General features: G+C 38.7%; 50 protein-coding genes, 8 tRNA genes and 1 pseudogene (2 of these 59 cut by a window edge). 33 read left to right on the forward strand and 26 right to left on the reverse strand.

Annotation, left to right across the window (positions count from 1 at the left end):
* The 3 genes in view from AC1M9E_RS03210 to AC1M9E_RS03220 are tightly spaced (at most 34 nt apart) and all read right to left on the reverse strand, a layout consistent with a single transcriptional unit that may run on beyond the window.
* Positions 1-2,156 carry the 5' portion of an efflux RND transporter permease subunit gene (locus tag AC1M9E_RS03210; RefSeq protein ID WP_481607739.1) on the reverse strand. 949 nt of this gene lie to the left of the window's left edge, so only the first 2,156 of its 3,105 coding nucleotides appear in the window; the start codon lies at positions 2,154-2,156; its stop codon lies off the left edge, out of view.
* Between the two features lie 15 nt (positions 2,157-2,171).
* The gene (locus AC1M9E_RS03215; protein ID WP_481607738.1) at positions 2,172-3,293 is read right to left on the reverse strand and encodes an efflux RND transporter periplasmic adaptor subunit; all 1,122 of its coding nucleotides are present in this window, start codon (positions 3,291-3,293) and stop codon (positions 2,172-2,174) included.
* Between the two features lie 34 nt (positions 3,294-3,327).
* Positions 3,328-3,972, reverse strand: coding sequence for a hypothetical protein (locus AC1M9E_RS03220; RefSeq protein WP_481607737.1), 645 nt, complete (start codon positions 3,970-3,972; stop codon positions 3,328-3,330).
* Between the two features lie 276 nt (positions 3,973-4,248).
* Between AC1M9E_RS03220 and pilG the strand changes: the two genes are divergently transcribed.
* The 5 genes and pseudogenes from pilG to AC1M9E_RS03245 all read left to right on the forward strand — a co-directional run bounded on the left by pilG (position 4,249) and on the right by AC1M9E_RS03245 (position 11,299).
* Positions 4,249-4,635 carry a twitching motility response regulator PilG gene (gene pilG, locus AC1M9E_RS03225; protein WP_035269072.1) on the forward strand — a complete coding sequence of 129 codons (387 nt, stop codon included), beginning with the start codon at positions 4,249-4,251 and terminating at the stop codon, positions 4,633-4,635.
* 18 nt (positions 4,636-4,653) lie between these two features.
* Complete coding sequence (locus tag AC1M9E_RS03230; RefSeq protein ID WP_035269071.1) at positions 4,654-5,028, forward strand: response regulator; 375 nt, start codon at positions 4,654-4,656, stop codon at positions 5,026-5,028.
* Entirely contained in the window at positions 5,025-5,579 is a 555-nt protein-coding gene (locus tag AC1M9E_RS03235; RefSeq protein WP_481607736.1) for a chemotaxis protein CheW, read from the forward strand. Before AC1M9E_RS03230 ends, AC1M9E_RS03235 begins: the two co-directional genes overlap by 4 nt.
* Positions 5,580-6,108: 529 nt before the next feature.
* Positions 6,109-7,233, forward strand: a pseudogene (locus AC1M9E_RS03240) (methyl-accepting chemotaxis protein); the annotation flags it as partial.
* 7 nt (positions 7,234-7,240) lie between these two features.
* Positions 7,241-11,299 carry a hybrid sensor histidine kinase/response regulator gene (locus AC1M9E_RS03245; protein ID WP_488225020.1) on the forward strand — a complete coding sequence of 1,353 codons (4,059 nt, stop codon included), beginning with the start codon at positions 7,241-7,243 and terminating at the stop codon, positions 11,297-11,299.
* A 72-nt stretch (positions 11,300-11,371) separates the two neighbouring features.
* On the opposite strand, the gene dapE is transcribed toward AC1M9E_RS03245, so the two are convergent.
* The 3 genes from dapE to AC1M9E_RS03260 form a co-directional block, all read right to left on the reverse strand.
* Positions 11,372-12,505: a succinyl-diaminopimelate desuccinylase gene (gene dapE / locus AC1M9E_RS03250; RefSeq protein WP_481607734.1), complete on the reverse strand. Its 1,134-nt coding sequence runs from the start codon at positions 12,503-12,505 to the stop codon at positions 11,372-11,374.
* Between the two features lie 138 nt (positions 12,506-12,643).
* A complete protein-coding gene (locus AC1M9E_RS03255; protein ID WP_092766976.1) occupies positions 12,644-12,796 on the reverse strand; it encodes an entericidin A/B family lipoprotein in 153 nt (50 codons plus the stop codon).
* A 126-nt stretch (positions 12,797-12,922) separates the two neighbouring features.
* Positions 12,923-13,768 carry a DUF1853 family protein gene (locus AC1M9E_RS03260; RefSeq protein ID WP_481952238.1) on the reverse strand — a complete coding sequence of 282 codons (846 nt, stop codon included), beginning with the start codon at positions 13,766-13,768 and terminating at the stop codon, positions 12,923-12,925.
* A 99-nt stretch (positions 13,769-13,867) separates the two neighbouring features.
* On the opposite strand from AC1M9E_RS03260, the gene AC1M9E_RS03265 reads away from it, so the two are divergent.
* The 11 genes from AC1M9E_RS03265 to AC1M9E_RS03315 all read left to right on the forward strand — a co-directional run bounded on the left by AC1M9E_RS03265 (position 13,868) and on the right by AC1M9E_RS03315 (position 16,442).
* Positions 13,868-14,236: a YbaN family protein gene (locus tag AC1M9E_RS03265; protein ID WP_481952237.1), complete on the forward strand. Its 369-nt coding sequence runs from the start codon at positions 13,868-13,870 to the stop codon at positions 14,234-14,236.
* A gap of 35 nt (positions 14,237-14,271) precedes the next feature.
* On the forward strand, positions 14,272-14,799 hold the full coding sequence (elsL, locus tag AC1M9E_RS03270; protein ID WP_481952236.1) for a cell wall-recycling L,D-carboxypeptidase ElsL: 528 nt from the start codon (positions 14,272-14,274) through the stop codon (positions 14,797-14,799).
* Between the two features lie 212 nt (positions 14,800-15,011).
* Positions 15,012-15,087: transfer RNA gene (locus AC1M9E_RS03275), tRNA-Val, on the forward strand.
* Between the two features lie 22 nt (positions 15,088-15,109).
* Positions 15,110-15,186 (forward strand) — tRNA-Asp (locus AC1M9E_RS03280).
* A gap of 49 nt (positions 15,187-15,235) precedes the next feature.
* A tRNA-Asp gene (locus AC1M9E_RS03285) sits at positions 15,236-15,312 on the forward strand.
* A gap of 22 nt (positions 15,313-15,334) precedes the next feature.
* Positions 15,335-15,410: transfer RNA gene (locus AC1M9E_RS03290), tRNA-Val, on the forward strand.
* A 13-nt stretch (positions 15,411-15,423) separates the two neighbouring features.
* A tRNA-Asp gene (locus tag AC1M9E_RS03295) sits at positions 15,424-15,500 on the forward strand.
* 23 nt (positions 15,501-15,523) lie between these two features.
* Positions 15,524-15,599, forward strand: a tRNA-Val gene (locus tag AC1M9E_RS03300).
* Between the two features lie 51 nt (positions 15,600-15,650).
* Positions 15,651-15,727: transfer RNA gene (locus tag AC1M9E_RS03305), tRNA-Asp, on the forward strand.
* A 92-nt stretch (positions 15,728-15,819) separates the two neighbouring features.
* Positions 15,820-15,895: transfer RNA gene (locus AC1M9E_RS03310), tRNA-Val, on the forward strand.
* Positions 15,896-15,971: 76 nt separating this feature from the next.
* The gene (locus tag AC1M9E_RS03315; protein WP_179999352.1) at positions 15,972-16,442 is read left to right on the forward strand and encodes a DUF2750 domain-containing protein; all 471 of its coding nucleotides are present in this window, start codon (positions 15,972-15,974) and stop codon (positions 16,440-16,442) included.
* A gap of 5 nt (positions 16,443-16,447) precedes the next feature.
* Here the strand turns inward: AC1M9E_RS03315 and AC1M9E_RS03320 are convergent, their stop codons facing one another.
* The 5 genes from AC1M9E_RS03320 to AC1M9E_RS03340 all read right to left on the reverse strand — a co-directional run bounded on the left by AC1M9E_RS03320 (position 16,448) and on the right by AC1M9E_RS03340 (position 23,792).
* Positions 16,448-16,939: a YdcF family protein gene (locus tag AC1M9E_RS03320; RefSeq protein ID WP_488225021.1), complete on the reverse strand. Its 492-nt coding sequence runs from the start codon at positions 16,937-16,939 to the stop codon at positions 16,448-16,450.
* Positions 16,940-17,330: 391 nt separating this feature from the next.
* Positions 17,331-19,946 carry a PepSY domain-containing protein gene (locus tag AC1M9E_RS03325; protein WP_488225022.1) on the reverse strand — a complete coding sequence of 872 codons (2,616 nt, stop codon included), beginning with the start codon at positions 19,944-19,946 and terminating at the stop codon, positions 17,331-17,333.
* Between the two features lie 155 nt (positions 19,947-20,101).
* Positions 20,102-20,662, reverse strand: a complete 561-nt coding sequence (locus AC1M9E_RS03330) for a YcxB family protein (RefSeq protein WP_035268336.1) — start codon at positions 20,660-20,662, stop codon at positions 20,102-20,104.
* A 101-nt stretch (positions 20,663-20,763) separates the two neighbouring features.
* Positions 20,764-22,938, reverse strand: coding sequence for a YccS family putative transporter (gene yccS / locus AC1M9E_RS03335; RefSeq protein ID WP_488225023.1), 2,175 nt, complete (start codon positions 22,936-22,938; stop codon positions 20,764-20,766).
* A 146-nt stretch (positions 22,939-23,084) separates the two neighbouring features.
* Positions 23,085-23,792 carry a nitroreductase gene (locus AC1M9E_RS03340; protein WP_488225024.1) on the reverse strand — a complete coding sequence of 236 codons (708 nt, stop codon included), beginning with the start codon at positions 23,790-23,792 and terminating at the stop codon, positions 23,085-23,087.
* A gap of 376 nt (positions 23,793-24,168) precedes the next feature.
* On the opposite strand from AC1M9E_RS03340, the gene AC1M9E_RS03345 reads away from it, so the two are divergent.
* The 5 genes from AC1M9E_RS03345 to AC1M9E_RS03365 all read left to right on the forward strand — a co-directional run bounded on the left by AC1M9E_RS03345 (position 24,169) and on the right by AC1M9E_RS03365 (position 29,326).
* Positions 24,169-25,422, forward strand: a complete 1,254-nt coding sequence (locus tag AC1M9E_RS03345; protein ID WP_488225025.1) for a DcaP family trimeric outer membrane transporter — start codon at positions 24,169-24,171, stop codon at positions 25,420-25,422.
* Between the two features lie 510 nt (positions 25,423-25,932).
* On the forward strand, positions 25,933-27,180 hold the full coding sequence (gene gltS, locus AC1M9E_RS03350; RefSeq protein ID WP_481596313.1) for a sodium/glutamate symporter: 1,248 nt from the start codon (positions 25,933-25,935) through the stop codon (positions 27,178-27,180).
* A 131-nt stretch (positions 27,181-27,311) separates the two neighbouring features.
* On the forward strand, positions 27,312-28,307 hold the full coding sequence (locus AC1M9E_RS03355; protein WP_481596312.1) for a patatin-like phospholipase family protein: 996 nt from the start codon (positions 27,312-27,314) through the stop codon (positions 28,305-28,307).
* A gap of 153 nt (positions 28,308-28,460) precedes the next feature.
* Positions 28,461-28,640 carry a hypothetical protein gene (locus AC1M9E_RS03360; protein ID WP_035268348.1) on the forward strand — a complete coding sequence of 60 codons (180 nt, stop codon included), beginning with the start codon at positions 28,461-28,463 and terminating at the stop codon, positions 28,638-28,640.
* A 170-nt stretch (positions 28,641-28,810) separates the two neighbouring features.
* The gene (locus tag AC1M9E_RS03365) at positions 28,811-29,326 is read left to right on the forward strand and encodes an acyl-CoA thioesterase (protein ID WP_035268353.1); all 516 of its coding nucleotides are present in this window, start codon (positions 28,811-28,813) and stop codon (positions 29,324-29,326) included.
* A 31-nt stretch (positions 29,327-29,357) separates the two neighbouring features.
* Here the strand turns inward: AC1M9E_RS03365 and AC1M9E_RS03370 are convergent, their stop codons facing one another.
* Positions 29,358-29,708 carry a hypothetical protein gene (locus AC1M9E_RS03370; protein WP_228143104.1) on the reverse strand — a complete coding sequence of 117 codons (351 nt, stop codon included), beginning with the start codon at positions 29,706-29,708 and terminating at the stop codon, positions 29,358-29,360.
* A gap of 228 nt (positions 29,709-29,936) precedes the next feature.
* Positions 29,937-30,167 carry a hypothetical protein gene (locus AC1M9E_RS03375; RefSeq protein WP_481607728.1) on the reverse strand — a complete coding sequence of 77 codons (231 nt, stop codon included), beginning with the start codon at positions 30,165-30,167 and terminating at the stop codon, positions 29,937-29,939.
* A 581-nt stretch (positions 30,168-30,748) separates the two neighbouring features.
* Between AC1M9E_RS03375 and AC1M9E_RS03380 the strand changes: the two genes are divergently transcribed.
* The 4 genes from AC1M9E_RS03380 (at position 30,749) to sbmA (ending at position 34,125) form a co-directional block, all read left to right on the forward strand.
* Complete coding sequence (locus tag AC1M9E_RS03380; RefSeq protein WP_481607727.1) at positions 30,749-31,750, forward strand: CobW family GTP-binding protein; 1,002 nt, start codon at positions 30,749-30,751, stop codon at positions 31,748-31,750.
* Between the two features lie 102 nt (positions 31,751-31,852).
* Positions 31,853-32,383, forward strand: coding sequence for a YaeQ family protein (locus AC1M9E_RS03385; RefSeq protein ID WP_481607726.1), 531 nt, complete (start codon positions 31,853-31,855; stop codon positions 32,381-32,383).
* A gap of 38 nt (positions 32,384-32,421) precedes the next feature.
* Positions 32,422-32,760: an FKBP-type peptidyl-prolyl cis-trans isomerase gene (locus tag AC1M9E_RS03390; RefSeq protein ID WP_481607725.1), complete on the forward strand. Its 339-nt coding sequence runs from the start codon at positions 32,422-32,424 to the stop codon at positions 32,758-32,760.
* A gap of 165 nt (positions 32,761-32,925) precedes the next feature.
* Positions 32,926-34,125 (forward strand): peptide antibiotic transporter SbmA, encoded by a 1,200-nt coding sequence (gene sbmA, locus AC1M9E_RS03395; protein ID WP_481589098.1) that lies wholly within the window; start codon positions 32,926-32,928, stop codon positions 34,123-34,125.
* A 70-nt stretch (positions 34,126-34,195) separates the two neighbouring features.
* Here the strand turns inward: sbmA and AC1M9E_RS03400 are convergent, their stop codons facing one another.
* The 3 genes from AC1M9E_RS03400 to salA all read right to left on the reverse strand — a co-directional run bounded on the left by AC1M9E_RS03400 (position 34,196) and on the right by salA (position 37,941).
* On the reverse strand, positions 34,196-35,086 hold the full coding sequence (locus tag AC1M9E_RS03400) for a LysR family transcriptional regulator (RefSeq protein ID WP_373687191.1): 891 nt from the start codon (positions 35,084-35,086) through the stop codon (positions 34,196-34,198).
* A gap of 124 nt (positions 35,087-35,210) precedes the next feature.
* A complete protein-coding gene (locus AC1M9E_RS03405; protein WP_488225026.1) occupies positions 35,211-36,575 on the reverse strand; it encodes an aromatic acid/H+ symport family MFS transporter in 1,365 nt (454 codons plus the stop codon).
* Positions 36,576-36,633: 58 nt separating this feature from the next.
* Positions 36,634-37,941, reverse strand: a complete 1,308-nt coding sequence (salA, locus tag AC1M9E_RS03410; protein ID WP_488225027.1) for a salicylate 1-monooxygenase — start codon at positions 37,939-37,941, stop codon at positions 36,634-36,636.
* 307 nt (positions 37,942-38,248) lie between these two features.
* Between salA and AC1M9E_RS03415 the strand changes: the two genes are divergently transcribed.
* Positions 38,249-38,734 carry a hypothetical protein gene (locus AC1M9E_RS03415; protein ID WP_257227585.1) on the forward strand — a complete coding sequence of 162 codons (486 nt, stop codon included), beginning with the start codon at positions 38,249-38,251 and terminating at the stop codon, positions 38,732-38,734.
* Positions 38,735-38,871: 137 nt separating this feature from the next.
* Here the strand turns inward: AC1M9E_RS03415 and AC1M9E_RS03420 are convergent, their stop codons facing one another.
* The 5 genes from AC1M9E_RS03420 to gatC form a co-directional block, all read right to left on the reverse strand.
* Positions 38,872-39,771, reverse strand: coding sequence for an NADP-dependent oxidoreductase (locus tag AC1M9E_RS03420; RefSeq protein ID WP_488225028.1), 900 nt, complete (start codon positions 39,769-39,771; stop codon positions 38,872-38,874).
* A gap of 343 nt (positions 39,772-40,114) precedes the next feature.
* A complete protein-coding gene (locus AC1M9E_RS03425; protein ID WP_488225029.1) occupies positions 40,115-42,103 on the reverse strand; it encodes a hypothetical protein in 1,989 nt (662 codons plus the stop codon).
* Between the two features lie 63 nt (positions 42,104-42,166).
* Positions 42,167-43,642: an Asp-tRNA(Asn)/Glu-tRNA(Gln) amidotransferase subunit GatB gene (gatB, locus tag AC1M9E_RS03430; RefSeq protein ID WP_488225030.1), complete on the reverse strand. Its 1,476-nt coding sequence runs from the start codon at positions 43,640-43,642 to the stop codon at positions 42,167-42,169.
* A complete protein-coding gene (gatA, locus tag AC1M9E_RS03435; protein ID WP_481589104.1) occupies positions 43,642-45,120 on the reverse strand; it encodes an Asp-tRNA(Asn)/Glu-tRNA(Gln) amidotransferase subunit GatA in 1,479 nt (492 codons plus the stop codon). Before gatA ends, gatB begins: the two co-directional genes overlap by 1 nt.
* Before the next feature lie 45 nt (positions 45,121-45,165).
* On the reverse strand, positions 45,166-45,480 hold the full coding sequence (gatC, locus tag AC1M9E_RS03440) for an Asp-tRNA(Asn)/Glu-tRNA(Gln) amidotransferase subunit GatC (protein ID WP_035269791.1): 315 nt from the start codon (positions 45,478-45,480) through the stop codon (positions 45,166-45,168).
* Positions 45,481-45,613: 133 nt separating this feature from the next.
* On the opposite strand from gatC, the gene AC1M9E_RS03445 reads away from it, so the two are divergent.
* The 6 genes from AC1M9E_RS03445 to AC1M9E_RS03470 all read left to right on the forward strand — a co-directional run bounded on the left by AC1M9E_RS03445 (position 45,614) and on the right by AC1M9E_RS03470 (position 50,393).
* Entirely contained in the window at positions 45,614-46,660 is a 1,047-nt protein-coding gene (locus AC1M9E_RS03445) for a rod shape-determining protein (protein ID WP_035269793.1), read from the forward strand.
* 30 nt (positions 46,661-46,690) lie between these two features.
* The gene (gene mreC / locus AC1M9E_RS03450; protein ID WP_035269796.1) at positions 46,691-47,548 is read left to right on the forward strand and encodes a rod shape-determining protein MreC; all 858 of its coding nucleotides are present in this window, start codon (positions 46,691-46,693) and stop codon (positions 47,546-47,548) included.
* A complete protein-coding gene (mreD, locus tag AC1M9E_RS03455) occupies positions 47,535-48,029 on the forward strand; it encodes a rod shape-determining protein MreD (protein WP_481591637.1) in 495 nt (164 codons plus the stop codon). The genes mreC and mreD overlap by 14 nt, the downstream gene beginning before the upstream one ends.
* Entirely contained in the window at positions 48,017-48,583 is a 567-nt protein-coding gene (locus AC1M9E_RS03460; RefSeq protein ID WP_035269801.1) for a Maf family nucleotide pyrophosphatase, read from the forward strand. Before mreD ends, AC1M9E_RS03460 begins: the two co-directional genes overlap by 13 nt.
* A 51-nt stretch (positions 48,584-48,634) precedes the next feature.
* Positions 48,635-50,089, forward strand: a complete 1,455-nt coding sequence (gene rng, locus AC1M9E_RS03465) for a ribonuclease G (protein ID WP_035269804.1) — start codon at positions 48,635-48,637, stop codon at positions 50,087-50,089.
* Between the two features lie 136 nt (positions 50,090-50,225).
* The gene (locus AC1M9E_RS03470; RefSeq protein ID WP_171076802.1) at positions 50,226-50,393 is read left to right on the forward strand and encodes a PA1571 family protein; all 168 of its coding nucleotides are present in this window, start codon (positions 50,226-50,228) and stop codon (positions 50,391-50,393) included.
* Positions 50,394-50,445: 52 nt separating this feature from the next.
* On the opposite strand, the gene AC1M9E_RS03475 is transcribed toward AC1M9E_RS03470, so the two are convergent.
* Complete coding sequence (locus tag AC1M9E_RS03475; protein ID WP_481591639.1) at positions 50,446-51,900, reverse strand: WS/DGAT/MGAT family O-acyltransferase; 1,455 nt, start codon at positions 51,898-51,900, stop codon at positions 50,446-50,448.
* A gap of 166 nt (positions 51,901-52,066) precedes the next feature.
* Positions 52,067-52,801 carry a phosphoadenylyl-sulfate reductase gene (locus AC1M9E_RS03480; RefSeq protein WP_488225031.1) on the reverse strand — a complete coding sequence of 245 codons (735 nt, stop codon included), beginning with the start codon at positions 52,799-52,801 and terminating at the stop codon, positions 52,067-52,069.
* Positions 52,802-52,999: 198 nt separating this feature from the next.
* Here AC1M9E_RS03480 and thrH point away from each other — a divergent pair, with 198 nt between their 5' ends.
* Entirely contained in the window at positions 53,000-53,617 is a 618-nt protein-coding gene (thrH, locus tag AC1M9E_RS03485; RefSeq protein WP_035269809.1) for a bifunctional phosphoserine phosphatase/homoserine phosphotransferase ThrH, read from the forward strand.
* 52 nt (positions 53,618-53,669) lie between these two features.
* Here thrH and AC1M9E_RS03490 read toward each other — a convergent pair whose 3' ends face one another.
* From AC1M9E_RS03490 to AC1M9E_RS03500, 3 genes are all read right to left on the reverse strand, one after another.
* A complete protein-coding gene (locus tag AC1M9E_RS03490; RefSeq protein ID WP_488225032.1) occupies positions 53,670-54,857 on the reverse strand; it encodes an OmpP1/FadL family transporter in 1,188 nt (395 codons plus the stop codon).
* 294 nt (positions 54,858-55,151) lie between these two features.
* Positions 55,152-56,516 (reverse strand): OmpP1/FadL family transporter, encoded by a 1,365-nt coding sequence (locus AC1M9E_RS03495; RefSeq protein ID WP_092767002.1) that lies wholly within the window; start codon positions 56,514-56,516, stop codon positions 55,152-55,154.
* Positions 56,517-56,851: 335 nt separating this feature from the next.
* Positions 56,852-57,671, reverse strand: partial view of an OmpP1/FadL family transporter gene (locus AC1M9E_RS03500; RefSeq protein WP_488225033.1) — the 3' portion only. Its footprint extends 431 nt past the window's final position; the window shows 820 of its 1,251 coding nt (coding positions 432-1,251); its start codon lies beyond the right edge, outside the window; the stop codon is at positions 56,852-56,854.

Below are 57,671 nucleotides of genomic sequence, written 5' to 3' on the forward strand. Positions count from 1 at the left end.
TTTGCAAGTACACGATTTACATGCACTTCAAGGGTAGGTTTAGGCTCTTTGAGCGAGCTTTCTAAATCGACGACACCATCAATTTTTGCCATTTCCACCATGAAGCGATCAGAAATTTTTTGTAATTCATCTAGCTCAGGCCCTTTGATGGAAATCATGACAGGCTTTTGACCACCAGACACAGTTTCATCCGCTGAAGCTATAGAGGTGAGGGTAATACCCGCCACTGTTTGTAGTCGATCACGAAACTCATTGGTTAAATCAGTCAGTGTCTGAGAGCGCTCTTGGCGAGGACTTAAACTGACTCGGATGCTTACGTGGTTTTTCCCGCGATCAGTCACCCCATTAATAACGCCGTACGTTCCTTTAACCTCTGGATGCTGGCGAATAATAGATTCAACTTGTTTTAACTTTGCCTGAGAGTATTCGAGTGAAGCATCTACGGGCGTTTCAAATTTGATCCGAATTTCACCTTTATCTGGAACTGGTACAAACTCTGTTCCCACCATTTTTGATAGCGCGAGCGCGCCAAACAGTGAAGCAACAGCAACGACAATTGTTATAAAGCGGAATCTTAGAGCCAGTTTTAGCAGCTTCTCGTACACTTCATTTAATGAATCAAGTTTATTTGAGATCCCATTGAAGAAGCGTTTCAATGCGCTCGGTTTTTTATTTGGATGATGACGTTCAGCCCAGTGAGCTGAGAGCATTGGATCGAGCGTAAAACTGACAAACATTGAGATCAGTACGGCGGTACTCACTGTCACGCCAAATTGGTAGAAGAAACGACCGATAATACCGCCCATGAATGCAACTGGTAAGAACACCGCAACAATAGTCAAAGTGGTTGCGAGAACTGCCAGCCCAATTTCTTTGGTTCCATCTAAAGCAGCAGTCACATGATCTTTCCCCATATCAGCATGGCGGACAATATTTTCACGTACCACAATTGCATCATCAATAAGAAGACCAATACTTAAAGACAGGGCAAGAAGAGTCATCATATTGATGGTAAAACCAAAAGCCCAAATGAACGTTAATGTACCAAGTAAGGCGATTGGCAGGGTAAGGCCTGTAATAATCGTCGATCTAAATGAACCTAAAAACAGTAGAACGATGATAACCGCAAGTACACCACCTTCAATAATTGTACGGGCAACATCACCAATACTTGCTCGTATGCCTCGAGATGTATCGACAACTACTTTCAATGTTGTCCCTTTCGGGAGTTGTTGTTCTATACGGTTTAGTGTTTTATAAGCCGCATCTACAACATCAATTACATTTGAATCAGAGCTTCTGAGAATATCCAACGCGACAGCATTTTGACCGTTAATGAATGCACTCGACTCGAGTTCAGCTTGGCTGTCGTAAATTTCAGCTACTTGTTTTAAGTAGATTGGCGTGCCATTTTTACTCGCGACGATGAGATCCCCAAAGGATTGGGGATGAATTACTCTTGATTTAATTTCAACGACCAGCTCTGAATTTGACTGTTTGAGTGTGCCCCCAGGGACTTCAATGTTTTCGCCTTTTAGTGTGTTAATGACTTGATCAACGCCAACACCAAGACTTTGTAATTTTTGTGGATTAACTTCAATACGAATTTGACGCTGCGAGTCACCTAGCAGGTTAACTGTACCTACCCCACGAACAGTTCTCAATTGAGGAACAATTTTTTGATCTAAATAAGAGCTGAGCTCTCGGAGTGACATATTCTCAGACTCAAATACCACCGACATGATGGCACCTGCTGAAGGGTCATAGCGCTCAACAATAGGATCAGTAATTTCATCACGAAATTCAGCTGTCACTGGCGCAATTTTGTCTCGAATATCTTGAGCTGCAACGGTTGAAGGAACATCCAAATTAAACTCAGTGATAATTGTAGAGAGTCCTTCACTCGACTGCGATATCACTTGTTTAACACCTGAAATTGTATTGATCTGATCTTCCATCTTTTTGGTAATTTCAGATTCAACAGTTTCAGGAGAAGCACCTGGGTAAGTGGTATACACGACCACAAATGGGAAATCGACATCAGGGAATTCTTCAACTCCCATTCGTTGCCATGATGATAAGCCCAATACCATCAGGCATAGCATCATCATGATCGTAAAGACAGGATATTTCACACTGATTCGAGTTAACCACATAGTTCAGATCCTGTCTTACTTTGAAGCAATTGAGACTGTTTTATTTAAGTCATCATTATTAAACTTAATTCTACTGATGTAATCCGTTGGCTGAAGACCACTGATCATTGCAATATTCTCGTTGGGTTGTCGATCTAGAATTCGAATATTGGCTTTCTGAATTTTCTGATCACGGATGATCCACAGATAAGGTTTGCCATCTGCATCTTGAATAGTATCAAGCGGAACTTTTTGCCCCTGAATTTGTTTGTCATCTAAAATGAAACCTTCGACAAAAGCACCAATACTCAGTGAATTGATTGATTCATTCGGTTGAGCAAAAAACTCAACCTGACGACTGATTTGATCGGCCATTGGGGAAATGCGTGTTAACTTGGCAGCATAATTTTGGGTAGTCCCTTGAATTTTATATTCAATATTGTTTCCAATGTTGAGCGCATGTTGAGATTCGACAGGGAGTTTTGCTTGAATCTCTAATTTTTGTGGATCTACGATTTCAAATAGTGTTTGACCCATTGAAACGGTTTGACCAGGTTCAACTTGACGTTTGGTAATCACGCCAGAAATGGGGCTACGAATTAATCCATCAGCATCGGCTTTCAGTGCGATATCCACATTTGCTTGCTGAGCTCGTACAGTTTCGAGTTGAGCTTTATGCTCAACTTGACTTTGTTCATATTCAACCTTAGAAACAAATCCTTGATCATAAAGTCGTTTTTTTCGAGTGACCATATTTGCAGCTTGTTGTGCCTGCGCTTGTGCAGAAGCAAGATTAGCGCGAGCTTGTGCGAGTCGGGCTGCATTATCTTGATTATTTAAACGTACCAAGACTTGTCCTTTACTCACCCTTTCACCGACTTGTACAGAGACTTGACTAGCAGTGGCAGTCACTTGCGCTTGAATTGTACTTTGATTCACAGCGCGTATGGTGCCTGTGAAAGCAAATTTCAGATTTGAGACCCCATTTTCAACTTTGACTAAGTCCTGTTGTATTAATTCAATTTTTTGAGGGGTAGATGAGGTTGGCTGTACAATTTCGTCATTTTTTTGACAAGCGGCTAAAAGACAACTCGTACACAGCGTTCCTAATACGAGATATTTCTTAAACTGACTGCTGTGTCGAGTCGCATTCGGCATGTGATAATTCCTTTCCATTCAGACAAACTCTTCTTTATTCAAGAGTTTTTAAGCGCTTGATAATACTGTCGTATTGTGACTGAGTATTTCGATAGTTTGTTTGTAAAGATTCAATATTTTTTTGGATATTACTCATATTCTGCGCATTATAAGTGATTCGATCTTGTAAGTTTTTAGGGACAGGATTCCCTTTTTTGATATAGGTCTGTTCCTGCTTTTTAAACAATATTCGATCTTGCTCCAGTTGTTGGTACTGTTGTTTTTGAAAGGTGATTTGTTTGTTGATGTTTTTCAACATATCATCACGTTTGTTCGCAGCCACTTTACTAGAACCATAAGCACGTTTTAAGCGTAGATCTTGTTCATGTTGTTTGGCTTGTTGCGTACGTACAGCACTTTGTTGCTGTTCTTTATCGGCATCATAAGGTCGATTTTTTTTAATCACTTGCATATTACGGTCAAGTGCTTCATAACCGTGACGAATATGCTCGGGTGTTACCGAGCTACTAATATTAGCTACGCCATTTTTATCATAATAACGATACCAAGACGGTTTGGTCACTGTGGTATTAGCAATTGCTTCACTGATACATAAACCAAATGTCATCATGATCACTAAGAATGTTTTATGATGAAGATGCTTTAACCCAATTCTTGATTTGTGCGAAAGATTAAACATTGGAATTGGCCCCCGTGATATCAATTCAATTTTTTAATTTTTGCTTTTAATAACAAGCATTTTATGAGGTTTTGGTAAATTTATAAATATAAACCGTTAAATAATTTACGCTTAATCTGATTCACCCTTAAATTCTATGAAGCTTTGTGACACAATCTCTCCGCGAGTACTCAACTGCATTGAAAATCAATGTAATGTTATGTTAGAAAATAATGGTTATTCTCTAAATTAAGCGTTTCATTTTTCTTTAAATCTCATCTCAGGAAGGATCATTCAATGGATGATAATCTGCAAAATATTAAAGTGATGGTCATTGATGATTCAAAAACGATTCGTCGGACCGCAGAAACTTTATTACAGCGTGAAGGATATGACGTTGTAACTGCAGTAGATGGATTTGAAGCATTATCTAAAATTGCTGAAACTCGACCTGATATTATTTTTGTAGATATTATGATGCCGCGTTTAGATGGGTATCAAACGTGCGCATTGTTAAAAAACTCACAAAATTTCCAACATATTCCAGTGGTCATGTTATCCAGTAAAGATGGTATGTTTGATCAGGCAAAAGGACGAGTTGTTGGATCTGATGAATACCTCACGAAACCATTCAGTAAAGATGAGCTATTGAATGCGATTCGTAAACTTGTCGCTTCACGTTAAGTACTGGGAAAATAAAATATGACACGTATCTTAGTGGTAGATGACTCTCCAACAGAAATGTTTAGATTTAAAGAAATTCTGTCCAAAAATGGCTATGAAGTGCTAGAAGCAACCAATGGTGCAGATGGTGTTACCTTAGCGCAAGCAGAGCAACCAGATCTTGTACTTATGGATGTGGTGATGCCTGGTGTGAATGGATTTCAAGCAACTCGGCAAATTGCAAGAGCTGATGTAACGAAGCATATTCCAGTTGTCATTGTCAGTACCAAAGATCAGGATACGGATCGAATTTGGGGCAAAAGACAAGGCGCTGTCGACTACCTGATCAAACCTGTAGATGAATCAAGATTACTTGATGTCATTCAGCAATATTTAAATACAGGCACAGCATGATCACTCAAGATGAAAGTGATCAACAACACTGGTTAACGCAAGCCAGTAATGCTAAGTCGGCTCAAGCAAATGAGTACCGTGATGTGCAAAATCAGGACCTCTGGTCTGGTGTATGTTTTAAAGTTGAGCAGCAGCAATTTATTACCCCACTTGGTGATATTGCGGAGGTTAGCCCTTTACTGAGCATTACCTCATTACCACTTACGCCGCCGTGGTATTTAGGTTTGGCGAATTTGCGAGGTCGAGTACTGTCCGTATTAGATCTAAAGCAATTTGCTTTGAGTAAATCAACACAATTACACGCTAATGTGAAAATTTTATGTTTTAACGTGGGGCAAGACTGTGTTGGATTGCTTGTGGATGAAGTCCTTGGTGTAAAACATTATAAGAATAATACCTATAGCACCAGTTCGGATTTGATCGCAGAACCATATAGATCGTTTTGCCAAGGTTATTTTCTCGATCATTCAACACCTGTAGCTGTGCTGATGATGAGTCTGCTATATGAGCATGATCGTCTAAAGCACATGTTCACATCAAATTCAATTTAATGTGTAGTCAGCAATAGTTTTTTGGGGGAGCTGAGTGAGTTTACGGTTAAAAAAGACCAGTCGGAATGTGAATGATTCAGATTCCAACACACAGGGATGGAAAGCTTCACTTAAGTTAAAACTTGAACAGTTTTCAGAGCTGTTTGGGCAATCTGCCCAAACGAAGTCTTATTTAATCATGGCTATTATTAGCCTCGTTTGTGCTTTTCTGATTTTATTGTTTCTTATGTTTAATCTCCCACGCACGGTAGAGCAAAGTCGTGGGGTGGGGGAACTGAAATATCTCAATCAAATGATGATTATTCAGACTCAACAGTTTGAGGATAATCCTACAGATTACACATTACAGATTCTCAAAAACTCTCAGCTTATTTTTAGTTCACAACTTGAAAATGTAAAATCAGTTTATTTTTATAGTCCGGCTTTAAATGAAGTAGATCGACTATGGTTAGAGTCTCAAAGCAATATCACGGAGTCTCAGTTACAAAAAATTCAAGTAGCCCTCAATGAAATTCGCACAGGTTCTACGTGGTTACTGATTTTACTGTCACTCTTATTGTTGATTAGTTTATCGAGCTTCACCTTTGCAGTGATTAAACTTTTTATTTTGAGAAGCCAAGAAGATCGTCTGCGTTTGATGGAGCTAGTGGATAAAGATAAGAAGAATCAAACGGCGATTTATCGGCTTTTAGATGAAATTGGGGATTTAGCTGAAGGCGATTTGACCAAATATGCTGCGGTTTCTGCAGATTTTACGGGGACAATCGCGGATTCAATTAATGTAGCGATAGATCATTTGCGTGATTTGGTGATGAGAATTAATCAGGCTTCTCAACAAGTTACCCAATATATTCATCAAACTCAGCACATGAGTTCACAATTGGCGCAATCTTCAGAGCTGCAAGCTCGTGAAATCCAAAATACATCGCTCGCCATTCATGACATGGCGGACTCAATTGATCACGTTTATGAAAATGCAGCGCAATCTGCAAAAGTTGCTCAGCGCGCTGTACTTATCGCAGCGAAGGGTGGGGAAGTGGTTGAACGATCAATAGATGGAATGGATCAAATACGAGGGCAGATTCAAGAAACATCTAAAAAAATTAAAAGGCTGGGTGAATCTACTCAAGAGATTGGTAACTTTGTTGCAACCATTGAAGACATTGCAGGGCAAACGCATCTGTTGGCTTTGAATGCAGCCATTCAAGCCGCAATGGCAGGCGATGCTGGACGAGGTTTCGCGAGTGTTGCTGATGAGGTGCAGCGTTTAGCTGAACGTTCAACTGCTGCGACCAAACATATTGAGATATTGGTAAAAAATATTCAATTAGATACGCATGAGGCCGTTCGGTCTATGGAGCAAACAACTTCTGAGGTGGTTAAGGGGACTGGACTTGCTCAAGATGCAGGAGCAGCACTTGCAGATATTCAGTTGATTTCAAAACAGTTGGCTCAACTGATTGCGAATATTTCAGCATCCTCAAAAGTTCAGTCAGCTGCTGCGGGTCAAATTGCGAAGACAATGTCGCTTGTGCAAGATGTCACACGAGAAAATCATGCTTCAACCTTAGATACTGCTCAATCGATAGCAGAACTCACTCAAATGGCTGATTCTTTAAGGAAATCAGTTGCAAACTTCAAATTACCTGAGTGATTGAGCCATGAAAAATAATAATCCTAATAAAATACAATTATATCTTTCAGAAGCACTCCATCGTGCATATATAGATATGCAGCTTCCTCAGGATGAATCAAATTTTGAAGATGAGGAGCTTATTACCACCTTTGCTGAAGAGCTTAAGGAATTACTTCTAGAAATATCAGAAAATCTTCAAGTCTTATCGAATGATTTAGAACAGGTAAATATTTGGCAAGCATTGCGCCGTAATTTTCATACCTTAAAGGGTTCAGGTCGAATGCTTGGATTCAACTCAGTTTCTGAGCTTGCATGGACCGTTGAGACAATACTGAATATTAGGCTGGATCAGCAACGTTCATGGAGTCAACTGGTCCTTGAGTATGTTGAGCTGATCTCTCGTATATATCGCTACATCATTGTGCCTAGTTTAACAGTGAAACAAGCGATTCAATTAGATGTTAAACCTCTATTGCTTTTAGGTCGGCAATTAGAACATTCAAATATCATAGATCAATCATTGCATCCTTTGTTGGCGATCAACGCTCATCTCACACAGCTAGATCTAGATTTCAGGATTGAATGTCATTGTTTGAATGACTCAAATTCACTCTCAGCAGCAGCCACAATGGAGAATACTCAAATATGGGATAACGAGGTTCTGCAAAGTTTTTATGCTGAAGCTTCAGAACAATTGAAATCCCTGCAAGATATGTTGGATAAATCCAATCAACAATTTCAGGTGGATACGCTTGCACGTGTTGTTCATTCTCTCAGGGGGAGTTCTGCAATTGTTGGACTTGAGAAAATTGAAGTATTGAGTCAGTCATTCGAAAAAATAATACAACGTAATCCATTTCTTGATACCAACAATAAAGAATTGCAAGCGCTCACAACGCAGTATATTGATTTAATCCAGTATTACTTAGAAAGCTTGCAAACAACAGGTGACAACGTAACGAGACAACAACAGTTTCAGGCATTAGAGCATACTTTTTTAATCGCATTGAGAGACTTCTCAGAACAGATTACACAGAACGATCCAAATCTTGATCCGCATGATTTACTCAAGAAAATTGTAGATTTGGGTGTAGAAGATGTTTTCCTTATCGATACCTTTGTACAAGATGGTATTTCTAACCTCGTTAGCTCTACACGTACTACTAAACGTTCGAGCTTACTGAGTCAACAACTCAGTTCAATTGCTAAATTTGCCATTAAAGTTGATTTTGATCTCCTTCGAAAAATTTCAGAAATTTTGAGTTCAATTCACTCCAACATTGCAAGAGAACCGAATTCAATTGCCTACTCAAATGTCCACCGAGTTTTACAACAAGGGCATGAAAAACTCTTAGAAATATTTGATGAACTTGCTATAGGTCAATTGGCTCAAAATAATGAGGCTTCTCAGCAACTATTAGATGATTTAAAACAACTTAATCATGAATACTTCAGTTTTTCCAATCAATCGAATTGTAGTGGTACTATAGAGCAGGAGAGCGAAGTATCTGCTCGATCCTTAGATGAAACAATTCTGACATTACTCAATATAGATTACGCACTCAAAGATTCAGCGAAAGCAAAACAGGGCTTAGATCGCGAAGTAAGTGGTTTTTTTGTCGAGGAAGCGGAAGAAATTTTGTCTCAAATCGAAGACTTGTTCAATACATGGTTAGAGTATCAAGAAGATGCTACGTGTATCCAAAAAATTATGCGGCAACTGCACACGTTGAAAGGTGGTGCATACATGTTGCAAGCAGATTACTTTGCAAATCTAATCCATGAGCTTGAATCTGTATATCTTCAACTCATTTCAGAGCAACACATTGATATAAAAAGTTTCATTATTTTGATTAAAGCCTTACAGCAGGATTTGGTACGGCGTGTCAATATCATTAAAATTGAGTCTGTCGATTATCCGATAGAGCAGGCATCAAGGATTATTCAGGGTTTAATTGAGCTTGGACATTTAAATCTTAAGGGTGGTGACTCGAAGCTGAACTTAGTACATTCGATGCAAAATGATATCACTCACCACATGTCTTCAGATTTTAGTATTCATTCAACTTTATCAGCGGACCTTGAAACCAATTTAAGTGATTTAGTCACTACGCATAATAATTCATCAAAGTTTGACTCTTCTTCCATTCAGCAAAACTCACATCAGATTGAACCATCTAACGCTAAGGAGAGTGTTTTACCGCCTCCAATGAGTAGTAATTTGCAAAAGTTTGTGCAATCTGCCGTAGCGAACGAGACACTTTCAGTCTCTACTGCTGTAATTGAAGCAACCCTTAATTTGATTGGGGAGGATTTGATTCAACGTTCGCAAGTCGAAGTAGAATTAAAATCATATCGGTCAAATTTGGTAGAAATGGATCAAACCATTCAGCGCCTTACTTCACAATTGAGACGGATGGAAGGGGAATTAGAATCCCAAATTTTATTACAACGTAGATCACATAATTCCGCCGAGCATGGATTTGATCCCTTAGAAATGGATCAATATTCATCACTTAATCAACTCTCAAAATCAATATCAGAGTCAACATCAGACTTGTTAGATATCAGAAACTCTCTGCATGAAAAGCTTCAATCTGCGGAAAGTATATTGATTCAGCAGGCAAGAATACAAAACAACATCCAACACTCGTTGATGCGTACTCGTGTCGTACCATTCAAGACGATACAAATGCGTCTTGAACGCTTATGCAAGCAACTTTCGATGAATCTGAATAAATCTGTTCAGTTACAGATTGAACATGCAGACATCGAGTTAGATCGTAGTATTCTTGAAAAGTTGATCACCTCACTTGAGCATATTCTGCGTAATGCGATTGATCACGGAATTGAGTCAGCAGAACAGCGGTTGAAATTAAATAAACCTGAACAAGCAGTCATGCAACTGACACTGGTGAATCATCACAATGAGCTGAGTATTTTGATCAAGGATGATGGTCGAGGAATTGATTCACAAGAGATTAAGCAAAAAGCTGTTGAATTTGGTTGGCTCAATGCTGAACGGGAATATTCTGAAACTGAACTATTACAATTGATTTTTAGACCAGGCTTTACCACTGCTGCAAAATTAACAACGGTTTCAGGACGTGGTGTCGGTTTAGATGTCGTAAAAAGTGAAATACAGGCATTGGGTGGGCATGTTCATGTTTCTTCGGAAAGAGGACAAGGAACTTGTTTTGAAATCAGAATTCCTAAATCTTCAATTATTACTGAAGCATTAATGGTAAAAGTTGCGGACCAATTCTTTGCCTTACCGTTACATCAAATACAACGTGTTGAAATGATCGATAGACATGATTTAAATCATGCGAAACAACAGGGTCAGTTGTTGAGAGTGCATGAAGCAAGTTATCAATTAAATGATTTGGCTGACTTCGTATTGTTAAATCAACATATAAAAAGAAACTCACCATATTCAGAAACCCCAAAAGTTCCAGTGATTTTGGTAAATATGCACCAGTCTCAACCTGTGGCTTTATTCGTTGATGAGGTCTTAGGAACTAATTCACAAATTATTGTGAAACAGACTGGAGGGCTGATCCATCAAATTGATTATCTCAGCGGTGTAACCATTATGGGCAGTGGAGAAATTTGCCCAATTTTAAATGTAAATCGTGTGGTTCAATATCTCACTCAGCAGGATTGGCCTGTACATCCAGAGTCGAAGCTCTCAAATTTAAAACATGACAATGAGGCACCTACGATTTTAGTGGTTGATGATTCGGTCACAGTTCGAAAAGTGACATCTAAGCTACTGGAGCGTTATGCTTACCAGATTGTCACAGCTACAGATGGCATTGAAGCACTTGAATATTTACAGCATTCAACACCTGCCTTAATGTTAATTGATGTTGAAATGCCAAGAATGGATGGTTTTGAAGTGATGCAATGGCTGAGAAATCAATCACATTTGCAGAACTTACCTGTGGTTATGATCACTTCACGAGTGGGGGATAAGCATAAACAACATGCTCTTGAGCTTGGTGTATCGGCTTATATGGGTAAACCTTTCCAAGAAGCAGTGTTGATTGAGCAGATCAATCAGCTTTTAAAACAGGATTGAAGTATTTTAAGCGAATTAAAAAAGGATGCATTCGCATCCTTTTTTATATTTCGTTGCTCTTAAATTTTAGCGTTATGCCAATAACTCAATTAAGATTTTTTCATAAATTTCAGCTAAAGGTTCCAAATGTGCGATTTCAACATGTTCATTAATTTGATGGATTGTGGCATTAAGTACGCCCAGTTCGAGTACCTGAGCTCCAGTTGGTGCGATAAAGCGGCCATCTGATGTACCACCACTGGTTGATAATTCTGTTGTCGTACCAGTCACATCCAAAATCGCTTTTTTGGCAGCATTGACGAGCTCTCCAACAGGGGTAAGGAATGGTAAACCTGATAGTGTCCACTCGATATCATACTCAACGCCGTGGCGATCTAAAATTTCATGTGTACGTGCTTTTAATTCATCAGCAGTAACTTCTGTAGAATAACGGAAGTTAAATAATAAGTTCATCGTGCCAGGCACAACATTGGTTGCACCCGTTCCAGCAGAAATATTGGAGATTTGGAAAGACGTTGCAGGGAAATACTCATTGCCTTGATCCCATTCTGTCTCACATAATTCAGCAATTGCTTTTGAGGCTTTATGAATTGGGTTAATTGCCAAATGTGGATAGGCCACATGCCCTTGCTTACCTTTCACTGTTAAATTGGCATTGAGAGACCCACGACGGCCATTTTTAACAATGTCACCTAAAGTATTCGTACTTGACGGTTCACCGACCAAACACCATGTCATTTTTTCTTGGCGTGCTTCTAAAGTTTCTACAACTTTCACTGTTCCATTGATAGATGGACCTTCTTCATCTGAAGTGATCAAAAAAGCAATCGAACCTTTGTGGTCTGGATGCTTAGCAACGAAACGTTCAGAGGCAATTACCATGGCTGCCAACGCCGTTTTCATATCTGCACTGCCACGCCCGTATAACTTTCCATCTCTAATTTCTGGGGCGAATGGATCGGAGTTCCACGCTTCTAGATTGCCTGTAGGAACAACATCAGTATGACCCGCAAAACAAAACACAGGTGATTCAGTCCCGCGACGAGCCCATAAGTTATCTACATCTTCAAAACGCATATTTTCAATGTTAAAACCAATCTTTGATAATCGATCAGCCATAATATTTTGACAGTTATGATCGACAGGGGTCACTGAAGGTTGGCGAAGTAATTGTAAGCTTAAATCGAGTGTTGCAGACTGGGTCATGGAGAGAAATCGAATTGGTCAAAGTTGATCTATCATAAAGTATGTTGAATTTGATGCAAAATATTAATCATTCAAGGAAATCAAATTTAAATAAAAAAAGCCCTATTAAAAAATAGGGCTTTTAGCTTCAACTTCGAATTAGTTGTTACGAATTTCGTTTGAAGTTTTTTCAGCAGTATTTGTTACAGTTTCCCCAGCTTTTGAAACGTCTTGTCCAAAACCTTTGAATGTATTACAACCAGTTAATACAAATGCAACTACGAATGAAGCGGCTAATACTTTTTTCATCATTATCTCCAATGATTGTAAATTATTTTGATGCTTAATCAGAATAAAAATTAATCATTTAGAAGAATATGAGAGTTTTATTATCAGAATGTTATTAATTGTATTCGATACATTTTTTTATTACACGAACTACACGTAAGGAAGCTTTAATGCTGGTTGACGGTACATATAAAACTGATTTGTCTGTACATTGTGATAAAGCCCATTGCTCCACCAATGTGCTTCATTTGAAGTCTGACTCGCATTCGGACAAATCCATTCCTGTCTTTCCAGTCGATAAAAAGATGATCGTAATTGATGTCCCCATGTGCCTATACGACGATGTGGGCTGACCCAGTTGGGTAAGGTTTGAAGTTCGGTATGATACGGAAAGTAGAGTTGACCTTTCATCACCGCAATTTTTCGATCAATTTTATAAGTATTGGCTTGAGTAAATTGAAATTGCTTTTGCGTAAAATGATTGAGCTTTCTAAATAGAGTGTCGCTTCGATTTAATCCGTACCAATGTTGAAGTTGAAAGTCTTGTTCTGCTAAATAAAATTTCAGTGCAACTTCCCATTGTTCAATTTCTTGGGTGTGATGATTTAATATCACAAAGTCAATTTCACCCAAAGTATGGCGGCCATCAATGATTTGAACACTGTGATCTAACAGCGAAAAATCAGCTTGATCGCGTTGATCATCTTGTAGCCAGAACCACATTAAATATTCAAAGCGCAAACCTAGACGAGTACTTTTAAGTTGCTGAATAAAATCAATCAGTTCTTGTGGGTTTTGATCTAGATCATGAAGTCTGGAGATATATTTTTCGTACTGAGTTTGCCAAAATAGTTCATGGTGCAGTTCAAAAGGATGAACGATCGTTAATTCTTTAGGCGCAAAACGAATAATATTAGGACTTGCGATGACAAAAGCCAGTTGGCGTACAATTGCATGATGAAAGTTCTGCCATGGCTCATAAAAATCAGATTGCACCGCTTCTCCAACTAGAATTCAAAACTGAAAATAAATTTACAATCAGACACTACCACAAAAGCATATATACTAGTGAGATTCAACTGAATGAGTTGCGGTATGAAAATCGTGTTTTGGCGGAGCTTGGTCATTATTTTTGTGACTCTAGGTTTTATTGGTGCGCTATTGCCAGGATTGCCAACCACAGTCTTTTTAATTCTTGCCGCATGGGCTGCTTCAAAAGGTTGGCCACAGGTTGATGATTGGCTACTCAATCATCCTAAATATGGACCAACACTGAGAAATTGGCGTGAGCATGGCACAGTTCCACGCAAAGCAAAATGGCTCGCCTCGATGATGATGTTGATCAGCGGTATTCTCATGCTTTATACCAATGCTCCTGATTTAGTAAAAATTTTTACGAATGTCACCATGCTAATTGTCGCGATTTGGTTGTGGTTAAGACCTGAATCAAAAAATACTGTTTAAATGAATGATTAAAATATTTTAACGCTGAGTTTTGTATGAACCCAAATCTTGAAAGTTATAACTTAAGTCAGGCGGATATCCTGATTGATATGGCGAAACAAGTTCTATATGTCCCACGCTTGAAAAAAAGCTATTTGGTGTCTACTGGATTGAACGGTATAGGTGAACAGGAAAATTCAGGTAAAACCCCAAGGGGATGGCATCGTATTGAACAAAAAATTGGCGATGATCACCCAATCAATGCTGTTTTTAAAGCACGTATTTGGACTGGGGAGATCTATGATGTGGAACTTGGCGAGCAATTTCCAGAACGTGACTGGATTCTAACGCGAATTCTTTGGTTAGCAGGTTTAGAATCTGGTTTTAATCAAGGGGAGGGTTGTGATACCTATAATCGATATATCTATATTCATGGTACGCCAGAGTCAGAACCTTTAGGCATTCCTAAATCACATGGATGTATTCGAATGCACAGTGCAGATGTCATTGAGCTATTTGATACATTGGACGAAGGTGCTTTAGTCTATATTTCAGAACAAGAGATCGAATTGGATCAAATTTAAATCAGAATCGTAAAATGTGTTGTGATAAAAACTTTGAATAAAAATAAAAACATATCTCTAATTAGGCAAATAATAGACAAAAAAGCGATTTTTTAAGAGAAATGATCTATTTTTTAATCATTCAAACTGAAAAACTGAGAAACCTGTAGAAAAGCGTTTGACAGTATCTGAGGATTCTCTATAATGCACCACACAAACGATGAAGTCGTAAAGGGCGCTTAGCTCAGTTGGTAGAGCGTCTGCCTTACAAGCAGAATGTCGGCGGTTCGATCCCGTCAGCGCCCACCAAGCCTTTACGTTAAGTTTTAGTGCAGCGGTAGTTCAGTTGGTTAGAATATCGGCCTGTCACGCCGAGGGTCGCGGGTTCGAGTCCCGTCCGCTGCGCCACTTTAAGCTTAATAGATTGTTTGTACTTTAATAGAGATATTACATAAGTGCAGCGGTAGTTCAGTTGGTTAGAATATCGGCCTGTCACGCCGAGGGTCGCGGGTTCGAGTCCCGTCCGCTGCGCCAATCTATGTAATGACCTTATTAAGGGCGCTTAGCTCAGTTGGTAGAGCGTCTGCCTTACAAGCAGAATGTCGGCGGTTCGATCCCGTCAGCGCCCACCAGATTTTTTGTGATGCAGCGGTAGTTCAGTTGGTTAGAATATCGGCCTGTCACGCCGAGGGTCGCGGGTTCGAGTCCCGTCCGCTGCGCCATCCTAAAAATCAAAGCCTAATAAGGGCGCTTAGCTCAGTTGGTAGAGCGTCTGCCTTACAAGCAGAATGTCGGCGGTTCGATCCCGTCAGCGCCCACCATATTCAAGCTGTAAAGCTTATATGACCCTAATTGCGTAAGCAGTTGCCGTTGCAGCGGTAGTTCAGTTGGTTAGAATATCGGCCTGTCACGCCGAGGGTCGCGGGTTCGAGTCCCGTCCGCTGCGCCATTTTCTAGATCCCTTGTCTAGATATAATGGTTTAAATCAGCAAGATTTCTTTCTTGCATCTTAAAAATAGCGGTGCTATTTTTATTCCTCAAGGGCGCTTAGCTCAGTTGGTAGAGCGTCTGCCTTACAAGCAGAATGTCGGCGGTTCGATCCCGTCAGCGCCCACCATATTCTTTCTATAAAATGTCTTTTAAGTTTCTATAATTTATATAAAATATGATGAATTCATGTTTATAATAGAATTATGAGAAATCCATACCAGCGTAAGCCTTCAAGTACCTCTATTGCCTCTACAGTTGTCTCTCCAAAAGAACAATACCAACAATTTATGGAAACAATTGTCGCTCAGGCTAAAGTTTATAGTTTATATAATGATGGCTGGGCATTGTGCTCCACTCCATCTGGTCAGCGCACGCTTGCTGTTTGGCAAAGTAAAGGTATGGCACAATTATTGGTTCGTGATAAGTGGGAAAAATATCATGTGGAGGAAATCCAACTGATACCATTTATTGAACAAGTTGTTCCTTATATTCGACAACACAATACTCATTTATCACTTAACTTGATGCCAGAAGGTCAAAATGTTTTGGTATCGGGGCGACAATTTCTAATTGACCTAAAAGCTTATCTATATCAGTTATCGATCGATCAACCTGAAAAATTAAATAAAGAAGGGGTTCCTTCGCCTCGAAAAATTCGAATACATGATAAATAGAAAATTTAGTATTCTCTTAAGATCCAGCCACTAATATAAGCAAAATATTCTCTAAGCCATGCGTTATATCGTGTGCCTAAAGGAGTTTCAGCACTGACTGATGTGATTTGGGTATAACCTTGAAATCGGGCAATGGCTGCAGCACGTGGTGTATGAAAATCACTAGTCACAACTACAATATGACTATCTTGGTTTAAGTCTATTTTGTTTAGCAGCGGAACACTGTTTTTTAAATTGAGTTCGGTGCTGGTGCTTTGACTTTCTTCAACTATACGCTGTGGGTGAATACGATATTTGTTGATCAAATATGCTTTCATCACTGCAGCTTCAGTAATTTTCTGATCAAATCCCAAACCACCAGTTACAATAACAGAACTACTGGGATATTGAGCGGCGATCGTTGCACCTTGGTCTAATCGAGCCTGAAGCGTTGGGGAGGGTTGGTTATTGATTAAACCACTACCCAAAATAATAATCGCATCAGGTGGTGTATTCATGATGGGGGAATGATTTGATTTAGCTAAAAAAATAAAAAAAATAGCCAAGCTGATTAACCAGATGGAAAAAATTGTCCATCCCATTTTCCAAAACAAGTTAAAGTTAGAATGATTCAAACGGTAGTGTTGGATTTTCTTATTAAAAAACAGACATAAAATGATCACTATGCCATTAAAGGCCGGAAGTACAGTACCCAAATGAATTTTATTTTGACTGATTAAAATGATTCCATCGATTAATAGTATCAATGCTATTAACCAAGCGAAAAATTTTAAAATCCTTATATACATTGGATGTCATCACTGGTGGGAATTGAGAAAAAGTATATCGCATAAAAAAACCGAGCAGATTAAATAAAAATCGTACTCGGTTTTGATCATAATAACCTTGTTAGTAAACGTCTCTACGGTAGCGACCAGCTTGTCTTAATTCATCTACAGTAGTTTCACCCAAGATTTCAATTAAGGCTAGATCAACATCGCTTGCCATACCATTGATACTGCCGCACACATAGATGACAGCACCTTGATGAATCCATTTAACGACTTCATCCGCATTTTGACGCAGAATATGGTGTACATAGACTTTTTCTGGTTGGTCTCGAGAGAACGCAAGATCAATCCGCTTTAACATCGCTGTATTTTGCCAAGCTTCGATTGTTTCTTTATAAAAGAAATCATGTTCGCGTTGACGTTCACCGAAGATGAGCCAGTTGTCAGTGTAGTCCAAGCGTACGCGAGCTGAAATCAAGCTCATTAGCCCTGCGATCCCTGTCCCGTTACCGATACAGATAATCGGTCGATTATCATCAATTAAATGGAATGATTCATTGGTTCGAATACGAAGTTGTACCTGAGCACCAACCGCAACATGATGTGTTAACCAGCCTGAGCCTAAGCCGAGTTGCTGCAGTTCATCAAGTTGTTGACGTACCACCAATCGCATCATGCCTTGAGTCGGAATACTAGCAATCGAATATTCACGAGTAGGTAAATTTTCAAGCTGCTTAACGAGTTCTTCAGCTGTATTAAATGGCTGAACCTCACTATTTAAATTTTTATTCCACAGGCTTTCAACTAAGGTTTGACCTGTAGTTGTGAGAACTAAAGCCTCATCTAAGTTGTGCTGTTGTAAAAATGCTTGAATACGTTCAATGCTATTGCCGGGTTGAATTTCCGCAATATCTCCAGCTTGCCAGATCGCGTCGTGATCAGACTCAAGCTCTAAATTATAAGCAGGTTGACCCAAACTGTTTGGATTGAGCAGTGTGCGTTTTTGCAGTTTCCATTGATCAAAGACTTTATCAATAGATAATGTTGCTAATTCCAATTGAGCAGCTTGTGCGAGTGCATCTGTCCATTTTTGAATATCTTGGTTATTGGCATTTTCTACTTCAATCACATTAAAGAGTGGAGTTGCACCAGATGCATTGAACCAATCATAGATACGATGACCAAAACTACAATAAGTGTCAGGATATTCACGTGAACCAAGTGCCATAACTGCAAATTGAACATGACTTAGATTCAGTGGATGAGACATTAATTTCTTTTCAAAACTTGTAGCTAAGTCTGGAGCTTCACCTGTACCGTAAGTACTCGCGACCACCAGAATTTGAGATGCTGTTTGTAGCTCATTAGTGGTCAGGCTTTGCACTGATTTAACAGTAACGGGTTGGCGTGCTGATTGCAGAATTGAAGCTGTACGCCAAGCCAATTGCTCGGATACACCAGTTTGACTTGCATAAGCGATGAGCCAAGGTTTTGCATTTGGATCAATATCAACCACTGCTAAATTTTGCTTCGCTTCACGGGTTAATTGTTTTTGCTTGCGGCGTTTGAGATAGAGCATCCAGCCAGTCACAAAGAATAACGGCATAGCGAGTGCAGCTAACATCGCGAAGAACTGGTAAATAGGACCAAAGAAGCTGCCACGGTGTACAGGTAACATGCTGCTCATGATTTTTTCATTGAGCTTTTTGTCTTCGTACAATTCAACATCTTTCAATTGATTCGTATTTAAGTCGACAGTCGCTTTGTTACGAGCGCGTTCATGTTGCGGAATAGGATCAACGAAACTCAGTTCTAATTCACCGTTTGCACGTTTAGGAATGGTGAAGGTTACGGAAGAAAATTGATTTTTAAACTGTTGTTCAAATGTAGACCAAGATTGGTTGAGCGCAAATTGAATCTGTTCTGTTTGGAGTGATTTACGCTCTTCACGTCCTTCACGTCCTTCACGTCCTTCACGTCCTTCACGTCCTTCACGTCCTTCACGTTGAGCGTTTGGTCCAGCATTTGAACCAGGACCACCCGCTTGCATTTGGGGTTGTGGGCGCTCAACACCAAGCACTTTAAACATGCCGTTGCGCCACCAGTCATATGACCAATATAAACCTGTACAAGCCAACATGAGATAGAAAATGGCCACCCATGTTCCAACGACTGCGTGTAAATCCCAAATAAAGTTTCGACCTTTTAATTTGGGTTTAACTGAAAACCATTGTTTGAAACTGTGTTTTTTCGGCCAACGTAGATATAAGCCACTGAGGACAAAGAAAATAAGAATCAGTGTACATGCACCGGTAATTTGTTTTCCAACTGGTCCGACTGTCAAGTTACGATGTAGTTGTTGTACGAATGCGAAGAATTTTCGACCTTTAATTTCAGGTAGTAATTCAGCACTGTAGGGATTGATCATCATGGTCAAACCACGACGTTCGCCTTCTTTCGCAACATTGATACTCGATGAGTCAGTAGGTTGAGCAGCAATTGTAATGCTATTGATTTTAAGATCAGGATGCTCCTGCTGGAAATGTTGATAAATTTCAGCTGGTGTTAATTTTGGGCGTTGTTCAGCAACAACTGTAAAACTTTCCTGATTGATCAGCTTGATAATTTGCTGCTCATAAGAATATATCGCCCCAGTGACACCCATAAGTGCCAAAATAAGGCCTGCTGTTATTCCGAAAAACCAGTGTAACTGGAAAAATATTTTCTTGAACATAAGGGTCTGAGTGAATTGGAATTTTTGAATGGTGCGATTATAACCTAACTCAAAAAAAGTGGAATGTATTTGAAGATAATATTTATTCTCATTCTCATATAAAAAATTGTGATAAAAAAACCTCCAAAGTTGGAGGTTTTAATATAAAGCCGTATTTACAGTGATTTTGGCTCACCAACGCTTTCTTTGAGATGTTTACGGATGGTCTCGAAAGAGAAATTTTTGCTGTTCATTCGTTTTGGCAAGATATAAGCGCCTTGCTGACCTTTAACTTTAAAGTTCACCAAAATGAAATCTGGCGTGTTATACCACTCATAGATATCTTTCCAACCAATTGAACCTACACCTTCTTGTAGTCCCATTTTTTGACGCATCACGATACCATGAGGCTGAACACCTAATTTAATTCCAGTAATTTCTTGTACTGGAAACTCATTCATTTTACGTTTAGCGTACCATTCTAGTCCAAACTTTCGCACTAAAAAGTATGTCAGCACACAGACTAAAGCCACCCAGCAAAATACAGTAGAGTAATTTTTAATAAAAATTAGACCCAAAATTGCAAGCGCAGTAATTGCACCCATAATAGCCCAAGCTTTAGTTCCAATTTTATTTGTGCTGCGCCAGATTGCGAGTTGCGCATGGCGTTGTTCAGCTTCAGTAACCTCGTAAGGAACGGGTTGTAAAGTGTAGGCGTATAAGTTTTTTGCAGTCATAGTTTCGTTAACAAAATGTGTATATCTGAGCAGAGTTTAGCATTAAATTAATACAATCAGGGAGTATATTGTACTAATTTACTGCCTTGAAAATTCAACATTTACAGTGATGCCAATGCGCTGGATTGAGTATCATGTTCATGACTTAAACTTTGTTTTAAGGTACTCAATCGTCTTAATACACCAAGCATTAAAGAAAGTTGCTGTAAAACAATCAATGATTTATGTGAATCCTGATCATCTTTATTCAAACGTTCACGAATCGCGGACTCCAAATTTGTCAGATTTAGCTCAGGGAATTCATCTCGCAAAAAAGCACCTTGGATATCATTTAACGCTTGCTGAAGTAGCTCTAATGTTGACTGATCTTGAATTTTTTCACGGTGTGCACCTAGCGCAGCAATATAGCTGATAAATGTATGATTGAGACAGAGGAACTCAAATGCTAAAGCTTTTTGTGTTGGATCAAAATCAGGTTCTGTTGCTAATGTCGATATGAGTGATGCAACATCAGCATCACGATTATGTGCAGTGCGGCGGACTACGCGGTAGTTCAAACTGTTATTACGTCCATGATGGTACTGTTGGACGACTTCAGTAAGATACTGGCATTGAGCTTCAAGTGAACGTCTGATTGAATGGGGGAGTCGTCTGAATTTCCAATCTGGAAAAATAAAGCTCACCCCAAACCATGCCAATGCACAGCCAATTAAAGTATCTAACATTCGAGGAAATGCCGCTTGGAAACCTAAACCGTCCAAATTGAAATTAATTAAGGCTAAGATCGTAATAAAGGCAGTGGCTTGCGCATATTGCTTACTGCGTAATTCAAAAAATAGGACGCCACTCACAATTAATAATAAGAGTTGACCTTCGACAGAAGGAACGAAATACAGAATTGCAAAACCAAGAATAATGCCACCGAGTGTTCCCATGATCCTGAGTCTGAGTCGACGTTTTGTGGCGTTGAAGTTTGGTTGACTAACAAATAGGGCTGTTAACAGTACCCAATAACCGTATTCGATATTGGTGACTTGAACAAAAACATATCCGATGAAAAGTACGATGGAAACACGAATTGCATGTCGAAAGAGTACGGATTCAGGGGTTAAATTTTGTTTGATACGAGAAACGATATCTTCCCAACCTTTCAGATCGTCATCTTTAAGTTGGTTTTCTAAATGTTTAGTGCGGTCAAATTTAATATGCCGTTCAGTTTCAAGATTTCGTAATTGAGCATCGATGGCTTTTAAGTTCTGGAGTAAGGCAAAAAGAGCATTAACCCAGATAAGATCATGTTTTTGTTCATCACGGATTTTTTCTAATGACTTTCTGAGATTACTAAATGCATGTTCAAAACGTGGATTATGCTGGTAAGTTGTGCGATTTAAGATGCTTTCACTTAAATCTTTACATGCTTTTGCTTGCAGTGTAAGAATACGTTGGAAGCGAAATAAAATATCACTATGTTCAAAGGCTTTGGTTAATTGTGGATAATCAATATGTGCAGAGTCAGCTCGCTCGTGAATGTCCTGTGCAATAAAATAATATTGTAAGCTGCGACGGGTATCACTTTGACCACGATCTCCTTTTAATCGGGTAAGGAGTGTGGTTTTCATATCATTAAAGATACCTACTAATTTCCCATTTTCCAGCGACAAGCTGATCATACTTTTTTGGTAGCTATTCGCTGTCATATCCACATCAAAGAGATTGGATTTAGCAAAAAGGAAATCACCGAGTGAAGAATAGCTTTTCGAGAGCTGATCTTGAACTTGTCGAGCTGGAAAAATTAAGAAACTAAGCGTAGACAAAATCCCATACCAAATGGCACCAATCACCAAAAGACTAGGTTGTATGTACCATTCGTCAAAAATATCAACACCTAGCATGGCATAGACAGAAATTACTAAGCAACCATATGAGATGGTGGCATAACGTCTGCCTAATGAGCCTAGTAAAATGAGACCAATACAAGAGATGATCAGGCCTGAAGCAAAAAGCACAGGATACGGGAATAACAGTTGAACAGAAGCTGCCGCAATAAAGAAACCAATATAGGTATAAATCAGATTCATGATACGTACTGAGAAGCGATCATCGATGTCGCTCAGCCCAGCAGCAACAACCCCTAATGTTAATGGGATCGTCATCAATTGCTGATCTAACAGATAGGGAATAAACGCGGTACCTGCGAAAGCGACGATCATCCGCAGGTTATACATAAATGAAGTATTATAGGTCGCTTTTTTAAGCTGAATCAGCCATTTGTTCAAACCAGAATCCTTTATGAATAGAGGATAGGGGGAGATGAATATAAGTTGAATATTCATCTAATTTAAATAGGGATTATATGCTTGAAATTAACTGTTTGTCTGTATTAAACCACCCTAACTGAATGAGCGTTTTGATCCTTAAAAAATCAGTCTTCCAAGAAAACAGCAAACGCTTCAACTGGAACTCGAGGTGTTCTGAAAGTATTCACAAGCGCATCAGGGTCGGCATAGCCTAAAGCCATCCCACAAACGAGTTCTTCGTTGGCAGGAGCATCCAGAACATCAGTGACGATTTGATGAAAATGATTCCATGCCGCTTGAGGGCATGTATCTAAACCACGTGCTTTTGCTGCTAGCATAACATTTTGAATCATCATGGAAATATCCATTTTAGAGCCAATGCCCATGGCTTTATCCACGGTAAAGAAAATGCCAACAGGTGCATCAAATAATTGATAGTTTCTAAGATGTTGTGCAGCCATCTTATCCTTTTCACCTTTTTGAATGCCCAGCAACCCATAAAGTCCCCAACCATTTTCACGACGACGATCGATATACGGGGAAATCCATGTTTCTGGATAATAAGCAAAAGTCTCGTTGTATTGTTGAGCAAGTTCAGGGTTTTGATAAAGTTGCATTTGTGCATGACAAACTTGATCAATTAAACGTTGACGACGTGCGCCTGTCACCACATAGACTTTCCAGGGTTGAGTATTTGTGCCAGAAGGTGCTCTTGATGCGACTTCTAAGATTTCTTGGATAAGTTTTGTGTCTACGGGGTGATCTAAAAAGGCACGTATAGATTGGCGGCCAGTGATCACTTCATCAACGGCTTGAGTATGTTCTGTGGACATTGCAACTCCTATTTGAATAATTTTGGATGATCCATGATGTCTCTACGACTAAGGTATAATTTTGAATATGCTTTTAAATAAAGATTTTATAAATTATACAGATATAAACTTTTTTCAATTCATCATCAGAAATTGTGATTGAGAAAATTGGTTTTGACAATAAAAAACATTTAATTATGAAACATAAGTTGCTAGATTAAGTTACAACGAATACACATTATGTTACGTATTTATTTTAATCAATTCATCAAATTTAAAAAAAAGCAGTTTAGTGCATCGTTGATTATTTTAAATTAATCAAACGTTGTGATTGGGATTCAGCAGGTTGACCAAGCATATATGCACGGATGCAAGATGAAAAAATTGGAGATTTTTAATGAGTCAATCAAAACATCAAACATTTTTAAAGAAAAGTTTAGCAATCGCAGTCGCTGCTTGTGCAGTTTCTACTGCACAAGCAGCGACTGAAAAAGATGAAATTCAAAAATTACGCCAAGAAGTTGAAGCGTTAAAAGCTTTAATTCAACAGCAACATCAAGTACAACAACAGCAGCAAGTACAATTGGCTGAAGTTAAAGCTCAACCAGTAGCAGCAGCGCCTACAAACTTGAAAACTAAAGCAGGTGCTGAAGTGAATCTATATGGTTTTGTACGTGGGGATGCGAACTATATCATTGAAGGTGCTGACAATGACTTTAATGCTGTAAACAGCGTTGGAACGAGTAATAATCCGTTAGTTGAAGATAAATTACGTGCAACTGCAAAAACAACACGTCTTGGTTTAGATTTCAAATCTAAAGTAGAAGGGGCAGACGTTGGTGGTAAAGTAGAAGTGGACTTTGCAGGCTCAAATGAAGCATTACGTATTCGTCATGCGTATTTAACACTAAATAATTGGTTATTCGGTCAAACTACTTCAAACTTCTTGTCAAATCATGCTCCAGAAATGATCGATTTTGGTACCAACATTGGTGGCGGAACAAACCGTTTACCGCAAGTGCGTTGGTCTCACAAATTAGCGCCAACAACTCAATTATTTATTTCAGCTGAAGAGGGTAATTCTACTGGAGATGGTATTAAATACCGTCTTCCAACTTTAACTGCAAAAGTCACGCAAGCTTATGCAGAGGGTAAAGGTAATGCTTCAGCTCGTGCCTTAATCGAAAATTATAAATCTGATACCGCTGGTGATGATAAGACTGGTTTTGGTGTAGCGATCGGTACAAATTACCAAATTAGCGAACCACTCAAAGTATCTGCTGACGTGTCTTATGTAAAAGGAAACAGCAACTATTTATATGGCTCAAATAGTGCTTATGTTGTCGATGCAAATAACAATATTGAACAAAATGAGTTTATTGCAACCCAACTTGGTGCTACATATAAGTTCTCACCTCAGTTACGCTCAACACTGGCTTATGGCGCACACTATGCTGATGACAGCACGGGATATGCTAAAGCGAACACAAGTGCAAATGAAACTGTTCAACAAGCATGGATTAACTTTATCTATACACCTGTGAAACCTGTTGATTTAGGTGTTGAATATATCAATGGTAAGCGTGAAACTTTCGCAGGTCAAAGCTATAATGATGACCGTGTAGGCTTAATGGCGAAATACAGCTTCTAAGCATGAGTTATAAAAAACCGAGCATAGTCTCGGTTTTTTTATTCACTTGTCATTCATCAGTTCAGACTAAAGAATGTCTGAATTTTGCTGATTGAATAAACAAAAGTAATGCGAATTATAAAAAAAAGTGCATAATGTTCGGCTTAAACAGTGAGCAGTCCTGATCATCAGGAATTTCTTAATCATTTTAAGTTCACTAAAACATATTTAAGTGTTTGTTTGAGCCATAAATCAATTGTATCTAGCCAAACGTATGTCTAAGAATAGAGTGCGTTTTGAGCAACTGATTTATTTTGAAAAGTGTATGTTTTTTATTAACAAGATTGAATCCAATGAAATCGAGGAATTAATATATTGTTACTCAATTAAAAATTTTATCTATTCTTTTAGATAATCAATATTGAATAAGGATATGTTTATTTTTGGATGTGAGATTCGAAATAAATCTTATTGATTAAAAAACAAGCATAATATGAATTAACAGTCATCTGTATTTGCTGAGAATTAATGATGGAATTTACTTTTAACGCTTTTTACACGTTAATTGCTGCAGTAATAGTTTTATTGCTTGGCCGTTTTCTTGTCAACAAAATCGACTTCTTAAAAAAATACAATATCCCAGAGCCTGTAGCTGGTGGTTTGGTTGCTGCCATAGTTTCGTTAATTGTTCACAATTTGTGGGGTTACAGCATTACCACGAGTAGTGAATTGCAAACCAGTTTCATGTTGGTGTTTTTTGCCTCGATTGGTTTGAGTGCAAACTTCGCCAAACTCAAAGAAGGTGGTATGGGACTGGTGATCTTCCTGATCTGTGTCGCATCATTTATTATCGTACAAAACTTTGTCGGTATGAGCCTTGCAACGTTACTTGGTATTGATCCACTTATAGGTTTAATTGCAGGTTCTATTACCTTAACGGGTGGTCATGGTACTGCTGGTGCATGGGGTGAGATTTTAGAAGTCGAGCATGGTATTCAAGGTGCTTTAGCACTGGGTATGGCAAGTGCGACATTTGGTTTGATTATTGGTGGTTTGATTGGTGGTCCATTAGCGAAATTATTGATTAATAAGCACCAGCTTTCATCACCAGTGACGAATTCGGTTGAAAAAGACACACGTGATGCGAATGCAATTGCAAATCCGAATGATCAAGGCGAGTTTGTGCCTTTTGAAAACCGTAATCAAGTTCGTTTAATCACTGCGGACAATGCGATTACCACATTAGGGTTATTTGCTGCGTGTTTGGCATTTGCTGAATTTATGACAGGTTATAGTAAAGGCACTTGGTTTGAGCTTCCAACTTTCGTTTGGGCATTAGGTGGTGGTGTTATCCTGCGTAACATCCTCGAAGGTCTCATGAAAGTGGAAATCTTCGATCGTGCAATTGATGTATTTGGTAATGCCTCTTTATCGTTATACCTAGCAATGGCACTTCTTTCACTTAAGTTGTGGCAATTGGCTGATCTTGCAGGCCCATTGGTTGTAATCTTAACAGCTCAAACCTTAACTATGGCTTTGTACGCAGCATTTATCACTTTCCGTGTGATGGGTAAAAACTACGATGCAGCAGTTCTTGCAGCAGGTCACTGTGGTTTCGGTATGGGAGCAACACCAACAGCTGTTGCAAACATGCAGGCGATTACAAATATGTATGGTCCTTCACATAAAGCATTCCTCATTGTACCTTTATGTGGCGCATTTTTTGTTGACTTAATTAATGCAACTGTAATTCAGATGATTTTAAAATTCTTTGCTTAACATAAAATCTTCTTAATAAAATGTCATGTACAAAAAGCCCCGCATCTGGGGCTTTTTGTCATAAAAAATTCATACAGACGACTTGTCAATGATATGCTTTCATTCAGTTTTGATTTTTAATTTCTGATGCAATGAAGAAGTTTGTACTCCTGATTTCCCTCTTACCTTTGATTGGCTTACAAGCCTGTCAACAGGTTGTAGCCAAAGCTCAGCTTTCAAAATCTGTGTCTACACCTTTGGTGGATGCTTCATCTCATATCATTAAAAATAAGCATAAGAAAACTGATGCTCCAAGTATTGCATTGGTGCTTGGGAGTGGGGGAGCGCGAGGCTATGCGCATATTGGTGTCATTGAAGTTTTAGAGCAACGTGGAATCAAGCCTGATTTTATTGTTGGTACCAGCGCAGGGAGTATAGTCGGGTCAATATATGCCAGTGGAAAATCAGCAAAATCGTTACGTGAAGTTGCATTAAATATGCAAGTCAATGATGTACGTGATTTTAACATTGGTATTCAAGGATTTTTTGATGGCGCTAAGGTTGAGAACTATGTCAATAAACAAGTGGACTTTATGCCCTTAGAACAGCTTCCTATTCCAATGTATGTGGTGGCAACAGAGTTAAAAAATGGAAATTTAACAGTATTTAACTATGGTAATACTGGGCAAGCAGTGAGAGCTTCTATCTCTATTCCAAGTATGTTTATTCCCGTAAAAATTGCTGATAAGGATTATGTTGATGGCGGTTTAGTGAGTCCTGTACCAGTCAATGTGGCGAGAGAATTAGGGGCAGATATTGTCATTGCTGTTGATATTTTGGCCCAGCCAGAGCACACGGAAACCTCGAATGTGTGGGGGATGTTTAATCAAAATATAAATATTATGCAAAATAAGATCGCGTATAACGAGCTAAAAAATGCAGATATTGTGATACAGCCAGATCTAAGAGAAAAAGCACATATCTTTGATGTTAAGGGTCGTGAAAATACGATTCAAGCAGGTATGACTGCAGCATTGAACAAAGTTAGTTTATTAGATCAGATACGTCATCGGACGATAGGACAATATGATGCTCATCAGTATCCTGCCCATGATGATAGTAAAAGAGCTGTTTGTTTAAATTGCTAAATTGAATCAGATCTTAATTGTCTCATAAAATATATATAAAAAATAAGTAAAATCATTGTTATAAATTGAATGATTGTTATATTGGGGTCATAAAAATGAGGGTTAGTACTTTATCTAACCCTTAAAAAGATGAAATATAAATTAAGGTGTAGTGTGTCAGTTTTTCAAGTTGGTCAAATTGTTTATTTAGCGTCAAATTCAGATATTACATTCGAAATAATACGAATTAACTATGATGAAACCTATGAAATCCAAGTCAAGAATCAAGCATCGTTAAAGTTAAAATACGATAATATTTCTGCTGAGATGCTTCGTTTAGTCAAAGATGAATAAATTTTAAGCAAATTTATCATAGTTTCTGAGAGTGAATGATTTCCTCTGATACTTTTAAGCTATCAAGTCTTGAAATTATTGGAGTTTGTTTCTGATTTAAACATTTTATAATCAAGAAAAAAGTTATAATAGTGTATTAAATCTCCTGTCATGATTGAGTTCTAATATTTATGTCCGAATTTAACCAAGCGTTACCGCTTGCAGATGATCAGTCTGAATTAACGATGTCTGTATTAATGACGCCGGATATGGCGAATTTCTCAGGTAATGTACATGGTGGAACAATTTTAAAGCTGCTTGACCAAGTTGCTTATGCGTGTGCAAGTCGATATTCAGGTTCTTATGTGGTAACTTTATCTGTTGATAAAGTGAACTTTAAAGAACCAATCCACGTGGGTGAGTTGGTGACTTTTTTAGCCAGTGTGAATCATGTGGGGCGTACCTCAATGGAAATTGGGATCCGCGTTGAAGCACAAAATATTCAAAAACGTACGGTACGACATACCAATAGTTGTTATTTCACAATGGTCGCTGTGGATGAACATGGGAAACCAAAACAAATTCCACCGCTAAACCTAGATAATGACTGGAAACGCTGTCGTTTTGAAGCTGCTGAGCATCGTAAAATTGCTCGTTTGAATGAAAATCATCATCCTTCTTGCAGCATATATAAGAAATCGGTTTAAGAAAAAAGACTTCACATGGTGAAGTCTTTTTTTATGGATTTTGTAGCTTGGCGAGGGTATGTCCATCGACAATCATGTACCAATTCCCTTGTGCATCCTTGTAGGGGTGACGAGTGACAATAAATTTCGTGTTGATAGGACCTAAACCTGTTTCAAATCCAGTATCTGAAAACTGTTTAATTGGAGCTGAAACGGCGGTTTTTTTACTGAGCTGATTGTTACTATATTCTATACGACCATTAGCAGTAATATTCAATTGAACACGACTGTCCGCGCTAATCCAATGTCCTACATAATCCAGTTTATCCTCTGGTAAAGGTTTGGAACATGCAACCAGCCATAGGCTGAGTATAGCTATCCCAAGAAATTTCTTCATTTTCATGTCACGTGCTTAGAATTAAATTGGCTTTTTGGTTAAAATATGTGATTTATTTTTCATTTATATCGTTTGATAATAATTATGTATATGTGTTTATCGTAATTTATAGAGAATTATTCAAAAAAAAAACAGGCATAAAAAAGTAGAGCTGTAGCAAAGCTCTACTTTTAATCAGATCAAGCCATCGGGGGAAGACTTGGTCTAAAATTCAGTCAATTTATTTTTGATTAATTACTGAGCAGGTTGAGCTATAGGAGCTTCAGTACCTTCTTCAGCTGCAACCTCTGTACCCGGTTGAGCAGCTGTTGGTTGACCAGCAGCAGTAGTTTCAGCATTCACTGGTTGTTCTTGAGAAGAAATCAACACTTCCTGTTTTTTTTCATCTTTTGCTTCTGTTGCAGCAAATGTTGAGAAAGCTGTGAAGGCAAGTGTAGTTGCTAATAAAGTTTTAACTAAATTCATGAGTGGCATCCTTATTCAATAAAATAAATTAGAATTTAATCTCATAAGCTTTCCGAGGAGAGAAGCGAATATGAAATTAAATCTAGATCATCGCGTAAAATGTTAAAAGCTGAATCGCATCTAATACGGTTAGCGAGTCAACGAAATTCATCCTAAGTCCAGAAGCTCAATTGGGCAATCAATGCAACAAAGTGAAACACGATAGTTAACGCACGACTAACAAACCAAGGTGTAATGTAGTTTTTTTGTCTCAATGAGAGTCAATATGCCTCATAAAGTTGTCAAAAAATATGTCATGGTGAAGAAAAAAACAGCAATTTTTTTACTTAGTTTTACATTTGAAAAGGTTAAATTAGAAAATCAAAATTGAAGTTTTGAATTAAATTCAGAGTAATGATCTGTGAAATAGATTTACATATTTTCAATTTTGATTCAACAGTTCACTTATCCTATTTAATTCCAATCATTTAGTCTTTTGAATTCATGCATTCATATAAATTATGAGGAAAATTATCCTAGACTTGTTTTTTAGATAAATTCCGACAAGAATCCGTACACCTCTTCAAATTCAGAGATCCATTTTGAAAGTACTTGCAACTCAGTCAGTGCCTACACATATCATTACAGGTTTTTTAGGTGCAGGGAAAACCACGCTTTTACAACAACTTCTCAAATTTAAACCTAAAAATGAGCGATGGGCTGTATTGATGAATGAGTTTGGTCAAATTGGCGTTGATCAACAGTTATTGCCAAATAATGATGGCTATGAAATCAAAGAGCTATTGGGTGGATGTCTGTGTTGTACAAGTCAATTGCCAATGCAAATTGCATTGTCTCGGTTATTACAAGAATCTCACCCAGATCGGCTATTTATAGAGCCGACAGGGTTGGGTCATCCTGCACAGTTGGTTGAACAACTGACTGAACCACATTGGCAACATCTAGTTGCCATGCGTTCTGTAGTGACCGTGATTGATGGATCTCGTTTACATGACTCTGATTGGATGAGGCAGAGTTTATATCAAGATCAGTTAAAAGCGGCTCAAGTTGTGGTTGTGTCTCATGCTTCGGACATGAATGACATGGATCGAAAAGAATTGGCTGATTTAAAACAACAATATTTAGCTTATATTCCACATTGGCTTGAAGCTGATCAAGGCAATATTCGCTTAGAACAAATTGATTATCCTTATGTGGGAATTCAGCGTTCAATGCAACCCTTATTCAAGGTTCAGCGACAGTTCAAAGCTGATGAGGAAATGCCAGCTGTAAAGCAACTTCCATATCATTACGTCGAACAGGCTCAAGGGTATATTGTGGCAGGATGGAAGCTTCCAAAACGTTGGCAGTTTGATTTTTATGAATTATTAGACATCCTTTGTGAGCTAAAACACTGGGTACGTATTAAAGGCATCTTCAATACCAACAAAGGTTGGATGACATTCAATTTTAATCCTGATCAATTCAATTACAAATCAGGTGAAGAGAATATTGATAATCGGATTGAAGTGATAACCCAGCAGAATCAAGATTGGGAGCATTTAGAGCAATCAATTCTTAAGGCACGAATCGATGATCAATAAATACGTTAGATCATTCAACTCAGAATACAGACGGATTGAAATGCATTTTCTCAATGTGCGCTGAATCGGGTATGCTTAGCACCAAATTTGAGGATACCCCTTATGGCGTTAAAAGCGACGATTTATAAAGCAGATTTAAACATAGCCAATATGGATGTTCATCAATATGGCGACTATCAGTTAACGATGGCTCTACATCCGTCGGAAACGATTGAGCGTTTGATGGTTCGAGTATTGGCATATGCTCGTTTTGCAGATGAGCATTTAGAATTTACTAAAGATTTATTTGAAACTGATGAGCCGGCACTTTGGCAGAAAGATTTAACAGGTCAGTTAGAAAAATGGATTGAAGTGGGTAGTCCAGACGAAGATAAAGTAAAAAAAGCGAGTGCGCGTTGTAAGGAAGTTGCGGTGGTCACTTATGGATCATCAGTGGATGAATGGTATAAGCGCAACAGTAAATTGAAAACATTGAAAAATGTGAAAATCTGGCAACTCAGTGAAAAAACAACGGCACAAATCCAAGCATTGTGCGAACGTACAATGCAACTGCAATTAAATGTGATGGATGGCGAGTGGACATTGATTTCAGATCAAGGTCAAGCTGAGATTGAGTGGACTAAATTACAGTAAGCCACTAAGATTTTAAAGATTAAATTTGGAGTAAGCACATGACGGCTGAATTAGAAATTATTGACTTGATGGTAGGTGAAGGTAAAGAGGCTGTAAAAGGTGCTTTAATTACCACTCATTATACTGGTTGGTTGGAAGATGGTACGAAGTTTGATTCATCATTAGACCGTGGTAATTACTTTGAGACTGTGATTGGTACAGGTCGTGTCATTAAAGGTTGGGATCAAGGTATTATTGGAATGAAAGTTGGGGGTAAGCGTAAACTGATTGTGCCTGCACATTTGGCTTATGGTGATCGTAAAATGGGGAATATTATCCCAGCCAATTCTAATCTAATCTTTGAAATTGAATTGTACGATGTAAAAACTCGTGATTAATTAAAGTCGATGAAAAGCCCTGCATTGCGGGGCTTTTTTATGTTACAACAATGCTGAGCGTGCAATAGATATAACAAAAAATTTCTAAAAAACGCACCGACTCAGCAGAATTAGGATTACTATTCAGAAAATTCATTCAAACAAAATTAGGGATATAAGCGCTGAATGTTTAAGTCATTTTTTCCGAACCCAAAGTGGTTTTTTCTCTCTGTCGTCTTATGGTTTTTTATTAATCTCGCTTTATGGTTTTTTGCGGATGGAAAACAATGGGGCGAATATTTAGGTTTTCCTCAAGGTTATGCAGAAGCTGAACTTGCGATTAATATCAGTCGTTTTTGGTCACCGCAATTTTTGTGGTTCTATTTATGGTTCTTGGTGGCGACCGCCTTATTTGCACTGTTTTGGAAAATAAAATCAGACAATCCGTGGCAGCGTTGGTCAGTATGGGGATCTGCATTTATCCTATTTAATATTTGGTTAACGGTACAAGTCAGCGTTGCAGTGAATGCATGGTATGTACCATTTTGGGATTCTATTCAACAGATTTTAAATTCTGGTGGTGGTGAGGTGGATAAACTCTATGCGGAATCATGGACCTTTATCAGCTTGGCCAGTATTTCAGTGACATCAGGCGTCATCAGCGCTTTCTTTACCAGTCACTATATTTTTAGATGGCGTACAGCAATGAACGAATACTATGTTCAGCATTGGGAGAAATTGCGTCATATCGAAGGTGCTTCGCAACGTGTACAGGAAGACACCATGCGTTTTGCAACGATCGTTGAGGATTTAGGGGTTGAGTTAGTCCGTGCAGTACTGATGTTAATTGCCTTTCTTCCTTTATTATTTGCATTGTCTGCGAAAGTGCCTGTTTTACCGTTTATTGGTGAGTTGCAATATTCTTTAGTATGGGCTGCGATTGGATGGGCGGTATTTGGTACTGTCTTATTGATGGTGGTGGGTATGAAACTGCCAGGATTAGAATTTAATAATCAAAAAGTGGAAGCGGCATATCGTAAAGAGTTGGTGTACGGCGAAGACCATGAAAATCGTGCGCAACCTGCAACCTTAAAACAACTTTTTAAGAATATTCGTGCTAACTATTTTAAATTGTATTTCCATTATGCCTATTTCAACTTGTTTGCACGTTGGTATGGACAACTGGACAATCTCTATATGTTATTTGTGTTGTTCCCCGCGATTGCAGCAGGCCTGTTGACACTGGGATTGATCCAACAAATTATGGGTGTATTCAATCGTGTTCGTGAGTCATTCCAATATTTGGTGAGTTCGTGGAAAACGATTATTGAGCTACTTTCTATCCGTAAACGTCTAAAAGCATTTGAATCTATTTTGGATAAGTAGTGTCCATCATGGATTTAAATTATTAAAAAAAGGCTCGTATAGACGAGCCTTTTTATATCTGAGTGTGGATTTAGAGCGTGCTGAAAATATTTTTTAGAATCTTACAAAACCACTTACGTGCGTCTAAGTCATCCTTATGGTTATACCAGTTAACACTGACATTGAATGGGCGAACTTCAAACGGGAGTTCAAAAATTTGGATATCCGTATGCTGTTGATAAACCTTCGCGGCTCTCGAAGGCAAAGTAACCAGAAGTTCTGAGTGTTTCACCACGTTCTGCAAAACACTGAAATGGGGGACTTCAAGCATGATCTGACGAGAATGACCAAGCTCTTTTAAACGCTGATCAATTTCAATATGACCAGTACTCGATTTGATCGCAACATGTTTTTCCGATAAATAGTCTTCCATGCTGAGTTTGTGCTGTATGCGAGGGTGCTCTTTTTTAGCGATACAGACATAACGTTCCTCAAACAAATTTCGAGATTCAATATTGGGCATAATGGTGTGACTGCTATTAAAAACGGCCACATCCAAAAAGCCTTCAACCAGCCATTCCTCTACTTTTTCTGAGTGAATTTCCTCAATTTCAAGTTTGATATGGGGAGCATGTTGTTCTAAATATTCAATCAGAGAGGGAAGTAAACAAATTTCTCCTAAATCAGAAATGCCTAAACGAAATACTTTTGAAGAGGTTAGCGGGTCAAAATGCTTGGCAGAATCAATCGCCATATCAATTTTTACAATCGCTTCGTAGAAACTTGGATAAAGACTTTGTGCGAGTTTTGTGGGTTTAACACCAAACTTGTCACGTACAAAAAGCTGATCATTCAGCATTTTCCGCAGTCGATTTAAATTATAGGTGACAGAAGGTTGGCTGAGATTCAAGCGCTCTGCGGCGTGACTGATATTTTGAGTTTGATAAATAATAATAAAAACTTTAATCAGACTTAAATCGATCAACTTTACATTCCTTGTAAATATTTAGAGACAGTTGCTATATCGAATAACCAATGTAACAAAAAAAGAGAGAGTTAACTCTCTCTTTTATTTTTTAATGACTTACATGTTATTGATGAATCATCTACTCATAAGCCACGTTTTTAACGCTGTTTGCTGCACCTGCAATTTTTTTATTGCGGAGATGGATCGCAGTCACACTGATCACTGCAATCATACAAGGGATAGATAAGGCAATGAAATTATATTGCACTGGCAAATTAAGGCTAAGTAACCATCCACATAAGATTGGACCCAAAATTGCGCCTAAACGACCTACGCCAAGTGCCATACCTAGACCTGTCGCACGTATGTTAGATGAATAATACTGTGACATATAAGCCAACAATAAAATTTGTCCGCCAATCGATGCTGCACCTGCGACTGCTACACAGAAGTAAAGCACCATGGTTGGCAAGTTATAGCTTAACAAGAATAGGGAAATTGCGCCGCTCACAAACAAGGTACAAAGAACTTTAGGTAAACTGAATTTATCAGCAAAAAAACCACCAAAAATTGCACCCAGCATCCCACCAATATTGAGCGCAAATAGGAACACTAAACTGGTTGAGAGGTTGTAGCCAGCTTCCATCATCAGTTTAGGTAACCAGTTACCAAGTGCATATACCAATACCAATGCCATAAAGACACTTGCCCAGAATAGAACAGTAGTTACACCACGACTTTCAGTAAATAAGTCTTTCACTGGTGATTTAGACGACTCTTGGTTTTCTTGATGCAGACTAATGCGCATATCAGCAGGAATTCTTAGATTTGTGTCAATTTGTTCTAAGATGTGAGCAGCTTCTTTATGCTTATTTTGACGAACCAAGTAATCGATGGATTCAGGCAATAACTTCCAAATGATTGGCAATAGAATGAGTGGAATACCTGCAATCATAAACATGATTTTCCAACCAAACTGCGGTACTAGCCACATGCCTAAAATGGCAGAGCACATTCCGCCTACAGCGTAACCACTAAACATCAATGACACTAAGGTGGAGCGTAAACGTTTAGGCGCATACTCCGTCATTAGTGTAATAACGTTCGGCATCACGCCACCAAGACCTAAGCCAGCAATAAAGCGATAGATCCCGAACTCTTGAGGATTGCTCGCTAGGCCACACATCACGGTAAAACCACTAAAAATGACAATACAAACTGCAATCAGTTTCTTACGGCTAAAGCCATATTTTTCAAGTTTGTCACTCATACTGCCAAAAATGATGGCTCCAAACATCATGCCAAAGAGGGCAAGACTTCCTAAGAAGCCCGCCGTCATTGGATCGATTGCCCATTCTTGCATGAGTTTAGGCAATGCCACACCGTAGATGACTAAGTCATAGCCATCAAAAATAATAATCAATGCACTGAGTAAGATGACTCGCCAGTGAATGGCTTTGAGTTTGGCATGATCAATAATTTCATTTGCATTTAACGTATTCATGGAGACCTCCCTGGTCAATGAATCGGTTGATAACAGTCCTGTTAATGTTTTTGCTTATTTATATGGCTTCAGCCACGAGATGTTTCTCTATTGCTTGGCCTAAGCGTTGTTGTGCAAGTTCAACGTCTTTCTCTAAATCGTGTTGCCATAACCAATCAAAACGGTGTGCCAAATGTTGACCTACACTGTCAAAATCTGGATATAGCGGCGAATATAATTCGTAAATCTCACCAGATTCGCGCGACGTATTTTGTACACGGATGGCACGCTCTTTACGCAGTTGCTCATAGACATGAGAGAGTTGTGCAAGATCTTCAGTGCAAATTTGCGCAGGGTGTTGTTCCAGATGTTTGAATAATGCAGAAAGAATTAAAGCATCTTCAAGACCTTGACCAGCACCAGCTCCTTGGTGTGGCAACATGGCATGTGCAGCATCACCAATCAGAATGACATTGTGTTCACTGTTCTGATAGGTCTTAAGTGGCTCAATCTCATGAAGGGCCCAGATGGTAGGTTTTTCAATTAAGTTCAGTAATGCGCGACAGCTCTCACTCCAATCCGCAAAATCAGCCAGCATTTCAGTTTTGGTTGTTGATCGTGTCCAAGGAGTCCCTTCTGGCAGAGTTGTATTCTTGCGATCTGACTTAAAGGCAACAATATTGATTTCTTCACCTTTACGAATAGGGAAAGTTAAGATGTGTTTGTCTTTACCCAATAACATTTGTGGGACATCTGCAAGTTCAGGATCGTGTCCAAGTTCTGCAATGACCTGTTTAAAATCTAAATATTTGATAATGCCGCGATAAGCCCATGTTCCTGAAAACTGAGGATCGACTTTTGGAAGTTGATGCGATGCCAATACATGATCACGCACAACAGAATGGATACCATCACAACCAATCACGTAATCTGCTTCAACCACTTCACCATCTTGGAAAGTTAAACGAACACCAGAGCTCGAAGCTTCAACAGATTGCACACGTTTATTGAAATGTGCATTTTGTGAAGGAACAAATGGAATAAGTGCATCTAAAAAATCAGCACGATGCACTGAAGATTGACCGACTTGAGGTGCGATTGAAGCCGATAGGTATTCATCGGTATAGCCATTACGCCATTGGAACCAGATATCTTGATAAGGCGCAGCAACTGTATCCGCAATGGCGTGATATTCTTCACCCAAGCCTAGAAGCTCAATTGCTTTAACAGCATTGGCACCAAATGAAATGCCTGCGCCAATTTCTGAAAACTGTGCTGCTGACTCATATAAATGCACATCAAATTTTTTATTTTTTACTAGGTTGGTCATTAAAGCTAATCCAGCAATACCACCACCAATGAGCGCAATCTTAATTCTTCTTTCCATGATTCAATTCCGAGTTTTTTGCCCTGAATAAGATCATTACTGATTTTTAACTACTTATCCAATTTATATATTTTGGTGGAAACTATTTAAAAAATTGATAGTTTGAATTTGACGTTTATTCCCACTGGTTTAGAAGCTTTATTGTCAATATATGATCATTCATGTGCATGATTTAGCAAATTTACTACCTAAATTTTCATGTGCTTACTTGTTTTACAGTGTATCTGTAGGGAAATGCGTTCAGGATGTGATACAACAAAAAAATAATGACAACGATGAAAATTGAGTTTAAGTGATGACATTAAAAATGAATAAAACTGCTTTACGTACACTGTGTGCATCGGCTTTGATCATGGGCGTATCGACATTTTCGAATGCGGGACCCGCTGTAGATCAATTGAGTGATTGTTTGGTCAAGTCGACGACCGCTGCTGATAAAACAACAGTACTACAGTGGACATATTCAGCATTGTCTACTCATCCTGATTTAAAAGGCTTTAGTAATGTCAGTGCTGAACAACGTACGGCATTGGATCAAAAGTTAGCGCAAGTCTTGCAACGTGTGATCGTAGAACAATGTTCAACACAGACCAAAGCGGTGATTCAAGCTGAGGGTATTCAAGCTGTTGGTGAAAGTTTCCAAGCATTGGGTCGGAGTGCAGGCGAAGAAATCATTAAAAATCCTGAAGTGAATAATCAGCTAAAAGGGGTGGTGCGTTATATTGATTTAAATAAATTGGTGACAACATTCCTTACCCCAGATATTTGGAACAAGCTTGGGATCACTCGCTAATCTCTGATTTCAATCAATCGTAAGAATATACATAATTTTGCGATTGATGAATGTAGGGTAGAGTTACTCAATATCAAAATTCAAACTAAAGAAAAGGCAGGATGATATCCTGCCTTTTGACATTGTACGCATAGAAATTATTTGAATAGCAGCACACTTTTACCTTGCGTATGACCCTCTAAAATGTCTCGATAGGCTTGCTGTGCTTCTGTAAAAGGATATTCACGACTGACTGTCCAATTGAAGGTGTTATTTGCAACGCCTTCAACCACGTGTTTTAAATTGGAAACATTACGTTTAACCCAGACCGCTTGAATTTTAGCGGATGACAGTTTGCGTCCTGCAATCGTGCCCATAAATCCGCCATTTTTCACTGTTGCCAATGAGGCTTGAGTGGCATCTTCGTTGCCTGCCATATCAATTGAAGCATCAAATTGATCTGGATGGACTTGTTTCAGACGCTCAATCAATCCTTTGCCGTACACGACAGGAATCGCCCCTAAACTGCGGATATAGTCTTGGTTTTTTGCTGATGCCGTTGCTACGACGGTAATGCCACGACTCACTGCCAATTGAATGGTGATCGAACCCACACCGCCTGACCCACCATGTACCAATAAGCTTTGCATTGGACCAATTTCATCTAAAATAGTCATGGCAGTTTGAGCTGCTCCTGCAATCGAGCCTGCAATTGACCATTCTAGATTTTTAGGTTTTGCGACTAAATTGGCGAGAGGAACGTCTATCACTGTGGCATGGGTAAATGCACCACCTGAACCCAACACTTCGTCACCGACTTTCCATACACTGTTTTCAGGTACTTCTACGATTACTCCAGCAAATTCAGTTCCAAAGGTTTGTGGGAGTTGTGCGTGTTTGAATTCGCCTGTCATGCGACGTGCATCAATGGGGTTAATCCCTGCGGCTTTGACTTGGATGCGTGCCATGTCAGGGTTTAATGGTGGGAGTGTGTAGTCTGTAAATTCAAGGACTTCGGGTTGTCCGTAGCTTTGTGCAAGAAGAATTGTACTGTTCATTTTTATTTGCCTAGTTTGCTTTGCGTGGTTTGCAATGTATGGATTGATTATAGAGAGCAAAAGTGAGGAGATTGAAGAGCTAAAAATAGGACAGTGTTTTCTTGTTTTTATTAGATACTCTCCTTTGTGAAGCAGTGCTTCTCACCTCCTAAAAGGAGAGGGAGCATTGCCTCTCAAATAGATTGAGTTGCGAAGTTATACCCGTTACAAAGGGGGATTTATGAGGGATTAGGAATGAAAAGCTTCTTATATTACTTGTCAAAGCCATTGAAAATGCTTTAAGCTAAAAAGCATAACAGAGTTTCTATTTTGATTTTAAATAATTGATATAATATGATATTTTTTAATTAATTCTCTTGTATTTACATTTAATGTTTTCGACTAATTCTTCTAAGTTATATCCAAAGCGTTGTAAATTTAGTGTGCAATTTTGTAGCTTGTATGTCAGTACATCCTCATGTGCTAATTTTTCATAATCACTAATAAATTTTCCATTTATTATTGAAACTAGATCATATTCATTAAAATTTGAGTTCTGCCAAAGACTATACTTATTATTATTGATACGAATAGTGCCTTCATCGAGTAGGTTCATTAAAATATTGGAATTGATACAACGATAATTGTTTTGTAAATAACCATTGAATATTCTATTTGAATTAATAATTGCATAGTGAAAATTACATTTATACAAAGAGAAACCGATATTTCGTGATAAATTTCTTCTTGTAGGAGTGTCTGAAATTTTTATTTTGAGATTTTCTAGTTGATTTGATGCTTTTACAATGTGTGAATAAACATTCCTTAATTCAAACTCATTAACGGGGTGATAGCAATTCTTACATTCGAAAATGAAAACTTCTGTACCTTTTTTTGCAATAATATCAATTTCAAATTCTCCTATTTTAACTTCAATACCAACAGAGAAACCTGATTTTACTAGTTTTTCTTTAATTAAGGATATCATTTGATCATTTTTTTCTTTTATAGATAGATTTATATTTAATTTTAGTAAACAACTTCTAATGAGATTTGATTCACTTAAAATTGACGGGGAAACTAGTAATTCATTACCAAAAGCAATAGCTGGATTATATTGAATATCAAGAAAATCGTCTAATTTATAAAAATCAATAGACATTAAATCATATATTATTTCATAAAAATTTTTATTCGTGGTTCCATATATTTTATTTAAGGTTTTATTCAATTCTGACTTAGTTGTAATAGGGATGATTGATGAGAGCAAGACTATTTTTTTATTTTTTTTGTTATTAAATTTGTTAACTATCACTTGTCTATATACTATACTTAGATATTTATAAAAGCGTTGCACTTTAATTATGTCTAATAGAGTAAAGTCTTTGTAAATCCTTAAATTAATATCGGTTGCATCTAAGAAGTTATCTTGGAAGAAAGAATTAAGTGCGTATCTTTCATCTAAATATATATAGTTAGTTGTAAATAATTCAATTATAGATGGGTGTAAAATAAACTTTACACATATTCGTGTAAAAGGTTCTTTTCTAATATCTGCAATTGATTGCGTATTTAATTTTTTTACAAATTTATTAATTATTTCGGAGAATGTTTTTTCATTATCAGTATCATCTAATGTTTTCTTTTGTATAACATATCTTTGTAGATCATAATTTAAATAAGAGAATGATAAGTTTTTTTCGAAGCTTGGATTGGATAAAAGGTATGTATGCTTGTTTTTCTGTTTAATTTCATAACCAAAAAAGTCTAATTTAATTTCCATTTTTTTGAAAATTAAAATTTCTTTTGACAATTTAATAAGTTTATTGAAGTCTGCTTCGTTAAGTGTACTTATAAATGTTAAATTTATACCATGAGAATATTGATTTTTTCTACATTCAAGTATTAGGAAAGAAATGCACTCTAAAATTATTTCTGGATTAGATTTACCAGCATTTTCATAAAAAACATCATCTGCTTTTGCGAATAAAAATTTCACTAAGTTGTTATTAGATAATAGAATTTCTCTAATTTTTTTTAAACTTCTTTGCATTTCTTTTGCCAAAGTTAACAAGCAATCGATTTGAAGGAAATAACAATTAAAACTATTAAATTTAGTATTTTTCTTCATAATATTTAGTAAAAACAAGATAGTTTTGACATTGAAATCATATTTTGATGGTCTAAAAAAGCCAGTCTTTTTAATAGAATTAATGATTTGATCTGGATTTTCTTTATTTACAAGGGTTTCAAAAGCTAATAATTCGAAATCATTAATAGTTTCAGTAATTTGTAATTCTTTTAATAATTTCCTAAAGAAATTGTCAATTTTGATTTGTTGTTTATTAGACATATAAAAAAACCCCGCATTAAGCGAGGTTTTTATATCATGAATTCCATTGATTAATGAATAAAATTAACCAATTAATTTCTTCATCAATTCATTCACTTGAGCAGGGTTGGCTTTACCTTTCGCTGCTTTCATCACTTGACCCACAAGACCGTTAAAGGCTTTCTCTTTACCAGATTTATACTCTTCAACCATCTTCTCGTTGGCAGCAAGCACGTCCTTAATAATTGCTTCAATTGCGCCTGTATCAGTTTCCTGTTTTAAGCCTTTTTCCGCAATAATCTCGTCCGCAGTTTTGCCTTCTTCCCACATAAAGCCGAATACTTGCTTGGCAATCTTACCGTTAATTGTGTTGTCCACAATACGCGCAATCATACCGCCAAGTTTTTCTGCAGATACAGGAGAGTCCGCCAATTCTAAGCCCGCTTTGTTTAAAGCACCTGAGAATTCACCCATCACCCAGTTCGCTGCAATTTTACCTTGTGCAGCACCGCCCGCAGCCTTAACAACTTCTTCATAAAACTCTGACATTTCACGAGTTAGCGTCAATACGTGCGCATCGTACTCAGTTACACCAAAGTCCGCCACAAAACGCGCACGACGTGCAGCAGGAAGCTCAGGCATAGCCGCTTTAATCGCTTCGATTTGCTCATCTGCAATGATCACAGGCAACAAGTCTGGGTCAGGGAAGTAGCGGTAATCGTTCGCTTCTTCTTTAGAACGCATTGAACGCGTTTCCATTTTCACAGGGTCGAACAAACGAGTTTCTTGGTCGATGGTGCCATCCCATTCCAAGATTTCCATTTGACGTTCAATTTCAACATTGATCGCTTGTTCAATGAAACGGAATGAGTTGAGGTTTTTAAGCTCACAACGTGTACCAAACGGCTGACCCGGACGACGTAAAGACACGTTACAGTCGGCACGGAACGAACCTTCTGCCATGTTGCCGTCAGAAATGCCTAACCAACGCACAAGGGTGTGAATCGCTTTAATGTAAGCAACAGCTTCTTCAACCGAACGCATATCTGGTTCAGATACGATTTCTAAAAGCGGCGTACCTGCACGGTTTAAGTCGATACCTGACATCCCTTCAAATTGGTCATGGATCGATTTACCTGCATCTTCCTCAAGGTGCGCACGGGTTACGCCAATGCGTTTAACTGTGCCATCTTCAAGTTGGATGTCGATATGACCCAAGCCCACAATTGGGTTGTCCATTTGGCTGATTTGGTAGCCTTTTGGAGAGTCAGGGTAGAAGTAGTTTTTACGTGCAAATACTGACGCTTGGTCGATGTAAGCATCGATACCCAAACCAAAGCGAATGGCAAGATCAACCACTTCTTTGTTCAATACAGGCAGTACGCCCGGCATTGCCAAATCAACAAGGCTCGCTTGTGTATTTGGGGCTTGACCAAATTCAGTTGAAGAACCTGAGAAGATTTTAGATTTAGTCGCAAGTTGAGTGTGAATCTCAATACCAATAACGACTTCCCAACCATCAATCAAATTTGACTTAGGTTTTGCATTGTTCTTCGCCATTATGCATTCTCCTCAGCAATTGCAGCGCGTTTGGTGTGCCAATCAGTTGCTTGTTGGTATTGGTGCACCACAGACAACAATTGAGATTCTGACCAGTAGTTACCAATCAACTGTAAGCCAACAGGTAAATTATTTTGATCAAAACCAACAGGCGCGTTAATCGCAGGAAGACCTGCAAGGTTGACCGCGATGGTATAGATATCGCCCAAGTACATTTCAACTGGAGAAAGGTTTGCACCAATCTTATACGCCGTTGTCGGCGCAGAAGGCGCAGCAATCACGTCAACAGACTCGAATGCTTTTAAGAAATCTTGTTGGATTAAACGACGTACTTTTTGTGCTTTGACATAGTACGCATCGTAATAACCTGCAGACAGCGCATAAGTGCCAATCAAGATACGGCGTTGAACTTCAGCACCAAAACCTTCAGAACGAGAACGTTTGTACAAGTCCATGATGTCTTTTGGATCTTCACAGCGGTAGCCATAACGTACGCCGTCAAAACGTGACAAGTTAGAAGATGCTTCAGCAGGGGCAATCAGGTAATAGGTTGGAACATATGCCTCAGTCATGTTGAGGTCAATTTCAACAAGCGTTGCGCCCATCTCTTCCAATTTTTTTAGAGATTCTTCAACACGTGCTTTAACGTCAGCAGCTAAACCTTCAACATTAAAGTACTGTTTTGGAATACCAATGCGTAAACCTTTTACAGACGTGCCGTTCAAGTTTGCAACGTAGTCATCAGCATCTTTTTGTACAGAGGTTGAATCTTTTGCGTCATGTCCTGCCATCACGTTCATGAGGTAAGCACAGTCTTCTGCCGAACGCGCCATTGGACCGCCTTGGTCAAGTGATGATGCATAGGCAATCATACCGAAACGTGATACACGACCATAGGTTGGTTTTAAGCCTGTAAGGCCACAGAACGATGCAGGTTGACGGATTGAACCACCTGTATCTGTACCAGTCGCAAACGGTGCAAGGTCAGCTGCTACAGCCGCAGCAGAACCACCTGATGACCCGCCTGGGACACGATCTAAAGCCCAAGGGTTCGCCGTTGCACCGAAGTAAGATGATTCTGATGTAGAACCCATGGCAAATTCGTCCATGTTCACTTTACCTAAAGTCACTAGGCCCGCAGCTTTACCTTTCGCTACAACGGTTGCGTCGTACGGAGAGATAAAGTTGTCTAGCATTTTAGAACCAGCCGTGGTTTTAATGCCTTGCGTACAGAAAATATCTTTATGTGCAATAGGTAAACCCGTCAAAGCGATCGCTGTTCCTGCTTTGATCGCTGCATCAGCTGCATCAGCTTGAGCCAATGCTTGTTCAGCAGTCACAGTGACATAAGATTTGACTTGCGCATCAATTTTTTCAATACGGTTTAAATAATGTTGCGTCAATTCACGTGAAGAGAATTTAGCGGTTGCTAAACCATCGATAAGTTCACGAACCGATAAGCGATGTAAATCTGTCATGAGAAAAATTCTTAACTAAAATTTAAATAGGGCAAAACTGAACAATTATTCAATTACACGTGGAACAAGATACAAACCGTCTTGCACAGCTGGTGCAACGGCTTGATAGTCATCACGATGGTTTTGTTCAGACACAGCGTCTTCACGTAATGGCTGCGGATGGTCAAATGGGCTCTTTAATGGCTCAACACCTTCGGTATCAATGCCTTTCAAGGTTTCCATCATTCCTAAAATTTTATTCAAACTTTGAGCATATTCAGCAGATTGAGTGTCATCCAAAGACAAGCGTGCTAAGTGTGCAATGCTTGAAACGGTTTGTGCATTTAAATCTGCAGATTGCTGAGCATCTGATGCTGACATGCTGTCTCACCTAATCAGTAATAAAAATATTCAAAATATCATGCGTTATAATAAGCGATTGACTTGTCCAAAGCATCACATTTAGTTAAAGTTGCCATCTTACGTCTATATAACGTTGAACTGAGAACGACCCGTGATTCTAAAACGACTAATTGGCTTGTTTTCGCCAGATCTAGCCATAGATTTAGGCACCGCTAATACACTAATTTATGCGCCAGGACGGGGCATTATATTAAATGAACCGACTGTTGTGGCAATTCGTCACAGTGGTTCACAAAAAATAGTTGCCGCTGTTGGCTTGGATGCTAAGCAAATGCTTGGTCGTACCCCTGCGAATATTTCTGCAATTCGTCCAATGAAAGATGGCGTGATTGCGGATTTCGAAGTCACTGAGACCATGTTAAACCAATTTATTGGTAAAGTGCATGAAAAGCGTCTTTTCCCACCAGCGCCGCGTGTTGTGGTGTGTGTGCCATGTAAATCAACTTTGGTTGAACGTCGTGCGATTCGTGAGGCTGTATTCAATGCAGGCGCACGTGATGTACGTTTAATCGAAGAGCCAATGGCAGCAGCGATTGGTGCAGGCATGCCAGTTGAGCAAGCATGTGGTTCGATGGTCGTAGACGTAGGTGGTGGTACAACTGAAATTGCAATCATTTCATTGCAAGGTTGTGTCTATGCAGATTCATTGCGCATTGGTGGTGATGTTTTTGACGAACAAATTATTCATTATGTTCGTAAAGCACACGGTTGCGTCATTGGTGAAACAACGGCTGAAACCATTAAGAAAGAAGTGGGTATGGCGCTTCCGGATGAAGATGGCAAAGTGCTAGAAATCGAAGTTCGTGGTCGTAACTTGGCGGAAGGTGTTCCTCGCGCGATTACGGTGACTTCTGATGAAATTACTCAAGCAATCACTGATCCATTGCAAAGCATTGTCTCTGCAGTGAAATCTGCGCTTGAACAAACACCTCCTGAGTTGTCATCAGATATCGCGGAGCGCGGTATTGTATTGACTGGTGGTGGTGCGTTATTACGTAACTTAGACAAGTTATTGTCACAAGAAACAGGTTTGCCAGTAGTAGTTGCTGAAGATCCACTTTCTTGCGTAACACGTGGTGGTGGTAAAGTCTTAGAACTCTTTGACAACCCGAACCATGACATGCTGTTTGTTGGTTAATTTTCTGTAATTTAATTTAAGGACGAGGCGGTGCAACCGAATCTGTTTTCAAGACAACCGCCATCTTTTCGCTCTTTCATCATTGCAGTCATCGTGTGTTTGTTCGTGTTAATGTTTAATTGGCGTGCTCCACACTTGATTCAACCAGCAAGAGATGTCTTGTACGCGGCATACAATCCCATTTATGCCATTGCAAGTTATCCCGTTTTATCGAAAGAATGGCTCAGTCAACAAACCAAGTCTGAAGCGCAATTGCGTCGTGAGAATACTGCGATGCAGGCAGAGCTGCTTCAGGCTCAGGTTCGCCTTCAAAAACTCTCAGAACTCTCCGCTGAAAATACGCGCTTACGTGGATTATTGGATACGCCTTTGATCATTGACGGTCGTATGGAAATCTCTGAGGTGATCGGCACAGATGCTGATCCATTACGTCATATCATTATCATTAACCGCGGTGCTGCGAGCCAACTGCGTGTCGGGCAAACGGTGTTGGATGATAACGGTATCATGGGGCAGATCATCAATGTTTATCCGCACAGTAGCCGTGTCATGTTATTGTCTGATAAAGAACACTCCCTATCAGTACGTCTTGAAAACTCTGGCATGCGTGCCATTGTGTCAGGCACTGGTGATTTAGGTCGTCTGAAAATGGAATATGTACCGACCAGCGCTAACGTCAAAGTCGGGGACAAGGTGTATAGTTCAGGTTTAGGACAACATTTTCCTGCGGGTTATTTGGTCGGAACAGTGTCCAAAGTTAAGCGTGAAAATACCGGTGAGTTTGCGCAGATAGACGTGAAACCTGCAGCTCAGTTGGCCGGTGGACACCATGTAGTGGTACTGTTCTCAGACTCATTAGCCATGGAGCAACCTCATGCTCAGCGCTAAAAAAATATCATCAGTTAAAACACGTGATCCACTATGGATCATCGTGCTTTCAATCATTATTGGTTCAGTCTTGGTGGTGTATCCGCTGTCTTATTCATTGGCAGGATGGCGACCGCTGATCATGCTGATGATTACGATGTATTGGATCTTGCTTCAACCGACATGGTGTGGTGTTTGGTTTGCTTTTGCAGTCGGATTATTTACCGATTTACTGCTTGATGCACCCCTTGGATTACATGCGTTAAGCTTCGTTTTACTAACATTTAGCATCCGTTGGTTTGTGCGTGAACGCCGTTTAATGACGTTTGGAAATACTTGGGCAATCGCTAGTGTTGCTATATTGGCACATTTGATTTACGTCCTTTTTGCACAAATTATTTCCGATATGCAATTTTCGATAACTCGTCATTGGCAGCCACTAATGAGCAGTATTTTAACTTGGCCCATCTTGTATTATTTGCTTAGAAAATGGCGAATTTAATCCTGGCGTCGAGCTCGCCTCGGCGTAAAGAACTGCTTGCACAGCTTGGACTTAAATTTGATATTTTTAGTCCAGAAATCGATGAGTCTGTACATGATGGTGAGCAAGCACATGATTATGTTCGACGTTTGGCAGAACAAAAAGCTCAGGTTGTTTTAGCACAATTTCCAGATGCGGTGGTCATTGCTGCAGATACAAGCCTCAGTTTAGATGGGCAAATTATTGGCAAACCTGACTCGAAGCAACATGCGTTTGAAATTTGGCAATCCTTGTCAGGGCGTCAGCATGAAGTTCTCAGTGGCCTTTGTGTGGCTTCACAACATAAAACAATAAGTACGGTAGTGAGCACAAAGGTTGATTTTCAATCACTCAGTCATCATGATATGGAAGAATATTGGTCAACTGGGGAACCTGTAGGAAAAGCAGGGGCTTACGCAATACAAGGAATCGCCGCAAAGTTCGTTCCTCGTATTGAAGGTAGCTACACCAATGTGGTGGGTTTGCCTTTACATGAAACATCACAGTTACTGAATCAAATATTGAAAAGTGGTTAAGGCACTAAATTAACCTTTTAAAAAATTTTTATAATGTTTTGAGTGTTTTTTATGTCTGACGAGTTGTTGATTAACGTCACCCCAATGGAGTGTCGGGTGGCGTTAGTTGAAAATGGGACGGTCAACGAACTATTTGTTGAACGCAACGCTAAACGTGGTTTAGTCGGGAATATTTATAAAGCCAAAGTTGTACGTGTATTGCCTGGTATGCAAGCGGCATTTGTAGACATTGGCTTATCTCGTACTGCTTTTTTACATATCAATGACATGATTTGGCCTCGTAATCAACCGACGCCAAATGTCTTTGATCTTCTGCAACCAGGTCAGATTCTGACAGTGCAGGTCATGAAAGATATGTTAGGCACGAAAGGTGCGCGTTTAAGTACTGATCTTTCCATTCCTTCTCGCTATTTGGTGATGATGCCTTATGGACATCATACTGGCGTGTCTCAGCGAATTGAATCAGAAGAAGAGCGTGATCGTTTACGTTCGATCATTGAGCGTATTCAAGCTGAACATAAGTTACCCGGTTCTGTCATTGTACGAACTGCAGCAGAGGGGATCGAAGAAGCCGCTATTGCGCAAGATATGGCGTATTTGGCAAAACTTTGGGAATTTATTCAGCGTAAACAAAAAAGTGTCGTGGTGCCATCACTTATCTTTGAAGAGCTACCACTTCCTCAACGTATCATCCGTGATCTGGCAAATGAAGATACGGTAAAAATTCAAGTCGATTCAAGAGAAGTGTTTGGCAAGCTACAAGAGTTCGTGGCTGAGTTTGTACCAAATATGGTTGATCGTCTGAAACATTATCCTGGTGAGTGTCCGATATTCGACTTATACAATGTTGAAACAGATATTCAAAAAGCACTGCAAACACGTGTTGCTTTAAAGTCTGGTGGTTATCTCATGATTGATCAGACGGAGGCCATGACCACTATTGACGTCAATACAGGCTCATATGTAGGTGGACGCTCTCTTGAGGACACCGTCTTTAAGACCAACATGGAAGCGACACAAGTCATTGTGCGTCAACTCAGACTGCGCAACTTAGGTGGAATTATCATTATTGACTTTATTGATATGCAAGAGGCCTCACACCGTGATGAAGTGCTTAAGCAATTTGAAAAAGTCTTAGAACGTGACCATGCAAAAACTAAAATCACTCAAGTGTCTGAGCTTGGCTTGGTAGAAATGACGCGTAAACGGACGCGTGAATCACTTGAACATTTGTTATGTGAGTCTTGTCCAACGTGTCAGGGACGTGGTTATGTAAAAAGTGCCGAGACTGTTTGTTACGAAATCTTTCGAGAGATATTAAGATATGCTCGAGATTTTGAGTCTCAGACTGACTTTACTGTCGTTGCGCATCCATCGGTTGTGGATCGATTATTAACCGTAGAAGCTGCGGCCGTCTCTGATTTAGAGCATTTTGTGAAACGTGTCATTAAGTTCCAAGTCGAAAATTTATACACGCAAGAGCAATACGATATCATTTTGAATTGAAATTGTAACAGAATATCGTTAAACACTTGTTACAACTGAGATTTTACATTCGATCTCGATTTCTCAATACTTAAGAAATCAAATCGAATAGCCAAAGACAGCGATGTTGTCTTAGCAAAGTGAGGTCAAAGTGGGTATGAATTTAACGGAACAATTAGCGGGTAGCCATCGTCAAATTGTGGATTCAAACAAAAGCGCTTGCTTGATGCTCAACGATCAAGGTCAAGAAGTTCGAGTTACACAAGCGATGGTCGTTTCGCTCTGTCAGCAATTAATCAAGCAGTGTCGTAATATTAAAAATTAAGGGGCCTTTTTAAAGCCCCTTAATTTTTTTGTAAATATCGAAATATACAGCCTTAAGCTGGTTTTTCATTTGCAACTTCTATATCCGCTACGACTTGTTTCTTTGTTACACTACGCTTAGTAGCCTTTTTCATAATCTGCGGTTTGTCATCTTCAGGTAGACCCACAATTTTTTCAAATCTTTGAATCTCATCTTCTAAATGGGTCAATAAATTTTGCATCTTAGGCAAAGCATTTCGACATGCGGTTAAACCGACTTCTAATTTATCCATATAACTGGTCATTGTAATATTCAATGCTTGACCATCAAGTACGATAGAAGCAGGGTAGAGTGCGTCCAAACGTGCACCATTCCAATATAGCGGCTCTTTAGGCCCTGGTACGTTAGAAATAACGAGGTTAAATGCCTGACGTTTAGGTGCTAAACCAGAGATGATATTTAAACCTGCAGGACCATATACGAAGGCACTATAGTTGAGAATCTGATCTGAAGTCATGCGTTTGAATTTTTGTTTCGCATTCATTACGCTACGACGAATAAGATCGAGTCGTTCTAATGGATCGGCTTTATGTGTCGCTAAGTTGGCCAGAATCATCGTTATACGATTTGACATATCTGAATCATCCGTACGAACGGAGACAGGAACCATAGCGATTAATGGTTTCTCAGGTAAAGCACTTTGACTGATTAAGTATTCACGCAAAGCACCAGAGCAAATCGCGAGAACAATATCGTTAATGGTCACACCCAGTGATTTTGAAATATGGTTGAGGCGCTTAAACTCATATGACTGAGCAGCGAAACGACGCGATGAGCTGACTTTTTGATTCAGAATACTACTTGGGGCTTGGAAACTAGATACATAGTCCGGATTACGTCCCATATCCTTAAAGACAGTTTCAGACAGCACTTTGAATACACCCGGTGTAGACTGCACTTGACCTTTCAAATTAGACAATATTTGTTTTGCACGGCTTACTTTAGGTGTTTTAAGTCGCTTAGCACGCGGACCTTCGACACACCATGGCGGAACGATACTTCTTGCATTTGGATCATGAGAGAGTGATTTTTCAATTAAACGCATGCCTGCAATACCATCGACCATCCCATGATGTATTTTGAAATACATGGCGAAACGATTGCCTTCAATGCCCTCAATGATATGACACATCCATAATGGCTTAGCTCGATCAATTAATGAACTGTGCTCTTGGGAAATGTAGGTGAGTAGCTCACGAATACGACCAGGATGTGGTAGAGCAATATGTCTGAAGTGATGATCAAGATCGAATTCAGTGTCTGTGTCCCAAAACAGTCCGTTTAATTTATTATTAAACGGTGGAATTGGAATAGATTTTGAGTTGCGAATATCTGCCACTAAATCTTGAATAAAGGTTGGTGGCGCATCTTCTGGAATTTCAAATAAAAATAATCCGCCAACATGCATGGGCTGTTGTCTTTTTTCCAAAGATAAGAAAATAAAATCAAGCGGGTGTAATGGGCGCATAGTCTAGGTTTGCCTCACTGCAAATTTCTAAAATTGTTTTTTAGAATTATCAATCCAAGAGATCAGTATAGACGTATTTGTTGGAGGGGGCATAAATTTTTTTAATGAATGGTCAGTACAAAAAAGCCACTTTAAATCAGTGGCTTAAAACTTTGTGAGACAGTTTTTACTTTTTTAAATTACCTGAATGTAAACCACATTCTTTATGCGTTGCTTCTTCCCACCACCAACGACCTTCACGCTCGTGCTGATTTGGAAGTACTGGACGCGTGCATGGTTCACATCCAATTGAAATAAAACCTTTTTCATGCAATGGATTATATGGAATTTCCATCATGCGAATATAATTCCAAACGTCAGCACTCGTCCAATTCGCCAAAGGGTTGTATTTAATGAGTTGTTTACCTTCACCTGAAAAACCTAGATCAGCTTGAATCACTGGAATTTCAGTACGTGTACCCGGACTTTGATCTTTACGTTGACCCGTGATCCAACCATCAAGTGCTGCTAACTTTTTACGAAGAGGTTGAACCTTACGGATACCACAACACTCTTTATGATCATCTTGATAAAAGCTAAACAGTCCTTTTTCGTTGACCAGATTCTGAACAGCTTCAGCTTCCGGGAAACATATTTCAATGTTGATATTATAGTGCTTACGAACAGTCTCAATAAATTGATAAGTTTCTGAATGCAAGCGACCTGTATCTAGACTAAACACGCGAAAAGGTTTACCTAAATTTGCAGCCATATCAATCAATACAACATCTTCAGCACCTGAAAATGAAATGGCAATTTCACCTGTTTGATTTAAAGCTAAGGCTATAATTTCCGAAGGGGATTTATCTTCATACTCTGATGCAAGTGCATCAATTAAATCTATGCTTGGAATGGTAGTCATGAGAATCCTGGCGATATAGGCTTGGAAACAACAAGTCCTATATTAAAATATTTGATGTATATTTTAGTTGAATTCAGAGATTTATCTTATGAAATAAAAATAAATACTTATGAATAAAATAGATTTAAAAAATTACATCGATATTCAACAATCTTCGGCTATGATATTGCAAATTTTATTAATGCTGAGGGCAGTATCATGGAAATCGTTTGTCTAGATCTTGAAGGCGTTTTGGTTCCTGAAATTTGGATTAATTTTGCAAAAAAAACAGGAATTAAAGAGCTTGAAGCAACAACTCGAGATATTCCAGACTACGATGTGCTCATGACTCAGCGTTTAAATATTCTTAAACAACATGGTTTAGGTTTAAATGACATTCAAGCTGTTATTGCAGATATGGGACCGTTTGAAGGCGCTAAGGAGTTTGTCGAGTGGGTACGTACTCATTTCCAACTCATCATTTTATCTGACACATTCTATGAATTTGCTCATCCATTGATGAAGCAGTTAGGTTGGCCTACGATTTTCTGTCACAAATTAGAAACTGACGAAAATGGTATGATTACAAATTATAAACTACGTCAACCTGATCAAAAACGTAAAGCAGTGCAAGCTTTACACGGTTTAAATTTCCGTGTAATTGCTGCAGGCGACTCGTATAACGATACTACGATGCTCGGTGAAGCAGATCAAGGTTTCTTATTTGATGCGCCGGATAATGTAATTGCAGAATTCCCACAATTTCCTGCGATTAATGGTTATGCTGCATTGAAAGAAGCGATCCGCAACGCTTCTGTACGTGATATTCCAGCCTAAGTTATTACTTTGAAAAAAAGGACGCTTTAGCGTCCTTTTTTTATAACAATTGTTAGAATCGATACCCGATTTTCATGCCATAACCTAATGCATAATTGTTGCTGAATTCTCCAACATTTATGCCACCCGTTTGTGCAGTTGCATCGCCTAACCAGAAATATTTAACACCAGCTTGAATAAAGCTTTGCTGTGATGGGTTGAATTGACCACCTAAGCCTACACTCCAATAACCTTCAGTTGGACCTAAAGTGGTTACAGGGTTTCCAGCTCCAGAGTCATAGCCTACAGTTGTGGTTGCTGCCCATTGATCATTAAATTTATGTGCAACACCTAAGGTTGCAGAGTACTGATCATCGGAATACGAAATGAGATCCTGTCCAACTAATCCAAGTAATTTAGGTGTAACCGTAAATTGATCCCAATGAACCCAACGCAGGTTAGCAAACGCCAAAGTGTTTGTTGCAATTCCAGACTGTAAATCAATATTTACAGATTGTGGAGTAACTGCTTCAGTTACTGCAGCGATCTTATCTAATCTATTAAACTCAGGCTTTTTTAATGCATCGGCGTAAAGTGGAAGGAGCGAGGTTTCATTTGACTGAGCTTTGTGTTTAATCTCAGACCGATAAGTGATAGATGCTTTTAATGCAATTTTTGGAATTTGGTATGCAGTACCTGCAATCCAGCCGTAGGCTTCTTTTTGGTCTACATGGATGTTATAGCCATTTAAGACTTGGTATGCACTACCTTTTAAATTGATATCAGCTTCAACTGTTTGCCATACTGGACCAGCATAAAAATTCCAATTTTCAGTGGGTTGATAGCCAATGAGTGCTGTTAAATTTTGTGTCTTAACTTCAACTGATGTACCACTTAAACTATTGCCAAATGATTGATTTTTAGCATCGTATAATGCATCTGCACCAAAAGGCTGATCGTAAATTAATCCTAAAGAAACTTGGTCAGTAATCTGTAGTTTAAGAGCAGTGTTTACAAAATAATAATCACTGCCCATATCGGTAATTTTTTCGCCTGTTAAATCCTGACCAGTGATTTTATTAATCACTGTGGAAGAACCTTTAACGGTGGGATCTAAAACAGAAATGCCAGCTTCTGCATAATTACCTGATTGGAGAAATGCTGAAATCGACTGACCTGAACGATCTAATCCTGCGGCGTAAATTGAAGTTAATGGGAGCGTAGACAATAAGATTGAGTATGAAAGTACTTTAAATTTCATGATGTTCATCCATGAATGCCATATGGCGAAAAAATTGCATGAAAAATAACATAAATAAAAAAAGTGTAAATACTCAGAAGTGGTTGAAATATAATCAAATTTATATTACTTCATGATCAAATTATGAGGCTAAATAATTATGTCCATGTTTTTAAAAAGTATTATTGAGCAAAAAAGGAATTGTAGTTTGTGTCGTTTTTTTATTTTAAATGATGATATAACAAACAATTACTTTATACTTGTATAAAAATAAAAAAGACCACAATCATGTGGTCTTTTTTTATTGATGAATGATTAGAATTTATAGCCGATTTTAAGACCATAAGCTAAAGCGTCATTGTCTTCAAACTTTCCTGCTGCGCTATGTGCACCTGTCTGAGCATCAGCATCACCTAACCAGAAGTATTTAACACCACCTGCAATAAACGTAGCTGGAGTAGGGCTATATTGAAGACCTAAACCTACGTTCCAATAACCTTCTGTTGGTCCAAGTGTCGTTACAGGATTGCCTGCACCTGAGTCCCATCCAACTGAAACATTACCAGCCCATTGCTCGTTAAATTTACGACCTACACCTGTTGTTACAGACCATTGATCTTTAGAATAATCAACTAGGTTAAATCCATTAGGTTTGCCCAAAGATGGTAATAGTCCACCAGCAAGCTCTGATAATTGACCAAATTTATGAGGGCGTATAGAGAAACTTGACCAGTCTACCCAACGGATATTAGCGAAAGCAACCGTGTTAGCCATAATGCCAGATTGTAAATCTAAATTTACAGATTGTGGTGTAGTGATTTTAGTTTCACCAGATGAATTAAGACCTGCCAAAGCTGAACCTGGTAATGCTCCAGAAGCCACTAGTAAAGAACCTAGAGGCGCAATGAGAGGAATACTTTCATTAACATTGACTTTATGATCAATTTCGGAACGATAAGTAATCGATGCTTTAAGCGCAATCTCAGGAATTTGATATGCTGCGCCAGCTAACCATCCAAAGGCATTGTCTTCAGGAATATCAGCATCATAACCATTAAATAAGCTATATGCTGAACCACGAAGTTTTACGTTACCTTTAACTGTTTGATAGACTGCACCACCATAAAAGTTAAAATTTTCTGTAGGTTGGTAGCCTAAAATCAGTGATAAGTTTTGAGTATCAACTTCGACAGATGTGTTTCCAGTTATTTGAGTTCCTAAACCGATTGCAACTGGTAATCCAGTAGACGGATCTGTGATTACAGGTATACCGTTAAAGCTTCCTGTTGGATTAGCAGTCACTACTGGTAATCCATTTGTCAAAGCAGTTCCAGGTAATACACCATCGGCTGGGCTAGCGACAAAATTATTTGTTCCTGTGTATTCAGCATCTGCACCAAAAGGTTGATCATATAAAAGACCCACTGAAATATTATCAGTCGCTTGTATTTTTAAAGCTGCGGTAGGGAAGTAGTAATCACCAGCCATATCTCCAGTATGATTACCCGATAAATCTTTACCAGAGACAGATGGATCTAAAATTGAGATACCTGCTTCAAAGTAATTTCCTGGTTGAAGGAATGATGAAATAGATTGTCCAGAACGATCTAATGCAGCAGCAAAAGTGCCTGATGATGCTAAACCGAATAATACAGCAGCTGATAATTTTGTTAATTTCACTTGAATTTTCCCTGATCTTCTTCAATGAATTATTTTGTATTTTCCAATTGAATTGAGGATTAGTTATCTTAAACTGATCCTAAATCTTATGTTCACAAAATAACACATTAAGAATCAGAGTAAATACTCTAAGGAAATAAATTTATAATTGAATTTTAATTCTGATAAAAATAATAGGAATTTTATTTTTATATAAATTATTGAATTTATGAATTATTTAATTTTGAATGACAGTATCTTATCGTTAATTTATAAATGAACTATACAGTCAGTCAACGGCATTCATGATTAAATAAAAAAGAGCACTTAAGTGCTCTTCAAAAAATGAATAGAGTTTAGAAACGATAACCCATTTTTAGGCCATATGCCCAAGCATTGTTATCTTCAAACTTACCCACTTCACGACCAACAGATCGACCATCAGCATCTCCTAACCAAAAATATTTTACACCGCCACCGATAAAGGTTGCAGGAGTAGGGCTAAACTGAGCACTCAAACCTAGATTCCAGTAGCCTTCTGTTGGTCCAAGTGCGGTTACTGGATTCCCAGCTCCAGAATCCCAACCTGCGGATAATGCACCGCCCCATTTTTCATTAATCTTACGACCAACGCCAACCGTTGCAGACCATTGATCTTTATCATATTCAATAATATTTTGTCCTTGACCAGTAACAGCTTGTGTTAACAATCTAAATTTATCAATATCAATTTTTAGACCTCCCCATTCAACCCATCGAACATTTGCAAAAGCAACGGTGTTTGCCATGATGCCTGTTTGAAAGTCTAAATTAACTGATTGTGGAGTGCTGATTTTAGTATTCTGAGAAGGTGTATTTAATGCCCCACTCGAATCTAAATTTTTAAGATTAGTTAGTACTTGAGCTACTTGAGGTCCAACTATGCTCTCAACAATAAAACTAGGATAACCAAAATAACTTGAATAAGCGTTTATCAAACCATTGGCATCTTCCGTAGTTTCCAAACTATGGTCAATTTCAGATCTATATGTTAAGGATGCTTTTAACGCTATTTCAGGGATTTGATATGCAACACCAGCTAACCAACCATAACCTTCATCTCTTTTAAAATGAGCCTGATAATTCGCTAAACTAGATAAAGTTAAATTACCTCTCACATCCTGATATACACCACCG

This window comes from Acinetobacter sp. 24-47-47 (genome assembly GCF_057737035.1).

What these genes read in the sequence shown, in the direction of transcription:
- AC1M9E_RS03215 (WP_481607738.1), bottom strand. Translation starts at nt 3,293, where the DNA reads ATGCCGAATGCGACTCGACACAGCAGTCAGTTTAAGAAATATCTCGTA.
- AC1M9E_RS03220 (WP_481607737.1), bottom strand. Translation starts at nt 3,972, where the DNA reads ATGTTTAATCTTTCGCACAAATCAAGAATTGGGTTAAAGCATCTTCAT.
- pilG (WP_035269072.1), top strand. Translation starts at nt 4,249, where the DNA reads ATGGATGATAATCTGCAAAATATTAAAGTGATGGTCATTGATGATTCA.
- AC1M9E_RS03230 (WP_035269071.1), top strand. Translation starts at nt 4,654, where the DNA reads ATGACACGTATCTTAGTGGTAGATGACTCTCCAACAGAAATGTTTAGA.
- AC1M9E_RS03235 (WP_481607736.1), top strand. Translation starts at nt 5,025, where the DNA reads ATGATCACTCAAGATGAAAGTGATCAACAACACTGGTTAACGCAAGCC.
- AC1M9E_RS03245 (WP_488225020.1), top strand. Translation starts at nt 7,241, where the DNA reads ATGAAAAATAATAATCCTAATAAAATACAATTATATCTTTCAGAAGCA.
- dapE (WP_481607734.1), bottom strand. Translation starts at nt 12,505, where the DNA reads ATGACCCAGTCTGCAACACTCGATTTAAGCTTACAATTACTTCGCCAA.
- AC1M9E_RS03255 (WP_092766976.1), bottom strand. Translation starts at nt 12,796, where the DNA reads ATGATGAAAAAAGTATTAGCCGCTTCATTCGTAGTTGCATTTGTATTA.
- AC1M9E_RS03265 (WP_481952237.1), top strand. Translation starts at nt 13,868, where the DNA reads ATGAAAATCGTGTTTTGGCGGAGCTTGGTCATTATTTTTGTGACTCTA.
- elsL (WP_481952236.1), top strand. Translation starts at nt 14,272, where the DNA reads ATGAACCCAAATCTTGAAAGTTATAACTTAAGTCAGGCGGATATCCTG.
- AC1M9E_RS03315 (WP_179999352.1), top strand. Translation starts at nt 15,972, where the DNA reads ATGAGAAATCCATACCAGCGTAAGCCTTCAAGTACCTCTATTGCCTCT.
- AC1M9E_RS03320 (WP_488225021.1), bottom strand. Translation starts at nt 16,939, where the DNA reads ATGAATACACCACCTGATGCGATTATTATTTTGGGTAGTGGTTTAATC.
- AC1M9E_RS03325 (WP_488225022.1), bottom strand. Translation starts at nt 19,946, where the DNA reads ATGTTCAAGAAAATATTTTTCCAGTTACACTGGTTTTTCGGAATAACA.
- AC1M9E_RS03330 (WP_035268336.1), bottom strand. Translation starts at nt 20,662, where the DNA reads ATGACTGCAAAAAACTTATACGCCTACACTTTACAACCCGTTCCTTAC.
- AC1M9E_RS03340 (WP_488225024.1), bottom strand. Translation starts at nt 23,792, where the DNA reads ATGTCCACAGAACATACTCAAGCCGTTGATGAAGTGATCACTGGCCGC.
- AC1M9E_RS03345 (WP_488225025.1), top strand. Translation starts at nt 24,169, where the DNA reads ATGAGTCAATCAAAACATCAAACATTTTTAAAGAAAAGTTTAGCAATC.
- gltS (WP_481596313.1), top strand. Translation starts at nt 25,933, where the DNA reads ATGGAATTTACTTTTAACGCTTTTTACACGTTAATTGCTGCAGTAATA.
- AC1M9E_RS03355 (WP_481596312.1), top strand. Translation starts at nt 27,312, where the DNA reads ATGAAGAAGTTTGTACTCCTGATTTCCCTCTTACCTTTGATTGGCTTA.
- AC1M9E_RS03365 (WP_035268353.1), top strand. Translation starts at nt 28,811, where the DNA reads ATGTCCGAATTTAACCAAGCGTTACCGCTTGCAGATGATCAGTCTGAA.
- AC1M9E_RS03370 (WP_228143104.1), bottom strand. Translation starts at nt 29,708, where the DNA reads ATGAAAATGAAGAAATTTCTTGGGATAGCTATACTCAGCCTATGGCTG.
- AC1M9E_RS03375 (WP_481607728.1), bottom strand. Translation starts at nt 30,167, where the DNA reads ATGAATTTAGTTAAAACTTTATTAGCAACTACACTTGCCTTCACAGCT.
- AC1M9E_RS03385 (WP_481607726.1), top strand. Translation starts at nt 31,853, where the DNA reads ATGGCGTTAAAAGCGACGATTTATAAAGCAGATTTAAACATAGCCAAT.
- AC1M9E_RS03390 (WP_481607725.1), top strand. Translation starts at nt 32,422, where the DNA reads ATGACGGCTGAATTAGAAATTATTGACTTGATGGTAGGTGAAGGTAAA.
- sbmA (WP_481589098.1), top strand. Translation starts at nt 32,926, where the DNA reads ATGTTTAAGTCATTTTTTCCGAACCCAAAGTGGTTTTTTCTCTCTGTC.
- AC1M9E_RS03405 (WP_488225026.1), bottom strand. Translation starts at nt 36,575, where the DNA reads ATGAATACGTTAAATGCAAATGAAATTATTGATCATGCCAAACTCAAA.
- salA (WP_488225027.1), bottom strand. Translation starts at nt 37,941, where the DNA reads ATGGAAAGAAGAATTAAGATTGCGCTCATTGGTGGTGGTATTGCTGGA.
- AC1M9E_RS03415 (WP_257227585.1), top strand. Translation starts at nt 38,249, where the DNA reads ATGAATAAAACTGCTTTACGTACACTGTGTGCATCGGCTTTGATCATG.
- AC1M9E_RS03420 (WP_488225028.1), bottom strand. Translation starts at nt 39,771, where the DNA reads ATGAACAGTACAATTCTTCTTGCACAAAGCTACGGACAACCCGAAGTC.
- AC1M9E_RS03425 (WP_488225029.1), bottom strand. Translation starts at nt 42,103, where the DNA reads ATGTCTAATAAACAACAAATCAAAATTGACAATTTCTTTAGGAAATTA.
- gatB (WP_488225030.1), bottom strand. Translation starts at nt 43,642, where the DNA reads ATGGCGAAGAACAATGCAAAACCTAAGTCAAATTTGATTGATGGTTGG.
- gatA (WP_481589104.1), bottom strand. Translation starts at nt 45,120, where the DNA reads ATGACAGATTTACATCGCTTATCGGTTCGTGAACTTATCGATGGTTTA.
- gatC (WP_035269791.1), bottom strand. Translation starts at nt 45,480, where the DNA reads ATGTCAGCATCAGATGCTCAGCAATCTGCAGATTTAAATGCACAAACC.
- mreD (WP_481591637.1), top strand. Translation starts at nt 47,535, where the DNA reads ATGCTCAGCGCTAAAAAAATATCATCAGTTAAAACACGTGATCCACTA.
- AC1M9E_RS03460 (WP_035269801.1), top strand. Translation starts at nt 48,017, where the DNA reads ATGGCGAATTTAATCCTGGCGTCGAGCTCGCCTCGGCGTAAAGAACTG.
- rng (WP_035269804.1), top strand. Translation starts at nt 48,635, where the DNA reads ATGTCTGACGAGTTGTTGATTAACGTCACCCCAATGGAGTGTCGGGTG.
- AC1M9E_RS03470 (WP_171076802.1), top strand. Translation starts at nt 50,226, where the DNA reads ATGAATTTAACGGAACAATTAGCGGGTAGCCATCGTCAAATTGTGGAT.
- AC1M9E_RS03475 (WP_481591639.1), bottom strand. Translation starts at nt 51,900, where the DNA reads ATGCGCCCATTACACCCGCTTGATTTTATTTTCTTATCTTTGGAAAAA.
- AC1M9E_RS03480 (WP_488225031.1), bottom strand. Translation starts at nt 52,801, where the DNA reads ATGACTACCATTCCAAGCATAGATTTAATTGATGCACTTGCATCAGAG.
- thrH (WP_035269809.1), top strand. Translation starts at nt 53,000, where the DNA reads ATGGAAATCGTTTGTCTAGATCTTGAAGGCGTTTTGGTTCCTGAAATT.
- AC1M9E_RS03490 (WP_488225032.1), bottom strand. Translation starts at nt 54,857, where the DNA reads ATGAAATTTAAAGTACTTTCATACTCAATCTTATTGTCTACGCTCCCA.